This is a genomic window from Anabaena sp. PCC 7108 (assembly GCF_000332135.1).
Taxonomy (GTDB): Bacteria; Cyanobacteriota; Cyanobacteriia; order Cyanobacteriales; family Nostocaceae; genus Anabaena.
The window spans coordinates 5,285,027-5,342,697 of the sequence record NZ_KB235896.1; the positions used below are offsets into that span (position 1 = coordinate 5,285,027).

A 57,671-nucleotide genomic window follows, 5' to 3' on the forward strand; every position below is an offset into this window, starting at 1 on the left:
TTTTAGTCGAATCCTATTGTGGGAATTTCTGGTAACTTGAACCGTTGTCTAATCTTGTTAATCGGTTCTTCCCAATATTCTTCCCAGCGATAACCCAACAGGAAATCAGCTTGACTCGCCATTTCTTGACCTTTTTGGATGTTGGCAAAAATTGCTTTGATTTGTTGAGGCGCAAGGATAGGATATAAAAATCTAGCTAACCATAAACTAATTTTGAGTGATTTGCTGTAGTTTTGCTCGGCAGCAAAGGCCAGAACGCCAATTTCTCCGGCATAGGTAGTGTCAAAGCCAAGCAACACATGAAAAATATCATGGGTGACGACATACCGCAGACTAAAAACATTGCGTCTAGCTATGTCATCTATCTCAGGACTAATATCTAGAGGCTTCAGGGAATTTGCCTTCATGTGAGCAGCATATTCTCGTCCAAAAGTGCCATGAGGATATTGACTCAATAAATCTAAGTCGATACGCGGATAATATCCTACAACCTGTTGTAGTTTAGCGGCTACTACCGGATCGACTTTTGCACCCAAAACCTCGGCTTTGAGAATAGCAAAATCTCCAATTTTATGGGAATTTTTAGCAAATTGAATGGCTTTATAGATAGTTTTAAGTTTAAACAACATAATTCTAAGTAATGAGTACTGAGTTATGAATTTTTAGAAATGTCTTCAACTCCTCTGTTCTGACTTCTGACTCGCTACTCAACTCTCATCAACATCCTAACTGCTGGACTACTGTAAACAACCGTTACACTTCATTGCAAATTTACAATCTAGACGTAACAACATGATAACTTTTGATCATGTTATGAATTTGTACAAAATTTATCAAAGGAGAATACAGTGGCAATGGAATCAAATTTATTAACGGGCGCATCTGTAGACAACCAAGATTTCAGTGAATATGTTGCTCATCTACAGTTGCACATGACTCTCCAGGCTCGCAACTTGGTTCCAAACCTCCAACAGACAGTAGAAGATAGTCGCCAACAATTACTTCATCAAACCCAAGCCAACTTTGAAAAGCTGGTTTCTCGGCAAGGTTTATAGAAACAGTAAAAATTATACAGAATTTTAACCAGAATTACCATAAAATAAAAGCAGATGTTGTGATTTCCAGACCAAAGGTATATTCACGATCTCTGCTTTTTATGCTTTTTTTAAGTATTAAGTTAAGAAAATCACTCTTTTGGAGCAATAGCTAGGAGCGGAAAGCCGTTAAGATTATTGCAGCATCACCTCACCAATCGCAATTAGTAAAGGCTAAATGGCGGCTTGAATCAAAATGAATTCACTACTTCCTCGAAACCTCAGCATTGTCATTCGACCAGTCCAATACCGGGATCTGGATGGCATTGAGCGCCTAACTCAAGATTCATTCGCAGCCCACTCTCCCAAAGGAGCATTTTTTACCATGCAATGGCTGCGCCACTGGTTTGGGTTACTCAAGTTTTTGAGTTGGTTTCCCAACCCTTTCCAGTACCGCTTCTGTGGCTATGTGGCAGAACAAGGACGGATGCTTTTGGGGATGATTCAAGTCTCACCGTTTAACCGTACCCGCAGCACTTGGCGAATTGACAGGGTAATGTTAGACCGTGCTGTTGATAAGCAAGGTGTCGGCTCTCAACTGTTGCGTCATTGCTTTGAGTCAATTTTAGAAGCTCGAACCTGGCTATTGGAAGTTAATGTTAATGATCTAGAAGCTCTAGCGCTCTATCGGCAAAATGGATTTCAGCGACTAGCGGAAATGACATACTGGGAAATTAGCGCCGAGTTGTTGGTTGAATTAGCACAAGCTGAACCAGACCTACCGAACCTATTGCCAGTAAGTAATGCTGATGCCCCATTGCTATATCAATTAGATACAGCATCAATGCCTCCTTTAGTTCGTCAGGTGTTTGACCGCCACACCCATGACTTCAAAACCAGTTTATTCGGCGTTCTCTCAGATGCTGTCAAACAGTGGCTGACTAAAACTGAAGTTGTTAGTGGCTATGTATTTGAACCCCAGCGTAAAGCCGCCATTGGTCATTTTCAGGTACAACTTGACCGGAAAGGGGAAAACCCCCATGTGGCAACTCTGACAGTTCACCCAGCATATACTTGGTTATATCCAGAATTGTTGTCTCAACTAGCTCGCATTGCCCAAGATTTTCCTCAACAAGGTATGCAACTGGCTTCCTCAGATTATCAGCCAGAGCGGGAGGAATATTTGGAGCGCATTGGGGCTAAACGCATAGAACATACCCTGATTATGTCGCGCTCAGTTTGGCATAAACTGCGGGAATCAAAATTTGTCTCCTTGGAAGGTATTCAATGGCCAGAAGTGCTACAAGGACTGCAACCAGCACGCAAACCCATACCAGGAGGGATGTCATGGATACCAAAACATCCACAGCCTAAGTCAGACAGACCTGTACCGACAAAGTCAGAAATTGTTTCTTTTGGTAGCCACAACTTGAATATGGATGCATCTAGCCAATCTGAGCCAACAGATGCCCAGCAGGAGATAAATTAGCGTGATATTTCAGCAGCAATCAAAGTCTTTGATCTCAGCTTTGGGGGTGGATGTCGGTAGCAAGCGCATTGGTCTGGCTGGTTGTGATGGTACTGGTTTAATTGCCACAGGTATCACTACCATTGAGCGCAGATCCTTTAAAGAAGATGTAGAGCAAATACAACAAATAGTGAATGAGCGCCAAGTGCAAGTTCTGGTTGTTGGTCTACCATATTCAATGGATGGTTCTTTGGGTTTTCAGGCTCGCCATGTCCAAAAATTTGCCACTAGACTGGCTCAAGCGCTCAAATTGCCTGTGGAATATATGGATGAGCGATTAACTTCTTATCAAGCAGAACAAATGCTGATTGCGGAAAATCGCTCACCATCGCGTCATAAGGCTCTAATTGATCGCAAAGCTGCTGCTTTGATTCTGCAACAATGGCTAGATAGCAGACGAAGTACCTCGAATAGATCAGTAGCATTTACTGAGGATTGATACCTTTTAACATGGTATTCTGAAAACTATTACTCAACTGTATATCCAGCTTTTTGGTTGACATTGACTATCATCAGATATTTCAATGATTTCCATACTTGTGGGTATTGATAAATTTACATAATGTGGCTATGTCTTCCTCTCAATTTTCTGACGAAAATGATCACGCTAACCTTGGTTCTATCACTTTGACAGATGACAGTGGGCGATCGCTTGAATGTTATGTTGAGCATTCGCTATCAGTAGATGGACAAGAATATGTTTTACTTCTGCCAGTGGACTCACCAATAGAAATCTTTGCATGGCAAGATGAAGGTGATGAAGAAGAAGCTATTTTGGTAGAAGATGATGCTACCATCAACAGAGTCTTTAGCACCGCTCAAGCCGTTCTATCTGAGCAGAATCTGGTTGTTAAAAATACTGCTTATGCTTTGACGGTGGCGGGTGATTTACCACCAGTGGAAGAATCAGAACTCTTTACTTTAGAAATTGAAGATGACGAGGCAGATTTAGAACCTGAGCAACTCCAGTTACTCGCTAGTTTTTACCATGAAGATCAGGAATATGCAGTTTACACACCTCTCGATCCTCTGCTATTTTTTGCTCGGATAACCGATACGGGTAAGCCTGAATTGCTATCTCCTGAAGAGTTTCGGAAAGTTCAACCGTTATTGGAAGAGCATCTGTTTAATCAAGTTGAATAATCCGAATTTAAAATTAAACACTAATAGTTAGAAATAACATTTCTGAATTGTGAAGTTGAAATTTTTCCATTGCCAATCTGACTCGATTACGTTGATTGGCAGTGGAAATTTATTAATCAAAAAATCCCATGATTTAGAACTCGTAATTACAGAATAGAGTAACTTTATTTGTTAATAATGGAAACAGAAAAATAGTAATAATTCAGGAGTCAGGAGTCAGGAGTCAGGAGTCAGGAGTCAGGAGTCAGGAGTCAGGAGTCAGGAGTCAGGAGTCAGGAGTCAGGAGTCAGGAGTCAGGAGTCAGGAGTCAGGAGTCAGGAGTAAAACCCTCTTGTAGTGGGAGTTTCATTATCAATTGATGTCCTAACCACCCTGTCCACGGCTATATGTTGCACTATTTCCAATTAGTTTATTAACCCACCTGGGAATCAATTTTCTAGCGGTTGTAGGTACTAGTGTAAGATGTCAGCTATGTTTATTTACGTTTTTCTACTTAATTACGAACTAAGAATTACGAATTATTATGGCTTGGAACAATCTCTTACAGCCTGACTTGATTTTACAAGGTTCAGTCTTGAACCTGACACCAAACACTATCCAAAAATATGGGTTGAAAGGGCTGGTGTTGGATGTGGATGACACTTTAGTGCCGATTAAAGTGAAGGAGGCTTCTCCAGAACTGCAACAGTGGGTAGAAGAAATCCGTACTTGCACTGCACTGTACTTAGTCAGCAATAACCTGAGCGAAGGGCGAATTGGTAGTATTGCTCGTTCCCTGAACTTACCTTACTATCTGGGTGCAGCTAAACCCTCACGGCGCAAAATCAGGGCTGCATTACGCGGAATGAGTTTACCTGTACATGAAGTGGGTATGGTAGGCGATCGCTTGTTTACTGATGTGATCGCAGGTAATCGTCTAGGAATGTTTACCATTTTGGTGGAACCAATTGTCCATTCTGATACCATTCTCCGTTCTCATCCCATCCGTAACTTTGAAGTTTGGGTATCAGAAATATTAGGAGCCTCCATCACACCTAAGCACACAAAAATTCATAAAGATTGATAAATCATCAGCAAACTAAATCTAAAGAAATGATTAAGCTTTCTTGCTTCTGCTCAAAAATCAGAGATTATATATGCTAATAACATCAGGGTCAGCCAAAAAAGACCCTAGCAGATAACAGATAAATATAAACCCGTACAGCGTCAGCCTTCACTATAGAGGGATTGGCGCTGTACAATTTTTAGTACTGAGTACCGAGTAGTGAGTACTGAGTAAAGGGTGTAGGAGGAGAATAACCTCTTGCCCAATGACCAATGACCAATGACCAATGACCAATGACCAATGCCCCATGCCCAAAACAATAGTTGTTAAAATAGGCACTTCTAGCCTAACTCAACCAGAAACAGGACAACTAGCCCTTTCCACTATTGCCACTTTGACGGAAACCCTGTGCAATTTAAGACACCAAGGGCATCGCGTAATTTTAGTTTCCTCTGGTGCAGTCGGAGTAGGTTGTGCGCGGCTGGGTTTAACAGAACGTCCGAAAGCCATAGCCCTCAAACAAGCTGTAGCAGCAGTTGGGCAAGGTCGGCTCATGCGTATTTATGATGATTTATTTAGTACATTAAATCAACCTATAGCTCAAGTATTATTAACGAGAGCAGATTTAGTACAACGTAGTCGCTATCTCAATGCCTATAATACTTTTCGGGAACTGTTAGGACTGGGAGTAATTCCGGTGGTGAATGAAAATGATACAGTAGCTGTTGAAGAATTGAAATTTGGTGATAACGATACTCTTTCGGCTTTAGTAGCCAGCTTGGTTGAAGCTGATTGGTTATTTTTACTGACGGATGTTGATAAATTATATTCAGCAGATCCTCGGACTGTACCAGATGCCCGTCCCATTTCTTTAATTAGTAATATGAAAGAATTGGCGGAATTACAAATCCAAACCGGGGGACAAGGTTCACAATGGGGAACTGGGGGGATGGTGACAAAGATTTCGGCTGCTAGAATTGCGATCGCAGCTGGTGTGCGAACTGTAATTACTCAAGGGCGTTTTCCACGCAATATTGAGAAAATTATCCAAGGGGAAGCTATAGGAACGCATTTTGAACCGCAACCAGAACCAACTTCAGCGAGAAAACGCTGGATAGCTTATGGTTTGGTTCCTACGGGGAAATTATATTTAGATGATGGGGCAATAAATGCCATTTTGCAAGCAGGAAAATCTTTGTTAGCTGCGGGAATTAAGGCTGTAGAAGGGGAGTTTGAGAATCAGGAAGCAGTACAGTTGTGCGATCGCAATGGTAACGAAATTGCACGGGGTTTGGTGAATTATAACAGCGAAGATTTACAAAAAATTTGTGGTTATCATTCGCGGGATATTGCCGGAATTTTAGGTTATGCGGGTGCGGAAACTGTGATTCACCGGGATAATTTGGTGTTGATTTAGGGATGTTTTAACGCAGAGGAACGCGGAGGTTCACGCGGAGGTTCGCGGAGTTTTTATGGAGGAGAGGTTATGGTTAGAGTTTTGGAAGGTTCTTTGGGTTTACCGGAGGAGGAACAACGTTTCTACCGTCGTGGGGTTAGTTGGGAAAGGTTTCAAGCGATTCAAAAGGGTTTTGAACATCTACCAGGGGTGCGTTTATTTTATTGTGAGGGAGTTTTAGAAATTGTGGGTGTCGGTAAAGCGCATGAGTTGATTAGTGGTTTGATTGCTGCACTGCTAATCATCTACTTTGAAATTAAGGAAGTTGAATTTTTTCCCAGTGGTAGTTATTCTCAGATAATTCCTGGTGTAGTTGAGTATCAAGCAGATTTGTCTTATTGTTTGCGAATAGATAAAGATAGACCAGATTTATGTATTGAAGTAGTGATTACTAGTGGTAGTCCCATCAAACTGAAAAAATATAAATTAATGAAAGTCCCAGAAATTTGGTTTTGGGAAGATGGAACACTTGAGGTTTATTGTTTGCGAGAAGAAGAATATGAGAAAATTGTTAACAGTGCGTTATTACCAGAATTAGATTTATCTTTATTGAGTCGTTGTCTTTTGTTATCTTCTCCCCTAGAAGCGATTAGAGAATTTCGTCGAGGTATTTGAATTTATTATATTATTTAATGTTAGTTCTTTTAGAAGAATGGGGATAGGGAGGTTGATTAATTGGCTGAAAAATGGAGGTTTGGGTGAGTCAATTATCTGATGAGGAGATTTTTCGAGAAATTGGTAAAATTATTCAAAAGTTTGATCTTTATCAATGTGATGATTGTGCCAGGGTTATCTACCAATGGTTAAAAGAAAATAATATTAAAGCCAAAATTCTCAAATTAAAAACAAAGAGTCGTAACGATGAATATATTTTAAGTTGGCGCTTAGAACGGCAAGATATTACTGATTCAATTACAGATAATGGGACTCATTATGGAGTAGAGGTTTTGGACAGAGTTTTCGATAATCTATCAGTGGAGGGAATGACGCGAGAAGATTGGGTAAATGATTTTGATTGTCTTAGTCATGAGTTTACTATCACTGAAATAGATTTGCTATAGTAAAAGAAGCAGAATTACAGCAAGGAGGTTTATATGGGAGGAATATATGAAGTTTTGCAAAAAATAAAAGACAGGCCAGGTATGTATATTGGTAAGTCTTCTATTACTGTTTTACGTCATTTTTTAGTGGGATATAAATTTGCCCGGAGTGAGTTAGGTTTGGAATTAAAACCAGAAGATGCCGATTTTTACGAAAATTTCCAGCCTTGGATACAAAGACATTTTAATGTGAAAACTTCCAATTCATGGGCGAATATTATTCTGCTATTTACCCGTGATGAAAAGGATGCTTTAAGCTGTTTTTTTAGGTTACTTGAAGAGTTTAAACAGCGTGATAAAAATCTAGAGACGGAACCTAAGAATAAAGTCTTCGATTTGGATCATGAAGAACTACTATCAAAATTATGAAAAGTGCGTGATAAATATCTGCATACAGAATCGGAGAATATCGTGATAAGTTTTCCTCGTTCCCAGTCTCCGGCTGGGAATGCAATCAAGAAGGCTCTGACTTCTGGTAATCTGTATAGAGGCAGAGCCTCATAAAATGTATTCCCTGTCAGAGACAGGGAACAAGGAAAGATGCGTTATTTAGACTGATTCAAAGCCACAACATCTTGCAACCTGGAAATCACAAAAGACTTCTCTAAATAAGAAAACAAACCGCCAGCTTTCGGACCCCGTTCTTTATTTAAAAACGATAAATACAAAGCCTTAAAAGCATTCGCTTGTTGAATTTGCAACTCTTTAGTAGTTGAGAATATCAAAGTTTGCAATTCCTCAGCTTCCCAGTTAGAAATATTCTGCAAATTCTCTACCAATTTCTGCAAATAAGCAATTTGTTCTTCAGTCAACTCATTCGCTTTTTCTGGTACTTGTTCCAAATAGAGAACTAGCTTTTCTTCCTCATCTGCATAGTCTTGTAACCACAATTGAGCAGCAGCAATTCTTTGATTAACAATTTGCTGATCATACTCATTTAAAGGCTGTGGACTGCGTTGTGTAACCTCTTCTTGAATATTCAAACGCGGAACTTGCAACAGAGAAATCAGCGTACTAAAATCAAAAGGTTGGAAAGATTGAATTTCATCACCTAATTGCGCGTAAAATAACGGCATTAATTCCTCAGTTAATTCAGGTGAATTGGGATACTTATTTATTAAAGTATCGTAGTCTCTGAATAAACGAGTGATGGTTTCATAATTCGGTGCAAAATTGATTACTGACCTTGGCTGAGTCCGCAACATCAAAAACCGCAATAATTCAGGAGGAAGTAAAGCCGCTATTTCCCTTGCACTCGAACCAACTCCTTTAGAAGAACTCATTTTTGTGCCATTGACAAGAATAAATTCATAGGGAGAATGGAAAGGAGGTTGCTTTTGTAAAACCTTGCGACTTATAGAATTAGCAACATCTCTAGAACCACCTTTTTGGGAGTGGTCTTTACCTGCCATTTCGATAGTTACACCCAACACATCCCACTTAGCAACCCATTCCACTTTCCAAGGTAATTTACCATTACCATCAAAAGGAGAAATCCAACCCGAATGACCACAACCTTTTACATAGTCGGTTGCATTTGGATTGCAAGTGTAAAATACTTCTGAACCGTTGTAATCTGTGGTTACAGTTGTGGCGATTTTGCCGCAATTTTCACAAATAACTTGAAAAGGATACCAGTTATTGGGACGGTCGGCTTTACTTACCTCTTTATATGCCTCTCTAACAAGATGAGCATTTTTCAAGAAAGTGTCGATATAGGAATTTAATTTTCCAGTGCGATATAAATCACGCAAAAAATAAGTTTCTGGTTTAATTCCTAGATACTCGAAAACCTCAAAAAATTCGCCAATGAAATACTTAGCGTAATCACTAGCTGTATCTTCTGGAGACGGGACATTACACAATGGAAAACCAAGATAAGGTGCGAATTTTTCCTGATCTAAATATTTAGGAACAGTATCCAATGCGTCATAGTCATCCACACCGTACAAGAATTTCACGGGCTTACCTGCGTGTTTCAAGGCACGGTAAATAACGTCATGGATAACCACACCCCGTAATGAACCTACGTGTACTCTACCTGAAGGAGTCTTGGAATCATTAACTACCTGGTAGCCTTGTGCTTCAGCAGCGATTTTATCAGCCCAGAACATTTGACATCTATATTTTGACGATGCCTTATATTCTAACTCCTACAAGGTTTTCATCAACTCTAAACACTTGTGCATTTGTTGGTGCATTGTTTGGGTGTCAGCATGAAAGCGTCTACCATGTCCTGGTAATACCCACTCAAAGGAGTAATTAGCCAATTTAGCCATTGATTTTATCTGTTCTGGCCAGGAATACCAGCAAACATGATGGAATGCTATCAACTGATGTAAGTCGTCGGACCATGCGAGATGGTCGCCAGAAAAAAGAAATTTGTTTTGATAAAGTAAAACTGTGTGTCCTTTGGTGTGTCCAGGAACGGGGATAATTAAGAAATCTGGAGTTAATGGAAATGGTTCTGAACCAGTGAGTTTAATTTCCACATTCTCTGTATCTGAAGAAATCTCATCTTCATGGAGGATACGTTGACAGTGAAAATGGTCAGCAAATTTTTGATGGTCTGCAACATCATCTCTATGAGTCAGGTACATATAACTAATCTTACCGAACTCTTCGAGACGCTTAACTAAAGGTGGGGTGAAGCGAGGAGAATCTACTAAAATGTTACCTTCAGGAAGTTGAATTAAATAACTAGCAGCACCATAAGAGTTTTCTGAATGATAGCCACAATGGTAAATGTTTTCAGCAACTAAAATGGGGAAACTTTGTTGAGCAAGTTTGATATCTTTGGGTTTTTCAACTGTACCAATGGAACTGGTAGGACAAGCTAAAAGTGCTTGAAGTGCGGCTAATCTTTCGGTTTCGTTTGTTGGTTGATGGTAAACTGCTGATTGTTCATCTACACGATGGAATACTTCGGGAGTCATCCAACGACATGTATCACAATCAATGCAGGTGGTATCAACATAAAATTCACCGTTGATATTTTGAGGACGACGTTGGTTTAAATGAGCCATATTCAAACCTCTGCTAATAGAGAAATTTTATATCTCTAATTTAGCAAAGTTTAACTACTAATTTGATAAAGTAGGTATACAGAATTAAATGTAAGATAAAATTTTGGTCGTAGTGAGCGATTTATCGCTCTCTTGCTAGGTTTGATAGGGCTAAAGCCCTGACTACTAACTTTTCTTTTATTCAGTCTTACTACTTAATGAAGAATATCAGAAGTCTAAATTCTGAATTAGCAATGTATTTACTGTTTTCAAAGCCAGTTTAGACCTTAAGTACTAGGACAGAATTAATTACACAATGTCATTGCGAATGGAACGCAGTGGAATGACGCAATCGCAAGGGCTGGGATTGCTTCGCTTCGCTCGCAATGACTGTAAATATTTTTGTCCAATTACTTATTTAGGTTTAATGGTTGTTGAATTGCCACTATTTATCATCATCACAACCTAACCATCAAAAGCCGTTAAAATATCTTTTAATTGAACGGTGGAATAAGCGACAAGGCCAGAAAAAAGCTCCACAAATACTTACTGAGGCTATAGCGGCAACAACTCGCCAACTATGATTACGTGAAGTACCAGATTCTGAGGTATTGTCTTCTGCATCTTGATTTAGCTCTGGCACTGAATTAGAAAGCTGACTGACTGTACTAACCCCTTCAATTGCCGCTCCCATTAGATAAGCTACCAGGGCAATACTTAGCCAGTGATTTATCATTTTGTACTGATTTAATTTTGAGAACCTATTCGGCTATGAGTAATCATTCAATTTATTATGCTACTGATGACCTTGCCCAAGAGATAGTCGCCCTTCAGCAGTATCACGAATTAGGGGTAGCTTGGATTCAATATAAGTATTAATACTGTTATCTGTTTGGATATCCAGACCTTGCTTGGCTGTTAATTGCTGGATGAGCAATTGTACTAATGCTGCATCGTCAAACTGGAGTAAGGTGCTGACTTGGGTTGATTCGATTACAGCCCAGAGTTGTCGCATTAATTTAGCAGTTATCATGATGTTTAAATTATTTAATCTTTTCTTTATATTCTCATACTTTTGCAATTCTGGCTAAGTTTTTGTTTCAGGCTTGATAAATCGACACAAATCTGGTCATACAGCAGAAATGTTTACGCTTACTTACTCAATTTATAGATATTAGGACTTCAGCACTATACAAACTGGACATGATATGTATCAAAGATAATTGGTTATTGCCTGCTGTGAGGACAACATATTATTAAGGTGCGTCAGATGTAGAAAATCGGTTAATTGTGTCAAATTATCGAGTCTGACGTGGTTGGTGAGCTTGCCGAACCACACCCTACAAGAGACTGAAACCCAAATTTATTTGGTCTGTTCTGTCAATGCGTAAGTCCTAAATATATATTCTACAAAATTCTATAAAAATTTATAACTAATTATAACTAAGGTCGAAATATATGATGGTAGTATAATAAAATACTGCTCTTTTATTAACTATCAAAAATAATCATGAATTCTGCCGCAGTTTATCACCAGATTCTGACACCTCTGACCTTTATTGAACGCAACGCCAAAGTCTACCGAGACAAAGTAGCTATTATCTATGAACAGCAACATTTCACTTATAGCCAATTTGCAACCCGTATCAATTGTCTAGCCTCAGCTTTGCGTCATGCAGGAATACAAACAGGGGAGCGTGTAGCATTCTTTTCATTCAACACTCCTCAGATGCTAGAAGCCCATTTTGCGGTACCTTTAGCGGGTGGTATTTTAGTTTCTATTAATACTCGTTTAGCACCTGAAGAAGTTGCTTATATCCTCAATGATAGTGGGGCAAAATTTTTATTTGTCGATACAGAATTAGCAGATATAATTCGCCCTGTTCAAAATATATTAAAGACAGTTAAACATATTATTAATATTATTGATATAGAAGGCTTTACACCCTTAGATGGAAAAGATTATGAAGCATTTTTACAAACTGGAAATTCTCAACCTTTGCCTTGGTTAATTACCGATGAGATGGAGACAATTTCTATTAATTACACAAGTGGGACTTCCGGCTATCCCAAAGGTGTAATGTATTCCCATAGAGGCGTATATCTTAGTACATTAGGAGAAATAATTGAGACTAACTTAACTCCTGACTCCGTTTATCTTTGGACTTTACCAATGTTCCATTGTAACGGCTGGTGTTTCCCTTGGGCGGTGACAGCTATTGGTGGAACTCATATTTGTTTGCGAAAATTCCACCCTGGAAAAGTTTGGCAGATAATTGCACAAGAAAAAATAACTCACTTTAATGCAGCACCAGTTTTGTTAATTTCTCTCCTCAACTATAGAGAACGTCCGCAAAGTTTAGAACGACCTATCACTATTACCACCGCAGGCGCACCACCATCACCCACATTAATAGAAAAGTTTACTGCTATTGGTGCAAAAATTATTCATGTTTATGGTTTAACAGAAGTTTATGGTCCTTATACAGTATGTGAATACCAATCTGATTGGGATAATTTAAACAACGAAGCAAAAGGTAAATTATTAGCTCGTCAAGGCGTATCTTATATTAGTGGGGATGGGTTGCGGGTAGTAGATAAAAATATGGAAGATATCCCGGCTGACGGAAAAACAATGGGAGAAGTGGTAATGCAGGGAAATATGGTGATGAAAGGCTATTATAATGATCCCAATGGGACAACATGGGCTTTTCGTGGGGGATGGTTTCACAGTGGTGATTTAGCAGTAATGCACCCTGATGGTTATATTGAAATCCGCGACAGAATGAAAGATATCATTATCACTAATGGTGAAAATGTCTCCAGTATTGAAGTAGAACAATGTCTTTATCGTCATGAATCTGTATTAGAATGTGCTGTAATTTCTGTACCTCATCAAAAACGAGGTGAAGTTCCTAAAGCTTTTGTGACTATTAAAGAAGATATGCAAGTCACTGAACAAGAATTAATCCAATTTTGTCGTAGTCACATAGCTGCTTTTAAATGTCCAATAGCTATAGAATTTACTACTCTTCCTAAAACTAGCACAGGCAAGATTCAAAAATATATCTTGCGGGATAAAGAATGGGTAGGTTATGAAAGAAAAATTCAAGGTGCTTAATTATATTTGGTCAGTTATCCGCACCGCACCAAAAAGTAAGAGTTTGATGGTGTGTTGTCGAAGATAGTACTGAATAGATATTTACTAAATTAGAGAATAATTTTTAGAAAATTACTGACAAATCTGTGTCTCAGTACTATGCTTAATCTAGCAGAATAAATACGGATTTAGTAATCTGTCAATTCTCCTGATACTCTAAAGTTCTATTATCAAACAACTTCTTGCTATGTCTATATCTCAAGATTTTGAACTTCCCAAAGATGTCATGTTTCCCACTGGAGATTTATACATTGATGAACCACCATTAGATTTTGAACTTCCTAAAGATGTCATGTTTCCCACCAGAGATTTATATAGTGATGAACCACCATTAGAAAATGAACTTTTCCAAGATGTCATGTTTCCCACTGGAGATTTATATAGTGATGAACGACCATTAGAAAGCGATTCACATTTGCGCCAGATCATTCTGCTCATCCAATGTTTAGAATTGTGGTGGAGAAACCGTAATGATTTTTATGTTTCTGGTAATTCAACTATTCACTATAGTCTACATCAACATAAATCAGAAGACTTTCGTAGCCCAGATTTTTTTGTTGTCCGAGATACTGAACGAAAACCTCGTAAAAGTTGGGTAGTTTGGCAAGAATATGGTAGATATCCCCATATTATTATCGAACTGATTTCAGATTTAACAGCATCGGTTGATAAAGGTCTTAAAAAACAAATTTATCAAGATATATTTCGTACTCCTGAATATTTTTGGTTTGACCCTAATAATCTAGAATTTGCTGGGTTTATTTTGGTTGGTGGTACTTATCAACCTATAGAAAATAACTCCCAAGGTTGGTTATGGAGTCAGCAGCTAAGTTTATATTTAGGTATTCATGAAAATAAATTGCGCTATTTTACAGCAGAAGGATTGATCATCCTGACTCCTGAGGAATTCGCTGAACAAGAAAAGCAAAAATCTGAACGTTTAGCAGCTAAACTCAGAGAATTAGGAATTGACCCAGATACGATTTAATTAGGAAAGAGTGGGTAGGTAAACCCTGCCCCTAAAAATTATGGTAAAAATAAATATGCAATACACTCACGCACTTGTCACCATTGCAACTGTTAATTTTGATAATTTGGTGAATTTCTATACCCAGGTGCTGGAACAAGAACCAAAAAACCTTATTTCCAGTGTCTATGCTGAGTTTGAAATTTCTAGCCTCTGCTTAGGGATTTTTCAGCCAAAAAAAAATTATGAATCAGAATTTACCACTAATGCCAAAAGTCCGCTAAGTTTGTGTTTAGAAGTGAGTAATTTAGAAAATGCCATAACTCACTTACAATATTTAGGCTATTCTCCACCAGGAGAGATTTCTACAGCTTCCCACGGAAGAGAAGTTTACGCCTACGACCCCGACGGCAACCGTTTAATTCTACATCAATCTCACTAGTCATTGTTCATTAATAAAAAACAACTGACAACTAACAAATTACAAATTACCAATGTCAATAACTCAAAACTACAAATTAAATCTCATTCAATGGTATCCCGGTCACATTGCCAAAGCTGAAAAAAATCTCAAAGAACAGCTAAAGCGGGTAGATGTGATTTTAGAAGTTAGAGATGCGCGTATTCCTTTAGCAACAAATCACCCCCAAATGAATGAATGGGTAGGAACTAAAGCACGGGTACTGGTGATTAACCGATTGGATATGATTTTGCCACAAGTGAGATCGCAGTGGATAGACTGGTTTAAAAGCCAGGAACAAGTCCCCTATTTTACCAATGCTCAACACGGCCAAGGTATCACAGCCATAACTAAAGCCGCACAAACAGCAGGAATAGAACTTAATCAACGCCGAAAAGATCGCGGAATGTTACCCCGTCCTGTTCGTGCTGTAGTTATTGGTTTTCCCAATGTCGGTAAATCAGCATTAATCAACCGGCTGATAGGAAAACGAGTGGTTGAAAGTGCTGCGCGTCCCGGTGTTACTCGTCAATTGCGTTGGGTGCGAATTTCCGATCAGTTACAATTGCTAGATGCTCCCGGTGTTATTCCCTCAAGAATGGAAAATCAAGTCGCAGCAGTGAAATTAGCCATTTGTGACGATATTGGTGAAGCCTCTTACGATAATCAATTAATAGCCGCCGCTTTTGTAGATATAGTCAATCAACTTCAAGAAACCCATCCTCATTTGTTACCCACACACCCTTTGCTTTCACGCTATGAAGTTGACTCCATTATTCATACAGGTGAAGCATATTTGCAAGTTTTAGCAGAACATCGCTACAAAGGAGATGTCGAACGTGCGGCTAGAACACTAATCACCGATTTTCGCAAAGGTCTTTTAGGTAATATCCCGTTAGAAATTCCACCCCAATTATAAAAGCCTTCCCAGCGGTTCTTTGAGTGGTGATTGAGTAGGATTTGAGTGGTAAATCAGTAATCAAAAATCCGGACAATCAGCTTTACTCACTTCGGGATGACAGTAGTAAGTCAATATTGTGGACACATTATCGCCAAGCCAGTACGCGACTTTATCGGGAGAAGAACCGGAAGCTATCGCCCAAGTCGCAAATGTATGTCTGGTTGAGTAAAGCTTTAAATATGGAAGTTGATTCTTATATGCCAACTCTCTGACCACGCCTGGGTAAAAATATTCCCGTGTTTGATGTCCACGCCAAACTTTATCTAAAATTTTTAAAGTTAATTGCTTTCCGCCGACGCTACAAAAAACTAAGTCATCTGGGTTTGAATGAGGCGATCGCATTTCCAAAAGTAAATTTTGCAGCTTGCCACCAGTGGCAGCAGGAAAAATTCGCCGCTTTCCGTTCTTGGTTCCCTTGGTAAGTCTAATTTTTGAAGCGTAAGATTTGGAGATGGTAATTTTGGTACAGTCGCTGGAAACATCCTTCCAAGTCAAGGCGAATGCTTCACCGGGTCTACACCCAGTCCAGAATAGAAATTTAATTAAGTTTGAGTAATGTGAAAATTTATGGTGATGCTCAAAAGTGTAAATAATCAAATCTCGCTGTTTAAGGGTGTAGGCTGCTAATTCTTCCCTGGATGATTTTTTCAGTTTGGGTAATTGAGGTTGAAACGGATTCTCACTGACCAAACCGCAACTAATACCCCACCCACAACAGCGGGATAAGTCAGCATAAATTTTTCTCGCAACTGAATAACTATATTTTTCTAGAAGATAATCTTTGATTTTTAGTGGTTCACTTGGTAGTTTACTGATAGCCTGGGACGTAAACCTATAACCATCTATGGTAGTAGCTTCTAAGAATTGTTGATTGAATTGGGTAAACCTCTCCCACAATTCAGAAAGTGTAATTTTATTGTCTTTGGGTTTTACTTTTGGCTTCTTGTCACCAAATTTGTAACGTTCAAGAGTAGGGTCAAATTCACCTAAAGAAATTTCGCGCTGAATGAATTCCCAGCGCGATTCTACAACGACTCTATTTGATTTATTATCTTTTAGCCCGGTGGAAAGGTAGAACTGTTTAGCGTAACCAGCGACCCTAAACCGGATGATTAATTTTTTAGATTTAGGGTCGCTGGTTACTGCCATTAAATTAATCCTTGTTGTACAACTTTTTTAAATTCCGGAATTTCCCTCTTCTGCGTCGCCTAAATCTTTTAGGTGAATTGTATTGTGCTGTAACCACTAAAGTGTACGTAAGTTGATGTGCTTGAGTACCAAGAATTCGGAACTTGTTTCTAAAGCTTGCAAAGGTAAAAGAAAGAAAACCGTAAGTCAGTTGATGTCTTTGTATTCTTCTTAATTCTTTGACGTTGCTGTTGAACGGCTCACTACCCGTAACCGTGAATCCTATTCATTTCATTTAATCCTCTACAGAAGGGTTCTCGTCCCAGGTGAAATGTTCGCAATCAGTATCATCGTCGTAGGGGTTGAAATCATTCTTCTCGTATCCCTCACCCTCTGGATTGGTACAAGTGTCTTTAGAATCTACACCTTCAGGCGTTGCTCTAACTTCAATGTAAATGCAGTTGTAACAAGTTATGATGTCTGCTATCCTCAATAGATTATATCTGCATTACTAAAAATAGAATGCAGATATATTGAAACTATTACCACTAAACTAAGCTGAAACTTCTAAGACATTATCAAAACAAACTTTGTAAGGTTTTGATTTACTCAGTCTATTAAGACCTTGCTTGTGCATTTCTGCCTCACTTCTAGTACCTAAACTGCTAACAATCCGGTAACTATGGTCTACTTCTGTGTAAACAATCCAAGGTAAATGAATCACTTAGTACCTCACTATTAAAGTCTTGCTAGAGTGTTTAAACCATCGTCTAAGCTCGATTATTTTGACGAACCTTTGACGTTGATAGAAAAGGTTACTTAATCTTGTAGTTTTTATTTTCATTCTTCTCATTAGGTATCTGTTTTGTTTAGTTCAAAAATCAATTCATCGGCTTTTTTTACTGCTAGCTGACATGCCATAGCTGACATGAACTCAGGATTAGCAAGAATACCTTGTAGCGCTATTGCGGCGAAGTATTCACGTTTTGATAAGCCAGGAAGAACTCCAAACTCATCATCAAAATGAGCGAATGCTGAATCTTCTTTTCTTGTTTGCATAATCAAATAACCAATCCAATTACGAGACCGAACACGAACAAGCCAACAATAAAAACACCACCTAATGGGTGAATGTGAAAGAAGAATTCAATAAGCAGAGTTGAATCCTTAAATGATTCTTCTAACTCAATGATTAATTTATTCATGATTTGATTTTCGGATTGATTGAGATTGAAAAGCTGAACCAGCCAAAGGGGAAAGACCTAGACTGACAGCCACAGGAAACAATAGAAAATATTCCCCAGGAAAAAAACAATGATCCATTGGCATAAACATCAAGTATCAAAAAGTATCCTCCTTGGTTATTACTGAATTATTAGTTATTTATTCAGTTGTTTAAAAACCCTACCCCTCGCGCTGGTTTTGGTAGGAGAACTAACTCGTTGATGGAACTTGCTCCGGTTTATATAGGTGTCCTGTGGGGGTGATTGTCTGGCAGGTAGTGGTAATACTGCCATCAGCATAAGGGTTGACTCTCACCGAGTTTCAGGAGGGAGCTTTGTACGATTCAATGTTCATTGCTGTTCGTACTAAAAACATGGTATATTGTTCGTACAAGGTTGTCAACAACTTCTTGTCCACAGGGTCATTAATGTTCGTACAATAGGGAAATCACTATCATGATGGTGGAGCATGGCAAGGACAATATCAGACGAAATTCGAGCGACGGTCAGGATAGAGAGAGTCGACTGGGAGAACTTTCGGCTTGTGGCGGAATCAATGGGACTAGACAGATCGGAACTAATCAGGCAGATAGCGAAGGGAATAATCCCACTGCACTCCAGCCCCATGGAGACAGAAAAGGAAATGCTGATCTTGGGAAAATCCTAGGCCGACTTGCGGTACTGGAAGAAAAATATAACGAGTACGTCGGCGCTCATCAAGAACGGCTAAAAACACGCCTAACCGAATCGCAAGAATCTCAGGCGGTTTTTAACCAAGAAGTTATTGAGCTTAGATCCAATATTTATGAAATTCTAACCAGTGATTAAGGAGGTCGTTTAGGCGATCGCCTTTTTTTTGTGAACATGACCTAAATCACTGAGATGCGTGAATTTAGGGAGACATAGTGAATCAAGCTCATCTTATTTGCTTAACTCACTATGGATGTTTCGACGATAGCACTGTTTTTCTTCATCGTTTCCCCTCTGGTAATTATTATCGCATTTCGGTTACTCATCTATTTTCTGGTGAAATTGCTACCAGCCCCATTAGGACGTGTTTTGAGTTTCAACCTTACTAATCCGTGGTTAAATCGCCAACAGCAGCAAGGACAAGAGGAATCTAGCAACCGAACAGTTCAATTACAAAAGGAGTTACTTTCTTTAGTCAAAGATGACAGGTCAAAAGTACGAAAGCTAGTAGAACAAGAGCGACGTAGTAGACCGGGAATGTCTAACGCTTGGTATCTAGAAAAAATAATTGATGACTTGAGACGCGGTTATTAGAAGCAGATAAATTACTCCTTCCCTAGTGCTGGAGTAATTACCAATTACCAATTACCAATTACCAATTACTAGATGAACGACACAATAATAGGATTCGAGCGAATACTAGAAGACATCTCAAAAAATAATGAACACAATTTACTCTACACCCACAAAGAAGTAAGGTGTTTAGCACGCAGTTTTATTGCATTCCTTCAAAGTCCTGATTGGTGTGAAATCTGTCGCTATGACAAGGAAATTAAAATTCTGTTAGTTTCATTGTCTTGTCGCGGAATCAACCACTACGACCGCGCTTTTCTGGCTGAGAGAATCATCGAATATCTAAAACAGGAAAGACAATATCAAACTTCTGAAGACTGTTTTTAAGTAAAAAAAAAGGGCGGTTAGCCCATCTAAATTTCAGGAAAAAAATATGCGTACATCTGTTAACAATTATAGCATTTTCAGGAGAGGTATTTAAATGTACTCAACACAAATGCCTCCAAGCAATATCGAATGTGAATCAGCCGTATTAGGTGGACTGCTCTTAGACCCAAAAGCTATTTACAGAGTAGCTAAAACCCTTCCTGCAGAAGCTTTTTATGTCCAGTCTCACCGAACGATATACTCGGCTTGTATTGAACTCCATGATCGACAAGAAGAGGTCAATCTATTATCAGTAACCAATTTACTGCAAAATAATAAACAGCTTGCTGACGTTGGGGGCAGAAGCGCTCTAACTAGAATACTTGACTCATGCATAAGCACGGACAGCATAGAAGAACTGTCTGACTTAATCAGCGAAAAATTCATAAGAAGGCAGTTGTTTAGCCTTTCTCCAAAATTTGAAGCCCATGCACAAGATACTGAAAAACCACTGGCTTGGATACTAGAAGATTTAGAGCAACAAATTCTTCAGATTACCCAACTGAGAAATTCCAAGGCCAAAGGGTACTGGAACAAAATAGACGATGTAGCCTTTGAACAACTTTGTAAAGATTTAGAAGAAGTTGAGGACATTGAAAACTCAGCCCAGCGCGATTGGGCAATGAGGAAGTTATCTAAAAAATGGAAGTTCAGCAGCAAGAAAGAATTACTGGATTTTCACGCTAAATGGTTGGATTCAAGAAACGTTACCACTACTTATTCTGCTAAAGAATACTTCCTTAAATACGGACAAAGTGAGCAAGATTGGTTAATACCTGGCTTCGTACCTAATCAATCAGTCATTGCCCTTTATGCGGACGGTGGTGTAGGTAAAACTCGACTAGCTTTTACCTTGGCTAAACACATGGTAACAGGTGGAGATTTCGCCTATGAAGGTACAAATTCTGCTCCCATGAACACCCTTTTGATAGAAACTGACCAGGGACCGAGAAATACCAGTAAGCTTTTAGAAATGCAAGATTTCTTGAGTGAGAGTTGCGCTGGCAAGCTGACAATTTGTGATGAGTGGAGCGCCAATGAATTTGGTAAACTTCGCTCAATGTTAAGAAAGCATCAATCACGACTAGTAATAATAGATTCCCTAACCTCAATATCAGTTGATAGCCTCTACTCAGAAAAAGAGGCTGAATATGCCCGTCCGCTGGTTCGCCTCCGCCACATTGCCAAAGAATTTAATTGTTCGTTCCTAGTAATTCACCACTCCAACGCGGGCGGTGACATGAGAGGTAGTCGCGCAATCAGGAATACAGTTGATGAGGTTTGGAAATTCACCAAGACCCAAAGCGAGATTGGGGACTTCAACACACTGGAAATTGAAAAGACCCGCAGTCGTGGTCCAGGTAAATATAAATTTAACTACGACGATGAAACTTGGGGCTGGAAATTCGCAGGCAGGCTAGAGGATAGCATCATGGGTTACAACTCTAGTCAAAGCACGAACAACATGCAGCGTTGCTTGCAGTTTTTGCAGAAGAACAAAGGGATAGCGTTTGAAGCCGCAGAAGTAGCTGAAGTGTTGGGCAGTAATAAAGATTCGATTCGCCGTGACCTAAGAAGAGCCGCTGGGGAAGGGTTGGTTAATTCTGGACGATCAAGACGGGATAAGCGAGCCATTGTTTATTATCTCGGAAATAGAAGTGATCAATGTGATCAAGAACTGATCACATCGTTGATCACATCTCCATTCAGTCAGGGAGCGGGTTCTGGGAGATGTGATCAAAAACGGCCAAGTGATCAGTCATCTGAACAGCTTGAAAATAAAATTAACTCTGAACAGATGGCCGTTATGGCCGTTATTGATCACATCGACCTCAAACCCTTGCAAATAGAGGAAAAAGAAGTGATCAGCGAAGTGATCACTTCTAAACCGACTGATCACTTTGGTACAAAACTAGTACAGCTAGAAACGACACCCCCAGACTTAACTTACGACCCCGCAGCAAACGCCGAATTACTGAAGGAAGCTTTGCGTGAGGAATCCTGGGAGATGATATCGGAACTAACTGAGGCTTGGACGGATGAATTTAAAAAAGAAGTCTGGGCGTGCCTTTCACCCCCAGAGCAAAATGCGATCAAGGGGATGCGTCCCGTTATTGACCACGCAAAAATTCCACACTTTATGGAAAAGGGAATTTATTGGAGTCAATCCCTAAAAGCCAAAGTCACAGTTCACACTATTTATGATCAGGATGAAGAGTGTGGTTGCACCATTCATGGGAGGAAGGGAATATACAGCCTTAAGTTTCATGATCTGAAATGCTGCAAGGAATCTTGGTATGTGGAAATACGCCAATCCGATACGGTGAAAATTCTAATTGGTAAGAAAAAGGGTCAGGTTGGGACAGTTACCTCGGTCATGCCGGGACAGGGACCGATATTCGTTAAGGTTCCTAATCAGAAGGGTATTATGAAGCCTTTCTTTGCACATCAGCTGGAGAAAATATGACTAGTCCGTGGCGTTGGGCAGCACGCGCCGCTATCGAAAAAGCGATCGCACAACTGCCACTGGAATGCGATCGCGTTCAAATCAAAAAAGCAATTGATGCCGCTTACCCCTTCGGCACGCGTGCAATGCACCCTTATAAAATTTGGTTGAGTGAGCGTAGAAAAGCTTTTGAGGAATTGGGATTGATTCCTCCCAAGAAAAAGCCACCCAAGAAAAAGCCACCCACAAACCCAGATGGAATTGTGGATGGTCAGTTGAGATTATTTTAGTTTTACCGTTACACACCCCTACTAATTTTTATCTCCTTCAGATCATCCCGGATATCGTCGAGCCGTCTCTCAATATCCTGATGATCATTCGCTAAATTACTGGTTAGCTGCAAAAGAGAATTTTTAATGTGTACGAATTCTCTCTGAGCGGCATAGGCTTTAGTTTCACTTCTTGTACGTTGCTCGCTCCACCAAAAGATGCAACTACCAACGGAAATTAGAAGTCCAATTACGCCAATTATGATACCAAGTATTTCAGCCATTATTTTTAAATATAAAAAAGAGAATCAGTAAAAATAAGTTTTTTTTCAAGAAGAAGCCCATATAGTCACGCTAATGTCTGGTATCCATAGTCGAGGTTTTATCTCCAAATTACCAGCCTGTTCAGATTTACTTAACGCTACTAATTGAGAGCCAAGATATAGTCTTTTCCAAGTAGAATAAAATCTTTTTTGAGGCGAAACTGGGATTGTATTAAAAGGGCAAAGCCAGCCCAAAAAGTTTTCATCCCAGCCACCTATCTTTGAGAGTTCTATGGCGATAATCTGACTGGTGATAGGAGCTAGGATTAAAATTTCCGGACGCGGATTGCTATGAAGATTATAATAACTAGCTTGAAAAATCTTGTTCCAGATTACAGCCATAATTAGCCCTTCTACACAATTGTGATGTCAGAAGAAGCCGCCACATATGCTACGTCGGCATTGACGTTCTGAGCTTGAACGCTGCCTTGAATGAACCGCGCGTCAGTCTGGTTCTCAATGAAATCACTACTGTCTACAGCATCGGGTTCGGTTGAATCAACGAATGATGTCCCATCCCAGTAGCCATCAACTGTACCAGTACCACTCTTGCGGACAACTATAAATCCTTGTGCCATTCATCAAAGCTCCTTCTGTTTTTTAAAGATTAGTAAAAAATTAGTAGGTGAATTTGCGGCGACGTACAGCAGAAACTCTGATGATATCTTGCCCCAAATAGGTCTTAGTTTTAGCCTCTGCCGCAATAGTGTCTGCCTTTGTTGGCGAACATAGCACGACCGCACGTCGATCCTTTCCGCTTTTGCTGTAATAAAGTGCGATAGGGAAACACCCGTTAAGAAGTGCGTCTGCGGTTCCCGACCCAACCAATGTTTTCCCATTCGGCACTTCACCGGTGGCGGATTCATCCCAACCAAGGGAGGTCGCTACTGCGGACACAGATGTCTTTTTCGCTTTGATTTTCGCTACCTTGTTGTTAGGCAATTCAATAAAATAGGTTGTTTTTGTACCAGCAGCTTTAGGTTCTGCCATTATGTCTACCTTAACTATCTGTTCCAGTCCAGTCTATTTCACTTTTTTTAGTCTTTGTAAGTCATGGAAACATATAATGCTTCCTGCTTCTGAGACGAGTGGGGACTTAAATTAAGACTAATCCCTCTAGCCTGTAAGTTGTATCGACCAGAATAACCGGATCGTCTTTACCGGGTACTTCCATATATGCATACCTGAAGAATACATTGGCTGTTGGACGGTATCGTCTCACCTGCCGCTGCTTTCCATAAGCTAGGTGTGTTTTCGTCTTCTTATAGTTGGGTCTTTTGGGAGTGGATACGGTCAATCGGTCACCGTCAAAAGTTGTATTAGTTAGCTGCAACATCTTCTTAATAATATCCACGCCGTCTTGTTCGCTATTGGAGTAAACCCTTAGTCTATAACCGTTGTCTTTATCGTAATAAATATATTGATTTTTACCTTTAGTTAATCGAATTCCCTGCTTCCCGCTAATAAATAAATTTTTTATTTCTAATCCTAATGTTCTCGCCTTCGCTTCTGTTATGGTCGCCTCGGTTTCTTTCATTAATCTGAAGCTATAGCAAGCATCGACCTTAGAAAATCCTTTTGCTACCGATTCATCATCTTGAGAGAAATATAAATAAACTATCGGATGCCCTTTTACTGGAGGTGCTAGTTCTTGCCTACTACCAAAAACTACTGCCAAGTTAGCCCGTCCATATCCCAGTACGTCGTAAAACAATTTATGTCTTAGTTCCATACATAAAGCGTTATCTTCATCGGTCATAGTACAGGCACTTCTGAGCCTGTCACGGGGTGTCGCTACCGTAGGTTCCCAACTGTCTCCTAAGTCTTTAAAGTAAAGTGCCACCTGCTTGTTGAATTGCACTCGATAAACACTTTGTAGGTGTTCAAAGCTGCCAGGGTTCTCAGGTAAGTTTTGGGTCATTCAATATTTCCTTGATATTAATCATTAGCGTTAAATATATCCTCTAAATTTATTTCAGGAAATGATTCGATGAGATTCTTGGATTCTTCATTTTCCGCCTTAACCTTCTTAGCATCGGCGGATTTTATTCCATCTTTAGCTCCCTCGTCTTGATTGACAGCTTTTACTAATTCTGTAGCTGATTCCGTAAGGTTGTTAACCGAAGAAATAACATCTAGAGGGACTTGAGTGACCATCTGAACTGTAGAGGCAGTTTGATTTAATTTTTCTAGCTTAATTAGAATCTGGTTATCATAACTAGGACTTGGATTCATCCAATTATACGCTTTCTCTCCCACAACTCCCCATAATCTGAGTGCATTGCCTATTAGTCCTTGCTGTCCACCGACAATTTCCAACGCATTTGTAATTGTACTCCCTAGGTCAAAAACATTATTTAAAACATTGGTAGTAGCTTGGTAAATTCGATTCGCCTTAGCCCAAGCATTGGTCAGGTTAGTATAATTCTCTTCCCCAACAATTCCTTTTACAACCGACTCAACAGTTCCATTTATTGCTTCACCAATATTAAATGCATTACCAGCATCATCCTTGGGAATAATTAATGTTAAAACATTAGTCATCGCACCTATTAATGTTTGCAAAATGTCGTTGCTCAACATCGCGGCATTATGTACCGTAGCTCCAAATGTAAGTATATTCAAGGCTCTGTCAACCTGCAACCACTTGAAACCATCGATCAACTTGCCCGATAAACCACCAGGAATAAAATTGCCAATTCGCTTCAAAATCTCTTGCTGTCCAGCCAGCAGTCCAGCATTCGCTCCTGCATTTAATTTATTGAATAAATCATTGTTATTTACCTTGTCGGAGTTATTTATTTGCGCGGCTTGCTTATCAAGTGCTGCTTTACCACACCCACCATTAAACGAATTACATACCGCCTTACCTACCTCATTATTAATCTGTGGAAGAGTAGGAATATTCGGCTTAATTGTATCCACCACCTTTGCCGGAATAAAAGGTATACCGCTGACTAATGGAATCATTTTATCGAGTTTTTCGTTAGCCTCTATATCCACCTTTTCCCTTTCCTTAATTTTAGTATCCAATCCTTTAATATCAGTTCCGACCTTTTTTAATTGTTGATTCAAATCATCAATTTCACCTTTCAGTGAAGTATCGGTTTTCTTTAAATCATTAATTTTTGGATTTAAGGCAAGTTGATTTTCTTTTTGAAATTCCTCAAATCTTTTTTCACTGGATAAGTTTGATAGCTTTTCAAAATCAGCTATCTTTTTATCGAATTCCTTAGAGAGTTCAGACTTAGTTAAAGATGCGTCATTCTCTTTCTTAAATTCCTCAAATCTTTTTTCACTGGATAAGTTTGATAGCTTTTCAAAATCAGCTATCTTTTTATCGAATTCCTTAGAGAGTTCAGACTTAGTTAAATCCTTGAGCTTCAAGTCTCTAATGTTCAGGTCTTTATTATTTTGCGTGACAAATCCCTTGAATTTATCGTCTAACTCTTTCTGGAGAGGTGATAAATCGGGTGTCGCAACTTTGTTGGAGACTTTGTCAATTGATGCAGCTAATTTGGCATCGTTGGAAGCTAAACCATTTATAGAACCTGCAAGCGTCGCATTCGCAGCCCCAAGTGCATCTATTTGAGATTGACTGGAATTCCTGTATAAATCCAATTCACCTTTAATAGCAAGAAGGTCTGAACCTTTGGGAACTTTATCAAAAGCTTGCGACAATGCTTTGGTTTGTTCTACGGCTGATTTAATTGATAAATCTTGTGATTCATTTTTTTTATCAGCTTCCGCAGCCTTTGATTTCAAGGATTCTATTTGAGATTTTAAATTATTAATAGTGGTATTAATTGAATCACCCAGTCCTTGCTTAATGCTTGAGGCTAACTCATTGTATTTACTTAAAAGAGAATCAATTAATTTTCGTCCTTCACGAGTTTCATACAAAGCATCGTTACCCAATTTTCGTGATTCTAGAATTTTACCTTCTAATATCTTTCTACCTTCACGAGTTTCATACAAAGCATCGTTACCCAATTTTCGTGATTCTAGAATTTTACCTTCTAATATCTTTCTACCTTCACGAGTTTCATACAAGGCATCATTAGCCTGTTTTTTCACAGGCTCCAGGGTTTTCTCGACCTTATACACTCTGTCCCTGGTTCGCTGATCACTCAACTCAAGGTTCTTGATTTTCGAGCGATTGATTGTTATCTGAGTGAGAGTCTTAGATAAATCTTTGGCAATTGAATCATTGAATGAATCCTGAGCTTTTTGAAGTAATGGCTTCAGCCAATATAAATCAGCTAAAACAATTCCAAAAACCCCAAGACCAACAGCAATTCCTCCTAATGCCAATCCTGCTTTTCCTGCTTTTGCAAGTGCGCTACCGCCAGGTATTTTATCAAGTACAGTGTCGGAAACTTTTTTTAAATCTTTGGTTAATTTAATATTTTCCAGTCTCTGTTTGTTAACAAATTTCGTCGTATTTCTTACGTCAGTTATTCCATTAGTGAGGACTTTTCGTGAGGTTCGATAGCCCTTAAGTGCCTCTTGTACTGTATTAGGAATTCGGACAAAAGAAGGGTCAGATGGTATTGTCATTTCAATAATCCTGCTAAAAAGCCTTCGAGAGTTAATGCGACAAAGCTAATTATTTCTTCCTTGATAATAGGCACTAAATTTAATAAATTTCTACCTGCGTAATCAAGTTTTGTTATATATGACTCTATGCGACTAAGCCTAGACTTGATAGATGCCAAGTCGTTATTATTTTGCTGTGAATTCTCGGATCCATCACCATTCAAACCTCTAAGTCCACGTTCACCCTTGTCGCCTTTACCACCTTGCAGACCCTGCTTACCAGGTTCACCCTTGTCGCCTTTACCACCTTGCAGACCCTGCTTACCAGGTTCACCCTTGTCGCCTTTACCACCTTGCAGACCCTGCTTACCAGGAATACCCTTATCACCTTTACCACCTTGCAGACCCTGCTTACCAGGTTCACCCTTGTCGCCTTTACCACCTTGCAGACCCTGCTTACCAGGAATACCCTTATCACCTTTACCACCTTGCAGACCCTGCTTACCAGGAATACCCTTATCACCTTTACCACCTTGCAGACCCTGCTTACCAGGAATACCCTTATCACCTTTACCACCTTGCAGACCCTGCTTACCAGGAATACCCTTATCACCTTTACCACCTTGCAGACCCTGCTTACCAGGTTCACCCTTGTCGCCTTTCGGACCCGGCTTCCCTCCCATATTTAAAGCTTGTTTCGCCAATGCTAACGCTTGATTGGCAATACCTTTTGTGGCGGTTAATTGTGACAGAACAGTAGACATCAGATTTTCTAACGCCGAAACTCTTTGCTCCAAACCTTTATCGCCAAGAAGGCTTTGTATAAGAGCAAGAATTGAATTATATGCTTCAGTTACGGCTTGACTAATAATATTTTGTCTGTCGGATTTAGGAATATATTTATTTAATTCATTCCTTACTTCTTCCAATTCCTGCTTGGTCGCAAACTTGCCGTTCAGAGCAGATACTGCCGCGCTTAACGCCGCAATCTGACCCGAAATCTCATCACAACTACTCATAATTATTTAATATTTTTCAAAACCGCCAGAACTGAAGATAATTGATTAAATATGGTGTCGCACGGTAAGCAACAATCGCCGCACTCCATCGTATTTGGTGGGCAAGGAGCCAAGCATTCAACATTGAAATTACAGCTTTCATACTGGTTTTTAAATAGCTCTATGCCATTTCGAGAAACTGTGATTATTTTCTTTTTTAAGTCATCGCTGTTTGGGGCAGACCTTGGCTTAATCGCTGTAATATTGCAACTCAAAAATTCTTGGTAAGTTGAATTTACCGAGCCATACCGAAACCATGAAGGCTCGGTAGCTTGAGATGTAGCAAAGTACAGAATCTCAAATATGATGCTGTCCCCTTGAGATCGGAATCTAGTACCGAGGACAGGTGTGTAGGCAGTATATCCAGCGGTGGTAGAGGTTTGGGTATTTCGCTCCGTATCGTAAAACAGCTTGGGAGTTTGAGTGCCGTAATAAGTTCTGAATTTGTATGTGACGTATATATCTACGTTTATCCTTTCTGGTAGTAAAAGCCCATCCTCACATTTAATATCTATCGGTCCGTCAAAGCTTGCCGTTGAATCATCAGGAAATGTAACGCGGGCGGTTTCGCCCGCTTGGCAGGTCATTAGTAGTCGTCTGGGTCTAGAGTTGCTCCACTATCAACTTTGGCTAAGTTGATAGTCACCTGATCCACTCGATAACTCACCCCTGCTTCACCTCTGGTAGTGAATGATGAGAATCCATTCTCCAAGTACAAGCTTTGGTCAATATTCGTGTCAAATGTCACCTGGGTTAGCCCTGCCTGCCCTTTCAGAGCTATAGCTGCAAGTAGAGACTCAGCCGAATTATTTGCAGACGGAGTTAGACCTGGCAAATCAGCCTTCGTGATCGTGATTGTGGTGGCGGTCTGTGTTGCACCGGCTCCAAATACTTCCGTTAATGTTGGTTCTGCCATTTTTTAAAATATGGTGATTTTTACCATATTAAATTAGCTGAGTAGAAAATGGGTAGCAATTATCTATTTAAATATCTAAGATTTAGGAAAAGATTCATCTAGTTTGAGTAGCGAATGAGTAGGAAATTTAAAGAAGAAATCTCAAAGCCCTGCCAATTAACGCTTGTACGAAACTCCGTTAGAAATTCCACCTCATGTTTAACTTCTAATTTTTAAGTAAGCGACTCTCATTCTAAAAATCAACATTGTCCCGGCTGTAAATAATATTCCTAGTAAGAGATTTTTCCAACTCAGGCTTTTATCACTTTCACCAATCAAAATAGCTTCTAATATGATAGAAGGTAATAAAATGCCACTAGGAACTAATAGCTTAGAGAATGTCACACTATTTTTTGTGAAAAAACTAAGGAAAGATAAACCTGCACCTAAAGGAATAAAAGTCAGCGCATAATAAAATATTTTCTGGTTAAAAGGAATTAATTCCAGTAAATTAAAAGAGTAATAACGTTGTACTTTGTCTATAAAGACTTTAATCGTTGATTTATAATATGTGATGATAATTTGGTGAAATTTATTGTCTATAAAAACATTGGGGATTATCATTTGTAAATCTGAACCATTTTCTCCAGTAATTGGGGTTCTTAACCTCAAATCTAGAGAATGTCCCTGCTGTGAAAGTGTCAAGTTACGCTGCAAAGAATTACCGGAAATTGAGATGATCCGCGCAGGTCCAGTCTGTTGAAGATTGTCAGTGGCAATAGTAGCACTCAATGTAAACTCGGATTTTTTGCTGATTCTTTGACTGAGATTTTTTACCGGTTTCGCTGTTTGTAACCATTGGCTAGAACTCAGAAAAACGCCTTTACCTTCTCCTATATTTGTTGGCTTTCCTTGCCATAATAGTTGTGGTAAATTTACCGTTTGTTTTTGATCACAACATTTACCATTTAATTGATAATTAGCTAGGAGAGAATCACCAAAACCTCGAAAATAATTAGCATCATTGAAGCCTGTTTGGGCTTGTTCAGTTGTTATGGCTTTATCAGTAATATAAACTTCAGAAATATATCCTTGCCAAGGTCGATTACCTGTACTTTCATTACCAAGTATAAGTGGATAATTTAAATCCCAATTACTTAAGATTGTCGTGCTTTGCCAAAAAATACAAGCAAGTAAAATCACGGAAAAATAAGCCAGTATAAGTCCTGTGATTTTTTTATTTGATGGTCTTAAAGTACTGGCTTCAATTTGTGTAACTATGTTATTCAAGCTTTGAATATTCCAGAAATAAAAACATAAAAAACCCAAATATCCCCCAAAAGTATTGTTAAAAATATCGGCTGGAGTAGGAGTTCTTGAAGGTAGAAATATTTGCAAAACTTCAACTGTCGAAGATAAGCCAGCACTAACCAGTAAAACAATAATAATTTGTAATCCTATTTTGATTTTAAGTTTCTGCAATAAATTGGCTAAAGAGAAACCTAAAGGCATAAATAATAAAACATTATTTACCTGATCCTGAAAAGAACTTGCATTATTAAAACTAGAAAAAAAATCAAATTCAGAAAAACTATTCGGTAATGAAAACTTGAATGGATAAAGCGTAGCTATGGCTACCACCAGAATAGTAACTAATACAAATACCACAGTCACCAGATATGATTTTATTTCTGTTGTTGTTAGAGAACGATTTTGGTGTTGATTCATAAATTTATGATGATTAAAAAACACAAAATGGCTCAGTATTTCCCTGATTAGATATATCAGCATCTAGGAAACGTATAATTTTAAATTACCAATTTAAACTTATAATCTCCATAAATAAATTTAGATGCTTGTTGATGATAATTTTTCCGTAAAATACTTTTAGTGATTTAGTATTAATTAAGCCGAGTATCAGAATTATATAATCTCAAATTCAGTTTTACTGTCGCCCGATATACAACAGCTTTTGCAGAAATAAAAATTAAAAAAGTTTATGAGGAAGGCTTTTCAGAAATTTTGTAGCTTGCTTCCCCCTAAGGGTATAGTTATTCTACTTACACTGTATTTTACTAGTAATGATTTTGTTTCTCTAAAGGTAATGTTTTAGTAATATTTACTACATATGAAGTTGCCATAATGCCATTAACAGTATCATAAAGAAAAGGTAAGGTGAGGGATTACGCAAACAAACCTGGTTTATCCCCAACCCAAAACTGGTGTTGAGAAACCGGATGTTTGGTATCTAATGCGTAAGCCCGGAGAAAGATTGGCCTTGATGGGTATGTTACCAACTTCCAGTATAAATGTATTACACTCATGACTGAACTCACACTACTCCTGACTCAAGGGGATACCAAAACTTCGGTTTTAGTAACTCAAGAAGTATTTACTATCGGTCGTTTGTCAGAATGTGACTTGTGTTTACCTTTTGGAGGAGTTTCTCGCCAACACGCCCGAATTAGGAAAATTTCTCATAGTGTGTGGATGATTGAGGATATGGGTAGCAAAAACGGAACGCAAGTAAATGGAATTCCTGTTATGCCTACTCAAGAGTTGCATAACCATGACGTTATTTATCTAGGCAATGTTAATTTAGTAGTAGTTTTATCAAATACATTGTCAAATTTACCGCCTCAATATGTACCAACTGTAGAAACCAATAGCCAGCAAATAACATTTCTCAAAAATGTTGAAGAACTACAACAACAATGGATAGAAGGTAGTGATGTTAATGGTAGTAGTAATAAGGATAAAACTATTGACCGCCTCAAAGATTTGGTAGAGATAGCTAAAAACCTCTGTGCAGCTGCATCGATTGAAGAAATTTTTTCTCAGGTGCAAGCACTAGTTTTTCGTTATATTGAAGGTATTGAACGATTGGCATTATTAGTTGATGTTGATAGTTCTAGTACTTTGAAGTTAGTTAATTCGGCAACTAAAACAATTTCCCAAGAAAAATATTTGCCTGTTGATGGCAGTTGGATTAGTCACAGTATTTGTCAAAAGGCATTCGCCGATAAGGTAGCTATTCAGAGTGCTGATACCCATGCTGATGAAAGGTTTTCTAGTGAACAGAGTATTTTAGTTAAAGGTATTCGTAGCGCCATGGCAGTACCTTTATGGGATGAAAATAAAGTTGTCGGTGTTCTGTATGGTGATGCTCATCTTTCTTCTTCCCAATGGACAAACGAAGGTGAAGAAGAACTGAGCTTTTTTTCAGCTTTAGCAAATCTTGTTGCTTCTAGCGTTCAACGGTGGTTATTAATAGAAAAGCTGAGAACTGAAGAGGTAATTCGTCATCGATTAGAACGATATCATTCTCCGGCAGTTGTACAGCAGTTAATAGCAGTAAGAGAATTTACTGATGGGCGTTTAGCTCCTACTGAAAGTGAAATTAGTATTTTATTTGCTGATTTAGTAGGCTTTACAGAAATTTCCGAACGCCTCACACCTCAAGAAATTGCTGGATTATTAAACAATTTATTTGAGGAAATGTTACAAGAAGTATTTACTTATGGCGGGACTTTAGACAAGTATATTGGCGATTGTATAATGGCATTTTTTGGCGCTCCAGAACCACAACAAAGTCATGCAGATAGCGCTGTTAGTGCTGCTAAGGGAATGCTGTATCGTCTCCAACGTCTCAATGCTAATAGATTTTGGCAACAACCTTTACAATTACGTATTGCTATTAATAGTGGTAAAGCTGTTGTTGGTGATGTTGGTAGTTCTCAAAGAGTAGACTATACGGCATTAGGAGCAACAATTAATCTAGCTGCTCGGATGGAACCAATCTGTTCTCCCGGTGAATGTGTAATTAGTGAAGTTACTTATAAACAGCTTTCACAACGTTCAGAATTTAGGGAAATGGGAGACTATCGTTTTAAAGGTATTGATAGATTTATTAAGATTTACCAGACAAAAATGAATTAATTGTTATTGGTTATACCAATGAAAGTGATACTAGCTGATTGCAGTGCTATTATCCAACTGATTGTATAGTTTATTTCAAGTTTAATGGCGAAGTCGTAATCTTCAGCAGCTATTCCTGAATGAAAAGACTAAAATTTGGTAGTGGCTTCCATAATTAATCTGTGTAACACTAGGAAGCTACCTCAAGTATTTTTTTAACGGGAGGTCAGGTCATGGCTATAGCCACCATTAATCCCACTACAGGGGAAACTCTCAAAACCTTTGAGCCGCTCAAGGATGCAGAAATTGCTGACAAATTGGATTTGGCACAACAGGCATTTGAGAAGTACCGTAAGACTAGTTTCTCCGAGCGATCGCACTGGTTACAACAAGCAGCGACAATTTTAGAACAAGAAAAGGCAGATTTTGCCAAATTGATGACTATAGAAATGGGCAAACCTCTCAAAGCTGCAATGGCTGAAGTGGAAAAATGCGCCTATGTCTGTCGCTATTATGCCGAATATGCACCGAGTTTTCTGGCTGATGTCACAGTCAAAACCGATGCTAGTCATAGTTTTGTCCGTTATCAGCCTTTAGGTGCAATTCTTGCGATCATGCCTTGGAATTTCCCCTTCTGGCAAGTTTTTCGCTTTGCCGCACCGGCATTGATGGCAGGAAATGTGGGTTTACTTAAACACGCTTCAAATGTGCCTCAATGTGCTTTGGCAATTGAAAACATTCTCAGCCGGGCAGGTTTTCCCGTAGGTGCGTTTCAAACTCTGTTAATCGGTGCGCCTAAAGTAGCTGATTTAATGGCTGATGAACGGGTGAAAGCGGCTACATTAACAGGCAGTGAACCGGCTGGTGCGGCGATCGCTTCTGCTTCTGGTCAACAAATTAAAAAAACTGTCTTAGAATTGGGGGGCAGTGACCCATTTATTGTTTTAGAAAGTGCAGATTTAGAAGCAGCAGTTACCACCGCAGTGGCAGCGCGAATGTTAAATAATGGACAATCTTGTATTGCAGCTAAACGTTTTATTGTCGCGGAAACAATTGCAGATAAATTTGAAAAATTGCTGTTAGATAAATTCCAATCCCTAAAGGTTGGTGATCCCATGGAACCAGATACAGACTTAGGTCCCCTAGCAACTCCTGATATTCTCCAGGATTTACACCAACAGGTAAAAACAGCCGTTAAAAGTGGTGGAAAAATCCTCACAGGTGGATCTCCTTTACAACATAATTCGGGGAACTTTTATCCACCCACAATTATCATAGATATTCCTGTAGACTCACCAATTGCCAAGGAAGAATTCTTTGGTCCGGTGGCTTTATTATTCCGGGTTCGGGATCTTGATACTGCGATTAAATTAGCTAATGATACACCCTTTGGTTTGGGTGCAAGTGCTTGGACTACAAATGAAGAAGAAAAAAATCGCTTAATTCAAGAAATTGAAGCAGGTGCAGTATTTATTAATAGCATGGTTAAATCTGATCCTAGATTACCATTTGGGGGGATTAAGCGTTCTGGATATGGCCGAGAATTAAGTATTCAAGGCATACATGAATTTGTGAATGTGAAGACAGTTTGGGTTAAGTAATTGGTGATTGGTGATTGTTCAAGAAGGCAGGAGGCAGAGGGCAGAGGGCAGAAGGAACCAATTGGAAAGGGATTGTGACCCCTCCCAATCGGAAGCTCCCAAATTTTCGATTTGGGAGGGGCTTCATACCCTTACTCCTTTCAGTCGTGGGCAGAGGAGATATTCCTTCTGCCTCCTGCCTCCTGCCCTCTGCCTTTACCGGTGATTGGTGATTGGTAATTGGTGATTGGTAATTGGTAAATTCCCTATTCCCTATCCCCTATTCCCTATTCCCTATTAATTATTAGTTTTGAGGAAATTAAATGAATACCGCAGAATTGTTAGTACAGTGCCTAGAAAACGAAGGAGTACAATATGTTTTTGGACTCCCTGGCGAAGAAAATTTACACGTTTTAGAAGCTTTAAAAAATTCATCAATTCAATTTATTACTACTCGTCATGAACAGGGTGCAGCATTCATGGCTGATGTCTATGGGAGGTTAACAGGTAAAGCGGGAGTATGTCTTTCGACTCTAGGCCCAGGGGCAACTAATTTAATGACTGGGGTAGCAGATGCTAACTTAGATGGTGCGCCTTTAGTGGCAATTACAGGGCAAGTGGGAACAGATAGAATGCACATTGAGTCCCATCAATATTTAGATTTGGTGGCAATGTTTGCACCTGTGACTAAGTGGAATAAGCAGATTGTACGACCTAGCATTACACCAGAAGTTGTGCGGAAAGCTTTCAAGCGATCGCAAACTGAAAAACCCGGTGCAGTTCACATTGATTTACCAGAAAATATTGCAGCTATGCCTGTAGAGGGTAAACCTTTAAATAAGGATAATAGCGAAAAGACCTATGCTTCTTTTGCAAGTATTCGCGCTGCTGCAGCGGCGATTTCCCAAGCTGTTAATCCCATTATTTTAGTTGGAAATGGAGCAATTCGCGCCCAAGCCAGTGATGCGGTCACGCAATTTGCTACCCAAATGAATATGCCCGTTGCCAATACTTTTATGGGTAAAGGAGTGATTCCCTATACTCATCCCTTAGCTTTGTGGTCAGTGGGATTACAACAACGAGATTTTATTACCTGCGGCTTTGATAATACAGATTTAGTCATTGCAATTGGCTATGATTTAATTGAATTTTCTCCCAAAAAATGGAATCCTGAAGGTAATATTCCTATTATACATATTGCAGCTACTTCCGCAGAAATTGATAGTAGTTATATTCCCAAAGTGGAAATAGTCGGCGATATTTCTGATTCCTTGAATGAAATTTTAAAACTTGCAGATCGTCAAAGTAAACCTGCACCTTACGCCATTAGTTTACGTTCTAATATTCGTGCAGATTACGAAGAATATGCCCATGATGATGGCTTTCCTATTAAACCGCAAAAATTAATTTATGATTTGCGACAAGTGATGGGTCCAGATGATATTGTGATTTCTGATGTTGGCGCACATAAAATGTGGATTGCTAGACATTATCATTGTCATAGTCCTAACACTTGCATTATTTCTAATGGTTTTGCTGCCATGGGAATTGCAATTCCTGGTGCTTTAGCGGCCAAACTTGTGAATCCTGAACGAAAAGTTGTAGCTGCAACTGGTGATGGTGGCTTTATGATGAATTGTCAGGAATTAGAAACCGCTTTGCGTGTCGGTACACCCTTTGTCACATTAATTTTTAATGATGGTGGCTATGGTTTAATTGAGTGGAAACAAGAAAATCAATTTGGTAAAGGCAACTCTTCTTTTGTACATTTTGGTAATCCTGATTTTGTTAAATTAGCTGAAAGTATGGGTTTAAAAGGTTATCGAGTAGAATCTGCCACTGATTTAATTCCTGTACTTAAAGAAGCTTTAATTCAAGATGTACCTGCGGTAATAGATTGTCGGGTAGATTATCGGGAAAACCGTCGCTTTACCCAAAAAGCTGGTGACTTACATTGTGAAGTCTAAAAATTGGCGTTGCTGAATAAGGGGATGATTGAGGCTGACGCGGGGATTATATATTGACGCAGATTCTCAAATCATCCCGCAATTATGCAACGCCTAAAAATTTTTAGAGACTATAATCATGATACAGCAGATTGCAGGTTGCAAGAAATAATACATCTTTATTTATTACCCCTGCAACCTATTTTTTGACTCCTAAATTCTGAATTTTGCTGTAATTTTTGTTAGTTTTTTGGGAAACCTATGCTTAGGAAGAGTAAATATTAATTTAAGCCCCTTTGCTGAATTATTAATGCTAGGGATATACAGATGATTGAAATCCTTGCTACACTGTCTGCTTCAGCAGCTGCCGGAATGAGAGTGGGTACGCCTTTACTGATTATTGGACTATTACAGGGCAGTAACCTCTGGTCTCAAGTACCGATTTTATCAGGCATTTCACCTCATGTTTTGAGCGGGCTACTTACTAGTTGGTCATTATTTGAGTTATTTGCTTCCAAAAAACTTATTGGGCAAAGAATAGTACAACAAGTTCAGTTATTTTTATCTCCTTTTGTCGGGGCAATTATGGGGTTAACAGTGGCTTCGGCCACGGCAACTCCCAGCTGGTTAATCGCCTTAATCGGAGGTTTATTGGCTTTGGTACTACAACTAGTTCTGTCAGGTTGGTTTTATCGCTTGCGTGGTTTGCCACTTTGGGCAGTCTTTCTTCAAGATAGCTTGTGTTTTACACTGGTGGTTTTTGCTGTCGATGATCCCCGAAAAGGAGGATTAATTGCCCTCATTCTCCTTTGGCTGTCAATTCGCAGTGCTAAAAACTGGTATCAGTGGTACTGGCAAAAAAGCAGTTAATGAGTGGTATTAAGTCCGGCTAATTGCTGATCAAAAAAACTCTCCGCCTCACTGCGTCAGTCCTAATGATAAGTAAGTATTCAACCGGACAATATGTGATAGGAACGGGGGAAAATTAAACTTTTCTCTCAGATAAAATCACAAAATTCCTATGATATGTAGCAAGCCTTGACCGGTAATTAACTCGATAATCAAGGCAATGAAACCTAGCATGGCAATTCTTCCATTCCAGACTTCGGCACTAGTAGTCAGTCCCCACTCCCAACGCTCTTGAGGATACATTTTCACCTTTTTTTTCATTTGGGTGACTTGCGATAGCTTGAGATTAGGCTTTGTGAGTGAATCAATCACCAAGTCTGCTAGTGCTTGAATAAACACTGGATGGGTGTTAGGCGCAGCAGCACGACGGAAGTTGTGAATTCCTGCTTCCTCAGCTATTTCCCGATATTCAATATCAATTTCTTGCAATGTTTCGATATGTTCAGAAACAAAGCTGATAGGTACAACCACTAAATCCTTCACTCCTTGTGCGCCTAGTTCTTTGAGTGCGTCTTCAGTATATGGTTGTAGCCATTCTACTGGTCCGACGCGACTTTGGTAAGCTAAGGTGTGGGGATTGGGACGATTGAGAGTTTGCATAATCAGATGAGTGCATTCCTCAATTTCTTGTTGATAGGGATCACCTGCTTCTTCAACGTAACTTTTAGGAACGCCGTGAGCGCTAAAGAAGATATGCGCCCCATCAGGATTAGGAAATTGATTAAGTTGCTCCCTGATTAGTTCCGCCATTGCTTGCAGGTAACTCGGTTGTTTGTACCAGGAGGGAATGACGGTGTATTCAAGGCGCTGAAGTTTTGGGTTTTCTTGCCATAATTGTTCTAACAGTCGAAAACTAGAACCGCTAGTACTGATAGAGAATTGAGGATAAAGTGGCAGAATCACCAGCTTATCGATGTTGTCTTGGGTTAATTGTGCGATCGCTTCTTCTGTGTAAGGATGCCAATAACGCATTCCTACATAAATATTGGCTTCTTTCCCCAAATTACCTAGTTGGGCTTTGAGTGCTTCCCCTTGTTCTTCGGTAATTCGCCGCAATGGAGAACCACCACCGATGTACTTATAATTAGCCTGAGATGTCTTAGTTCGCCTGGTAGCAATCAGCCAAGCTAGAGGCTTTTGCATCCAGCGAAAGGGTAGGCGAATAATTTCCGGATCAGAAAACAGGTTATATAAAAAGGGACCGACATCTTCTAATTTATCTGGTCCACCGAGATTAAGTAATAATACGCCTACACGACCCATAGCAGTTACTTTCCCCCAATCCTTACAGTTTTTTTACTAATGTTAACAATATATCTTTATTAAATATAAAGCTTTATCAGCAGGAAAGATGCAATGGCAACTATTTTCAGAGACTGGAGTTATCGTTATCAGTGGCTATACGATGGAATCTCCCGTTTAGCAGCCTTGAGTGTGGGTGGTGAAGCGCGTTTCCGGCAATTACCTTTGCAAGGCTTAACACTTGACTCAGATACTCAAATTCTAGATTTATGTTGTGGAAGTGGTCAAGCCACGCAATTTTTGGTGAATTCATCACAAAATGTTACAGGGCTGGATGCTTCTCCGTTATCTTTACAACGTGCGCGTAAAAATGTGCCTAATGCTACTTATGTGGAAGCATTTGCAGAAGATATGCCGTTTCCAGACAATTCTTTTGATGTTGTACACACCAGCGCGGCGTTACATGAGATGCAGCCTGAACAATTAAGAAAAATCATTCAACAGGTTTATCGCGTGTTGAAGCCGGGGGGAGTATTCACCTTGGTAGATTTTCATCCTCCTACAAATCCCATATTCTGGCCTGGTTTGTCGGTGTTTTTCTGGTTGTTTGAAACGGAAACAGCTTGGGAGTTATTAAAGACTGATTTACCGGGTTTGTTAAGAGAATATGGGTTTGAGGTGGGTGAACCAAGTTTGTATGCAGGTGGTAGTTTACAAGTGATACAGGGCATTCAGAGGGAACAGGAAGCAACTCTTAACAGAAAAAACTCATGTTTAAAAACATGAGATTGAAATAATGACACTGTTTTTTTTCGTGTCACTCTCCTTGTAAAAACATCCTTTTTTTTGACTGAGCTTTAAACTCTTAAACTTTAGTTTTTTATTTGTTCCCTGTTCCCTGTTAAGAGTTCCCTGTTCCCTTCTTTTGTAAGTGAGCAGTTATCAGTTATCGGTAGGGATGTAAAATTCAAAATTGGAATATGACAACCTTTTTCAAGCAAATTAATAATTGGCTAAAAGCTTTATTTCAGAAATTTAGCAATTATCTCAACAACGAAATTAAAGTTATGGATCAGGAATTACAACAACGGATTATTGTTAATACAGCAGATAATCTCAATCAAATAGGTGCTTGGAAATGGAAATTCAATGTAAAAGCAAATTCTTCACCTGTAATTAATGATGGAGTTATTTACACTGTCGATGTTGATGGTAATCTTTATGCGTTAGACATTCAAAAAAGTCTTGTGAATTGGTGCTTTTATGCTCCAAAAGAAGGTGGTTTTATTTCCAAATCTTTTTCTCCATTAGTGGCAAATAAAGTAGTTTATTTCAGTGATAATTGGATAAATTCTTATGCTGTCAATTGTGAAACAGGGCAAGAGTTATGGAATTTAAAAATTGGAAAATTAGTGCAATTATCGCCTATATTTGCTAATGGTAAGATATACATCAATCTTTTAGCAGCTATCCATCATGATCCTCATACTCCAGGAAAGCCGTATCACCCCCATACTCCTATTCTCATACCAGTAGGATACCTCTTAGTTGTAGACAGTCAAACTGGACAAATAGCCTGGGACTTTAAACTTGAACAGTATAGAACTATATCGGAGATAAAAGTAGAAAATAATACTATTTTGATACAGGATAACAGTAGAAAAATTTACGCTCTCAACTGTGAAACAGGAACTTTAATTTCTACAATTGAAGGGGAAAATTCTCATTTTTTACTTGCTGATGGAATGGGTTATTTAAAAATATTCACAGATCAAAAATTAGAAAATAGTCATTTCTGTGCTGTAAACATTCACACAGCAGCAGAAATATGGACATCTCAAAATATAGGAAGTCTTTTCTGTTCACCAATTATTAATGATAATATCATTTTTGTCGCCCATGAAAAACCAGGACATTATCGTATTTATAAATATATAGATGCCATAAATGCAAAAACAGGTCAATTTCAATGGCGTTACATATTGACAACCTCTATTAAACATTCTTTATTAATTAGTAATCAGATTCTTTATTGTATTGATGAAAATAACATTCACCGTGGTTTAGATATTCAAACTGGTGAGGAAAGATGGCAGTTCACAATAGAAGAAGATGTGAATTTTTATGGTTTAGATGATCGGGGGAATATTTATCATATACGTCAGGATAAAAAGCTGTATATAATAGACATTCAGACTGGAAAACCACTGTGGATATCTTCCATTGAAAGTAAAATTAATTGTCCTCCAATTTTCGCTGATGGTTTTGCTTTTATTCAAAGTGATAATGATTATTTATATGCTATCCAAACCAGAGGAGAATTAACGTATTCAGCAAATATAGAAACTTCTCTTTCAGAAGTGAATAATACTGATTCAAATTCTTCAGAATTTAACCAAATAGAGAATATTGATCCGGTTAAGTGGAAATTTTGGATGGGGAGTAGATACAAAAAAACCTTACTTTCTAGCTTAAGTGATGGGATAGTTTACGTCACTTATGATGATTGGCAAGTTGGTACTTTTTTTGTGGCTATTCATGGTCAAACAGGACAACCTCTTTGGGAATTTTCAACTGCTAAAAATCAGCCTCTAAATTCTTTTATTACTCAAGAAACTATCTACTTAGTGCGCGATTATTTATATGCTGTTTGTCCTCAGAAGGGAATTGAATTATGGAAGACTGACCTCAAATATTCTGTTATAAAAATTATTGTTAAAGATGAAGTAATTCTTTTAGAAGTCCAAAATAAAGAGAATCATAATAAATTTTATTACTTGTTGAATAGCAGTAATGGTCAGGAATTATGGGAATTAGATTTAACTGGGAAATTTGTCAATTTATTAGGTAATCCTATAATAGAAAATGGCATTATTTATGTAGTTATACAAGATGCAGATAATCGAAACTGGCTATATAGTTTTGATATTCAAAATGGACAGGAATTATGGCGATTAGAAACTAGAGAATTTACAGAATTAACACCTATTATTGTTGATAATCAAATTTTTATAACTAGCAATAAATATTCATTGGGGGTAGATTTACAAACTATAGAAATATTCTGGCAAATTGAGCTTGTTAATTCAACAGATGAAGTCTTTATAAATTCACCAATTATTAAAAATGGGCTAGTTTATGCCAATACAGGTAGTAGTTCTGGAAGTAGATTTTATGCCATTGAACAGCTAACAGGAAATATTAAATGGCAATTTTATTCTGGTACTAATTGGCTGACTGTTACTACTATTACTGAAGAAACTGTCTTTATTGTTAGTAATCAACAAACTGTACATGGTAAGCAAGGAACTGTTTATGCTATTTCTAGTATAACTGGAAATCAAAAGTGGTTTTACACAATTGAAAAAGCATTCAAACTGAATACTGTGCTTGCTAATAAACTGATATTATTAATAGATGATTCGGGAAATCTCCATGCTATAAATATTGACACAGGAAAAGAACATTGGAATAAAAAAGTGGTAGAAAAACATTTCAATTTCAGGTTTATTTTCCCCAATATTGTGGAAGAATTTATTTATATCACAGAAAGTAGTACAGTATATGGAATAGATATTTCCGAGATTTTATCAGCACCAGATTCTCAAGATGATCCTGTTTTCTTAGTACCAGTATCTGGAAATATTAATAATGCTGATGTTTTAGAGAATGAATTAAAGTGGAGTTTTAAAACTGGAGATCAAATTACTTCATCACCCGTTATTAGTCATGGTACTGCGTATTTTGGTAGTAGTGATCGCTATTTTTATGCTATGGATATTGAAACAGGACAGGAATTGTGGAAATTTCCTACAGAAAACCGAATTATTTATTCTCCTACATTGAGTGAAGATATTGTTTATTTTTCTAGTGATCACTTGTATGCTCTTTCTAGAACAACGGGACAAGAAATATGGAAGTTTCCAGTACCAATAACAGATAGATTTCTATATTGGCCAGTTTTTCAAGACGGAATTATTTATCTAATAGTTGGTAATCCATCTCGTAGTTATGATTTATTTATCTTAGATGGCGAAAATGGTCAAGTATTAGGTCAGTTTCCCCTAAGAGGAAGAATCAGATTTCCTCCTGCTATTCATGAAAAAATTATTTACATCATTCGTGATGAAAATTATCATCCGTTTTTTGATGCTATTGATCCAGAAAGTGGCACAAATTTATGGCAATTTGACCCAGCACCTAATGATAATCACATATCAACAATATTAGCTCGGCTTTATATACCTGGAATGATGAGACCAGATGATGATAGTCAAGCTTTAGGATGGTTAAATTTAGGAACTCTGAATGGAAAACCTTCTCAGATTTTGGATAATATTATCTACATTGGTAATTGGAGTAATGCAATCTATGCGATAAACATAGTAAATGGAGAGCTAAAGTGGAAATTTAAATTACAGTTTGAATTATTATCATCACCCATTATAGTGGGAGAAACAATCTACATTTTAAGCAATAGAAGTAATTTATATATATTAGATATGAGAACGGGTGAAAAGATTAATGAACTAAAATTTCCAATTTATTTTCATCCTTCTATCGCTGTTTATGAGGATAAAATTTATTATGTAACTCCAGAAGGTGAAATTTATGGAGTGGATAAAAACACAGGAAACCAACTTTGGAGCTATAGTTTAAAAACCAAGGTAACATCTCCTTTATTGATAGATAATGGAGTTCTGTATGTGGGATGTGTGAATGGTTATTTATATGCAATTAATTTATGATAAAAACCGTTTTTTGAGGGTTTAAAAATGCAGGAAATTCAGGAAAGAATTGTCATTGAACATCAATTGATTGTCACCGGCGACAAGGGATGTCTAACTTATCCTCTGATGGATCGAAATTACACAATTGGCAAGTATTGTAGAATGTGTATTCGCTTATCTACTACCTCTGTTATGGTTGCTCCTCATCACGCCACATTGATGAAATTAGGGGAGATGAATTGTTTTCACTATCAACTTATCAAATCTTTTTCAGTTGATGATGAAGATAAGTACAAACTTTTAGTTAATGGTAAACCTATTCAAACTTATGATCTACATGATGGAGATATGATCGAATTTGCTCCGGGTGTTTCAGCTACATATCGCTGTTTTCATCGAGTTGAAACTATATCAGAAGATTCTTATCGAGGTTTTATAAATTTCTGGAATTTAGACTAAAAAGCACAATGTCTAAATACGCTGTATTTTCAATTAAATTGAATACTTCTCAGATACCCGAATTCTTGAAGAATTCGGGTATCTAAATCTCAACTAAGTTGTATATTCTGCGTTAATTTTCACGTAGTCGTAACTCAAATCACAACCCCAAGCTTTACCTGTGCCATGACCATTACCCACGCTGACGGAAATTAATACTGTATCTTCTTGCAGATAAGCACCTGCTGCTGCTTGTTTCAAATATGCACTTGCGGCTGCTTTATCAAAAGGTAAAGGTTGACCATTTTCAAAAAGTAAGAAATCGCCTAATTTAATTTGCAAATTATCCTGCTCAAAAGGCACTCCAGCACGTCCAGCTGCGCCGGCGATACGTCCCCAATTGGGATCACGTCCAAAGATTGCAGATTTGACTAAAGAAGAGCCAGCAATGGTTTTGGCGATTTGTCTGGCTGCGGCTTCATCGTTTGCACCGGTGACTTGTACTTCTACTAAGCAAGTTGCACCTTCACCGTCACGGGCGATCGCTTTGGCTAAATGCTGGCATACTGCTGTTAGCATAGCTTCTAATTTCTCGGCTTCTGGTCCCATTTCTGTAATTGCTGGGGTGCGAGATTGACCATTGGCTAAAGCAATTAAGCTATCGTTGGTGCTGGTATCACCATCAACGGTAATAGAATTGAAACTTCTATCTGCGGCTCTTGTTAACATTTGTTGCCACAGCGTGGATGAAACAGCTGCATCACAGGTAACAAATGCCAGCATGGTGGCCATGTTGGGATGTATCATACCAGAACCTTTAGCAATGCCGCCAATTCTGACGGGACGGTCGCCTATAGTTGTTTCTAAGGCTATGGATTTTTTCACCAAATCGGTGGTGATAATGGCTCCAGCAGCTGCATCTGAACCTGTTTCTGAAAGTGCTGCTACTACCTTGGGTATACCATCGCGCAGTATGTCCATTTTAATCCGTTGACCAATTACGCCTGTAGAAGCTAGTAAAATCGCTTCCGGGGAAATACCCAATTCTTTGGCTAGTAAATCAGCGCTTTCTAGAGTATCTTTAACACCTTGGCTACCTGTGGCGGCGTTGGCTTGTCCAGCGTTGCATAGTATAGCTCTAGCGCTATGTTTGGCGTGCAAGCGTTGACGGCAATAGTCTACACAAGCAGCTTTGACGTGGCTAGTTGTGAATACACCGGCAGCGATCGCATCCACATCTGACAATATTAACGCTAAGTCCGGCAATCCTGAAGGTTTTAGTCCGGCGGTAATTCCCGCAGCTCGATACCCTCTAGGTGCTGTGACTCCACCAGTAATTTTCTGCCAGTCTGCCATAATTTCCCTCACATATTCTATAGTTTGGTAGATTTTTCCGACTTTTACCGCTTCCGGCTTTTGTCAGCTATCCCCTGTTATTGTGAGTTTATCTGTTGATGGCAATCTTGTCGCAGTCAGTAATTGTCTTCATCCTTTTTGGCATTATTAATAGTGTCAGTATTATACTGCTAATCATCAAATAAATGGAGTTATTACAAAAGAAGGGAACAGGGAACAGGGAACAGGGAACAGGGAACAGGGAACAGGGAACAGGGAACAGGGAACAGGGAACAGGGAACAGGGAACAGGGAACAGGGAACAGGGAACAGGGAACAGGGAACAAATAAAAAACTAAAGTTTAAGAGTTTAAAGCTCAGTCAAAAAAAAGGATGTTTTTACAAGGAGAGTGACACGAAAAAAACAGTGTCATTATTTCAATCTCATGTTTTTAAACATGAGTTTTTTCTGTTAAGAGTTGCTTCCTGTTCCCTCTGAATAAGTAACAATAACTATATTTTGACTATTTAGATTAAGTTGCCTGACTTCCTAAGTAGGTGAACAGAAAAAAACCGTAGACGCGGAGCGGCTTCTCGGAGAGTAATATGTAACGAAAAGCAAAGTTGCCCAAAGCCTCTTTTCTGTTCCCTTGCCATAACGACAATTTTAGGACTTACGCAAGTGTCACACTAAAAATCTGTTGTAGGGTGCGTCAGACTGCATAAGTCCTGCAAATAAACAGATTGTTGATATCTGACGTGGTTGGTGAGCTTGCCGAACCACACCCTAGCAATGTGCCAGTTGCGTAAGTCCTGAATTTTAACGCCAACCTACTTAACACTGAACTAAAAAAGAGAGCCAATTGAATAGCTCTCCAAATCATCAGGGTGCATCTACTTATCACAGTATAACATTTTTAGCCTGTGGGGTGAAGCCCCTTTTAGAGAATTTTTAGAAAAAACTCCGCAAATTTATTGTCATTTTGGGTTGCTCGCAATACTCTTTTAAGTGATTATTTGTCAACCAAATTTTGAATACTTTATGAAAGCAACACAATTGATACTTTTTCCTCAATTTATTTACTTGTGATTTCTAGATTAACAAAGCAGTAAATTTTCTGAAAGAAAGAGAGCCACTTAGGTAGCTCTCCAAATCATCAGGGTGCATCTAACTATCAGAGTATATCACTTAAGGGATGAGGGGTATTACCCATTTTTTCAAGTTTTTGCCAAAATATGGGGTGAAATTCTCGGAGTAATTACCTTGACTATAGAGACGTTACACGCAGCGTCTCTACATTGGTTTGCACTTTCTTACTATGGGCTTCTAAATAGATACTGTGTGAATTACCAGGAAAATAACTCTCTTATTTTTGCTCAAGTGAACCTAAAATTAAGCATTAAGTTTCTTTTCCACCAATTCATTAGTAAGTTTTGGTTCAGCACGTTTACCAGTCTTTTTCAGCACTTGTCCAACGAAGAAACCTTTCAGGTTAGTGTTACCACTACGATACTTTTCTAGTTGTTGGGGGTTTTCAGCGAGAACTTGATCAATGATTGGTTCTAATATAGTAGGATCACTGATTAACTCTTGACCAGCAAAAGCTTTTTCTGGAGAAACACCACTCAGTAAATCTGTGAGTTTTTCCTTAGCTTGAGCGTTGCTAATTTTACCAGTTTCAATGCGAGTGATGACATCTGCAAGATGAGCAGGAGTTAAAGCGATTTCTGCAATGGTGAGTTTTTGCTTGTTGAGGTAAGCAGCAATATCTTGGGTAATCCAGTTAGCCGCAGATTTAGGATTTCCACCAGAAGCGATCGCACTTTCAAAATAATCAGCGACTGAACTATCTTCTGTCAAGACTCGTGCATCATAAGCCGAAAGTCCCAACTCATTTTCATAATGATGGCGTTTTTGCGCTGGTAGTTCTGGTAATTCACCCAACCAAGTTGCTAATTGTTGCTCACTTACTTGAATTGGTGCTAAATCTGGTTCTGGGAAATAACGATAATCGCTAGAACCTTCTTTCACTCGCATACTAATGGTGCGTTGTGAACCTTCTTCCCACAAGCGTGTTTCTTGAACAATCTTTTCTCCTGATTCATTGGCAGCGATTTGACGCTCAATCTCATAGTCTATCGCTTTTTGGATAGCACTAAAGGAGTTCATATTTTTGATTTCTACCTTCGTCCCAAATTCCTTTCTTCCCACAGGACGAACGGAAATATTCACATCACAACGCAGAGAACCTTCCTGCATATTGCCATCACTAACACCAAGATAGCGGACAATCCGGCGTAGTTCTTGAGCATATTCAGCTGCTTCTTGTCCTGAACGCAAATCAGGTTCGGAAACGATTTCCACCAATGGTACACCGGCGCGATTGTAGTCTACCAGAGAATAACTAGAACCGGAAAGGCGATCGCTCCCTGCGTGTACAAGTTTTCCTGCATCCTCTTCCATGTGTAAACGAGTAATACCGATGCGTTTACGGGTGGGGTTGCCAGCATCATCTACTAATTCAATCTCTATCCAACCGTGTTCGGCTATGGGTAAGTCATATTGAGAAATTTGATAGTTTTTGGGTAAGTCAGGATAAAAATACTGTTTACGGTCAAATTTGCTATATCTAGCGATTTGACAATTTAGCGCTAAACCAGTTTTTACAGCATATTCTAAGACTTTAGCGTTGAGTACGGGTAAAACTCCGGGTAAACCCATACACACCGGGTCGATGTTGGTATTGGGGTCAGCACCAAATGCGGTGGAACTATTGGAGAAGATTTTGGTGTTGGTACTGAGTTGACAGTGGGTTTCTAAACCGATAATTGCTTCGTATTCTGTTTTTACGGGTGTAGCTGTGGTCATATTACTATTTTGATGATTTTGCTTTAGGGTACTATTTTAGCGCCGTCGGGAGTTGTCCTAGTTGACCAATCTTACGTTGATGATTACTTATTTGCTTTTCTATAATTCCAAGGATCAACAAATTTCTGATCGCTCCAAATCCCCATTTTTTGCTGTTGCGCTTGCACTTCGGCTTGCTGAACGATATCTTTACTGGGACATTTGTTTAAATAAGGACGATATACCTTAGCTAATCCTTCTTGTAACAAAACTTGTTGGACAAAAGTACCATCTTTTAAACGCACTTCTGCAACTTTTCTACCATAGCGATCGCTGTCCGTTATACTCAACTTGACACGATTACCCCCTTGCTGCACAAGTTCCTCTACCCGTGTTTGTGCTTTGATACCCCAGGCAAATTGATTTATATCTTTAGTAAATTTACTGTTTTTTTCTTTTTTAGAATGAGGTATTTCTGGGGAATCAACACAAGCAAAGCGCACTGTGAATTTCTTGCCATCAGAGTCTTTCAACACCAATGTATCACCATCGCTCACCCTCTCAACAAGATCACCAGTCGGAGGAAATAGCCTATCACAACCCATAATACTAAAGCTGATAATAGACGTAACTAAGCAAAAGATAACTTGTTTAATCGATTGATTCATTTCAACAAATTTGGCAGTCAAGCCTGCTAATGTGTAAAATTGATACTAAACGAAATAGTGGTGAGCAGATAGTGATCATAAATAGTTTTTAAACTGCTCAAATTGACTGGATTAGCCACTACAATCCACAACTACCCAACTTTACCCTGATTCTCAAGATAAGATTATGAAACCTATTCAGCAATATCAGCGCTGTGCAGCTGCTCAAGAGTTTCAGCAATCCCTGCTTCAGTTAGAAGAGATATTACAAGTCAATTCCCCTGAAAATCAAGCAATCTCTAGATTTCAGACCAGTAGCTCAATTGACGATAGGTTCAGCAAAAAGACGGATGCTATTAATCTATCAGCCTTAGAAGATGCAGTTGCTGACATTGAGCAATATTTAGCAAAAAAACAAAAAAATTAAGAACCAATCAAGTATAAATCTTTTGCCGCTGGGCTTCATATAACATTAAAGCTGCGGCGATCGCTACATTCAAAGACTCTACTCCAGGACTCAGAGGAATTTTCACTTGTATATTCGCCATTGCTGCTAAATCTGCTGACAACCCAGCCCCTTCATTTCCCAGTAGAATCAAACTAGGTTTACGCCAATCTACTTGCCAATAAGTTAAATTTGCACTGGGCATGGTAGCAACTACCTGCATTCCTGCTTCCTGACCTTGGGCAACTATCGTCCTTAAATCTTCACTGACTGCCATATTTAAGCGAAACCACTGCCCCGCAGAGGCACGTAAGACCTTGGGATTATCTAAATCCACACTATCACTATTCAACCACAAACCCGATGCCCCAGCAGCCGCAGCGGTGCGAATCATAGTCCCTAAATTACCTGGATCTTGTAGAGTTTCCACAGCTAGAACCAACCCAGAAAAAGGAACTTGGGTTAGCTGTTCACTCCGTTTGGCTGTAGCAACTACACCATCTGGCTGTACAGTAGTTGCCATGGCCGCTAAAACGTCTTCACTGACAATTTCTGAGCGATCGCAACGATTACAAGCATCATCCCATAATTGAGGATGTGCTATTTGCCATTGTTCTGTACAACACACCGTCTCTAACGGGTAGCCAACCGCACAAGCTTCTTCTAACAAGTGCGTCCCTTCCAATAAAAATAGTTGCTGTTTGTGCCTCTCTTTGGCAGAGTGCAACTTACGAATTTGCTTAACTAGGGAATTTTGTAAACTTGTCAACACGATTTTAGATTTTTATATTTGGAGTTTCAGATTTATCTAAAAGCCCAAAACCAAAACATTAATATGCGGAACCCGGGACTTGAACCCGGAAGCCTTGCGGCACTAGAACCTGAATCTAGCGCGTCTGCCAATTCCGCCAGTTCCGCTGGCATCGATATTATATCGACAATTTCTTATTATTGCTTAATGCGTTAGGTTTGTCAACTAATATTATTATCAAAGTAAAAAAACAGAAGCAAGTAATTATTGAGTAACATATTTTACTGTTTCTCTCTAATTTAGTGTTTACGTAGTCAATAAATTTTTAAACCTCAGAAAGCTTGCTAGTAATTATTCACAGCCGTTAAAACATAGAAAGTGAAAATTTATCTTCACAAGTCATAACACCAAAATGTAGACAAACCAACTCTTTACTGTAGAATCAAAACCAACTTCAAACCTTTATTATTGCGTACTTTTTTTGGAGGTAGGCTTATTAATTCTTCTAGCAGCTTACCAGATGCCAAGTCTTCACCTGAAGCAGACTCCTCAGTCTTGCAAATTTGGGGTGGGCATCCTTTGCAAGGTCATGTAAGAATTAGCGGGGCAAAAAATTCAGCACTGGTAATCATGGCTGGAGCTTTGCTTTGCTCAGGAGATTGTCGTATTCGCAATGTCCCGTTATTAGCGGACGTAGAGCGCATGGGGCAAGTTTTATCAGCTTTGGGATTGCGCTTAACCAGACAAGACGACATTTTAGATGTCAATGCTAGTCAAATCAGCACATCCAAAGCGCCTTATGAACTAGTTACTCAACTACGAGCCAGCTTTTTTGCCATCGGACCACTGTTAGCGCGATTGGGAGTAGCACAAATGCCTTTACCAGGGGGTTGTGCCATTGGTGCTAGACCAGTTGATTTGCACGTCAGGGGACTGCAAGCAATGGGAGCAGAGGTGCAAATTGAACATGGTATTTGTAATGCCTATGTTCCAGGTAGTAATGGTAGATTGAAAGGAGCGAGAATCTACTTAGATACTCCCAGTGTTGGTGCAACTGAAACCCTGATGATGGCAGCTACCTTAGCTGATGGTGAAACTATCCTAGAAAATGCAGCCAGAGAACCAGAAGTAGCAGATTTGGCGAATTTCTGTAACTCAATGGGAGCGAAGATTCAAGGAGCAGGAACGAGTACAATTACCATCAACGGTGTTGAGAAATTACATTCTACCGACTTCAGCATTATTCCTGATCGGATTGAGACAGGAACTTTTTTACTCGCTGGAGCCATCACTCGTTCAGAATTTACTCTTTCCCCAGTAGTTCCCGACCATTTAATCCCAGTGATTGCCAAGTTACAAAAAATTGGCGTACCTATCATTGAGGAAGGGTCAGACTGTTTAAGGATTTTGCCAGCAGACAAACTCAGAGCAACAGATATTGATACTTTACCCCATCCGGGTTTTCCCACAGATATGCAAGCGCCTTTTATGGCGTTGCTGACTTTGGCAGAAGGTGACAGCATCATTAACGAATCTGTATTTGAAAATCGTCTGCGTCACGCTTCCGAATTAAACCGCTTGGGTGCAGATATTCGCGTTAAAGGTAATACTGCCTTTGTTCGTGGTGTATCAATGTTGTCAGGCGCACCAGTCATAGGAACAGATTTACGGGCATCTGCAGCTTTAGTTATAGCTGGATTAGCAGCAGAAGGACAAACCACAATTCAAGGATTAAATCACTTAGATCGTGGTTATGATCGTCTGGATATGAAGTTGCAGCAGCTAGGAGCAAAGATTACCCGTGTAAATGAAGCCTCAGCAGATGCAGAATTACATACAAACAACAGCAATCCCCCAGCTTCAGTTTCTATCTAGAGTTAGGGGATTTTGTGTTTGGTGATTTAATGGCGGATTTTACCTGTTGATGAAATATCAAGTTGGTAACTTTCGTCATTAATTTATTTTTTTACTTTTTCTATTTGCTAAAATGCTTCACTTTACCTAAACTACAATTTAAAAAGGTTAATTAATATAGTTATAAAATGGGTGCATCCCATTAAAAAGTTCTTTTAATTCCCCGTATTTAAAATAGTTTTCTTATGCTCCAAAGACTATATGTACACAACTTCAGATGCCTAGAAAACTTTGAACTAACCATAAAGGCGATGCCATCTGCTCTCTTGATTGGAAAAAACGGTTCAGGTAAATCAACTATTGCTACTGCATTAGAGGTACTTCAATCTATTGGTAGAGGTATAAATAGAGTTGGGCAACTTGTTCATTCTCAAGATTTCACTCGTGGCAGGTCTGATGTTCCAATTCGATTTGAAATAGAAGTAAGCTGTTGTGCAGCTAAATCGAATAAACAGCATTACCTTTATTTTTAACTTTGCGCTCCCATTTAATAATAAGACCTCCTTCGTTTAGCAATTTATTTAATAATTCTTCTAACTGTTCTACTGATTCAAATAATCTGTGAGCTATATATTCTTTCGCTGAATGCCATACCAGTTCAATTAAATTATAATCTGGACTATAAGGTGGTAAAAATTCTAGAATAATATTTGGCATTTCTGCCTCAATACGAGCCAAAATATCTTTTCTTTTATGGTAACTAGCATTATCAAGAATAATCACTATTTTAGCCGAATTATTATTAAAATCTTCAGGCTGATTTCCAGCTTCTATCCATTCCTGTTTTAAAAAATGATTCAGAGATTTCAATTGTTCATAAAACACATCTGCATTTCCTTGTTTAATCACAAAATTTATTCTTTTCTTGTCATGATAACGCAACCCTCCCATAATATTCACTCTTCCCCTTCTTCTTTGTCCTGTCACCTCTTTTCTCTTACCTTTCTTTCCCCATGTTTTTCTTCTTATCACTCTTAAACTAAATCCACTCTCGTCCCAAAACCATACCTGTTAACGCTCTGGGGTTGATTTCGTTATTTTTAAATATTCAGCTAATTTTTCTTTAAATAATTTACGCTTCTCTGGACTTTGCTTATCCTCTAGGCTATACTTTGCCCAAAGATAAACGTACTTTTTTCTCTCTAAAATTCTCCTTACTTGCGAACTACTTAACTTTATTCCTGTCTCTATTTCTAGATATGTCGCTAATCTTGCTGATGTCCATCTGCCAAATTCATATCCACATTCATCAGGATTCTTCTCAATTACTTCTAACAACAAAGTCTCGTATTCTTTTGTTACTTTACGGAAGTTACCTTCTCTTCTTCCATCTAAAAAACTGTCTATGTTCTCCGGATCTCCATGCACTGCCCAATATGCTACTGTTGTATATGCTATGTTTAAAAAATCACTTATTTCTTGGTAAGTTTTTCCATCATTCATCAACAATAATATTAGTATTTTCTCTCTTACATAAGGATTATCTTGTTCTTTTAGGTGTTTTAAGAGATTTTCTCTCTGTTCTTGAGACAAATGGTTTTTTGCTGGCATAATTCATAAGCGATCCGTAGGAATCGCTTAGTTACTTAATTCTTTATTATACAATCTAGCTGCACAACAGCTTATGTATTATGCCTACGGCACGCTGCGCGAACGAGACGCGCAGCGAAAGAAATACGGTGTCAAAAGTTAAATCCCCTAAATTTATTTATGGGGATTCCCTTCTGCCCTCTGCCTTCGTACTTCTGCCTTCTTAATTATTGATTTTGATGAGCGTGAAGATAGATTAACTTATGTACAAAGTCACATTCCAGAGGATTTGAGAAATAGAGTATTCGTTCTTGGTGTACAATCTAATCCAGAGAGTCTTCAAAGAGATATCAAACAGAGTTTGGAGGCTATTGGCGAAGCTCTAGCTACAGATTGCTCTGAAAATAAAAATGAATTATGGGGGCATAATCTGCTCATACACAATCAACCTGAGCTAGAACGGATGATTAAATTTGTTAAACCATTTCTGTTTAATTAGGCAGAAGTCAAGCAACAAGCACATCATCTCCAGTTACTAGCAATGCCCACCCTGCTGAAATCGCTATACTAGCTGTGGGAAATATATTTTTTATTGATGACCATAATTATGTCTTTACTTCAAACCCCACTAATTGGTTTAAAAGCTGACTCATTCCGTCATCCTCTAGACTTGGAAGCTACCAACACTCTTAAGCAAATTCCTGGCTTAGATATGATGGTGCGGAATTTGTTGGGACCAATGGCTGAACAGGTTTTTTATGTAGAAAATATTGCTTCGAGTATTTTGGTGGGTAAACAACAACTGCCCGATTTACACAAATTATTATTAGATGCTTGTAATATCTTAGATATCGAACCGCCCCAGTTGTATGTCCGTCAACATCCGGCTCCCAATGCTTACACATTTGCTATGCGGGGTAAGCAGCCTTTTGTGGTGCTGCATACTTCCTTAATTGATATTCTCACACCAGAGGAAATACAAGCTGTAATTGCCCATGAGTTGGGACATCTCAAATGTGATCACAGCGTTTATTTAACACCTGTGAATTTATTAATATTAGCCGCAGCTATTGTGCCTAATGTTGGTGCTGTTTTGGCTCAAGCGATACAGTCACAATTATTAGAATGGGTACGTTGTGCTGAGTTTACCTGCGATCGCGCCGCTTTGTTAGCTACCCAAGACCCCAAAGTTGTCATGTCAGTGTTAATGAAGCTTGCTGGCGGTTCTCCCACCTTAGCACCGAAGCTAAATCTTGATGCCTTTGTTGCCCAAGCTCGTGCTTATGATGACATTAGTAAAACCGAACTTGGTGAAATGGTCAAAGAAGCCCGCACCGCCCAATTAAGCCACCCTGTACCAGTATTGAGAGCTAGGGAAATTGACCGTTGGAGTAGTACTTTAGAGTACCAGAAGTTACTGCAAAATCACGGTTTTAAGGACAAGGTTGAAACTGCACCAAAGGGCGGATGGCGTAATTGGTAAAATTAAAACTTAAAACTGTACAAATAGACCATTATGTGGTCATCTACCCTTAGATAGATTGCTATCACTTACTAATAGTGGAAATATCAACCCTAGTATGTCTGAAATGTCAGAAAGTTTAGACTACAAACCTTAATGCTTCTATCAATGTGTAAGTCCTAGAAAGCTCAAATTTTAAAAGTATGGCTTTATTTTCTGAGAAGGTTGCACTAATAACTGGTGGTACATCTGGAATTGGCAGAGCTACAGCGATCGCATTTGCCAAAGAAGGAGCAAAAGTAGTCGTTGCCGGTAGACGGGAAAAAGAAGGGGAAGAAACAGTTGCCTTAATTCAAAAAGTCCAAGGAGAAGGCATCTTTATCAAAACCGATATCTTAGTAGCAGCAGACATCAAAAACTTGATAGAACAGACTATATCAACCTATGGTCGTTTAGATTTTGCCTTCAACAATGCTGGCATCGAAGAACCTCCTGGAGCTTTCCTTGAAGGTACTGAAGAAGAATATGATCGCATCATGGATGTCAACGTCAAAGGTGTGTGGCTATCCATGCAATACGAAATAGCTGAAATGCTTAAACAAGGTAGCGGCGTAATTGTCAATACTTCCTCAATTGCCGGATTAATTGGAATGGCAAGAGTACCAATCTATGTTGCCAGTAAACACGCTGTACTTGGTTTAACTCGTGCTGTAGCTTTAGAGTATGCCAAATCTGGAATTCGGGTCAACGCTGTTAACCCTGGTGCTATTCAAACGGAAATGATGGATCGTTTCGTTGGTACTCCTGAATCAGAAACAGAATTTCGTCAACAGTTAAAAGCCGCCCATCCTGTTGGTCGCTTGGGTACTGATGAAGAAGTGGCAAGTGCAGTCATTTATCTTTGCTCCCCAGGTGCATCATTCATTACGGGGCAATCTATTACTATGGATGGTGGATTTACAGCGCAATAATTCGTAATTCGTAAAGGATACGGAATTAGAATTAATTGTTGTAAGTAGGTAAACAGAAAAATTTAAAGGTATGTGAAGAAAAGTAAATAGGGGTGAAACCCTCTTTCCCCCTGCTAGAAAGCCCCCTGCTCCCTGCCTTACCCCAACGACAATTTTTAACGCCCACCTACTTAACTGGGATTTGGGTTTAGCCACAAAACTTTGCCGCTTTTAGAAGTGGATGACTTAAACCCTTGCTCCCTGTGGTCGCAGCTTAGGTTAGCGGTCAGTTTCCCTCCTATCTCCTGCCTTCAATAAAAACATCCTCTAATTAATGAACTCACCGATTAACTTATTTGAATATGAACAATTAGCAAAATCACATCTTTCCCAGATGACGTTTGATTATTACAGCAGTGGTGCGTGGGATGAAATTACTTTAAAAGATAATCGCACTGCTTTTACACGAATCAAACTCCGTCCTAAAATGTTAGTTGATGTTAGTAAAATCAATCTCACAACTAAAGTTTTAGATGAACCTTTGCAGCTACCTCTGTTCATTGCACCAATGGCTTTTCAATGTCTCGCGCATCCAGATGGGGAAATTGCGACAGCCTCAGCTGCGGCTTCAGCAGGTGTAGGTATGGTATTGAGTACATTGTCTACTAAGAGTTTGGAAGAAGTGGCAAAAGTTGCCAACACCCTGAAATGGTTCCAGCTTTATATCCACAAAGATCGGGGTTTAACTCGTGCTTTGGTAGAAAGAGCATATACAGCAGGTTACAAAGCACTGTGTCTAACTGTTGATGCTCCTGTGTTGGGAAAGAGAGAACGAGATCAACGCAATGAATTCACCTTACCTCCAGGTTTACATCCCGCTAATTTAACCAAAATATCAGGGTTAGATATTCCCCATGAACAAGGGGAATCTGGTTTATTGACCTATTTTGCTGAACAGATTAACCCTGCACTCACTTGGAAAGATTTAGAATGGCTGCAATCTCTTAGTCCCTTACCTTTAGTATTGAAAGGGATTTTACGGGGTGATGATGCTGTGCGTGCGGTAGAATATGGCGCTCAGGCAATTGTGGTTTCTAATCATGGTGGCAGACAATTAGATGGTGCGATCGCTTCCTTAGATGCTCTACCCGAAATCATAGCCGCAGTAGACGGTAAAGCAGAAGTCCTGTTAGATGGCGGTATCCGTCGCGGTACAGACATCCTCAAAGCCTTAGCCCTAGGCGCAAAAGCCATCCTCATCGGTCGTCCTGTATTGTGGGGTTTAGCGGTATCTGGACAAGAGGGGGTGTCTGATATGATCTCGCTTCTCAAAGATGAATTAACTAGCGCAATGGCACTCAGCGGCTGTGCTAGTCTACAAGATATTGATTCAACTTTAGTAATCCGTAATTGGTAATTTTTGATTATTCCCAATTCTCAAAAATACCTGTTGCCAAAATCAAAAAATAGGCTATAATAGGGAAGTTACACCCAAGGGCGGGTGGCGGAATTGGTAGACGCACCGCACTCAAAATGCGGCACCGAAAGGTATAGGAGTTCGATTCTCCTCCTGCCCATTGCTTACAGAATAATGTTTT

The 57,671-nt window shown here is 39.0% G+C and carries 53 protein-coding genes, 2 tRNA genes and 1 pseudogene; 32 read left to right on the forward strand and 24 right to left on the reverse strand.

The features are described from left to right. Positions 1 to 2: 2 nt before the first annotated feature. Positions 3 to 629 carry a Coq4 family protein gene (locus ANA7108_RS0124640; protein WP_016953506.1) on the reverse strand — a complete coding sequence of 209 codons (627 nt, stop codon included), beginning with the start codon at positions 627 to 629 and terminating at the stop codon, positions 3 to 5. Between the two features lie 225 nt (positions 630 to 854). Between ANA7108_RS0124640 and ANA7108_RS0124645 the strand changes: the two genes are divergently transcribed. From ANA7108_RS0124645 to ANA7108_RS0124685, 9 genes are all read left to right on the forward strand, one after another. Then, positions 855 to 1,055, forward strand: a complete 201-nt coding sequence (locus ANA7108_RS0124645) for a hypothetical protein (RefSeq protein ID WP_016953507.1) — start codon at positions 855 to 857, stop codon at positions 1,053 to 1,055. 235 nt (positions 1,056 to 1,290) lie between these two features. Next, entirely contained in the window at positions 1,291 to 2,523 is a 1,233-nt protein-coding gene (locus ANA7108_RS0124650; protein WP_016953508.1) for a GNAT family N-acetyltransferase, read from the forward strand. Position 2,524: 1 nt separating this feature from the next. Then, positions 2,525 to 3,001 carry a Holliday junction resolvase RuvX gene (ruvX, locus tag ANA7108_RS0124655; RefSeq protein ID WP_016953509.1) on the forward strand — a complete coding sequence of 159 codons (477 nt, stop codon included), beginning with the start codon at positions 2,525 to 2,527 and terminating at the stop codon, positions 2,999 to 3,001. Between the two features lie 131 nt (positions 3,002 to 3,132). Next, positions 3,133 to 3,705: a DUF3727 domain-containing protein gene (locus tag ANA7108_RS0124660; RefSeq protein WP_016953510.1), complete on the forward strand. Its 573-nt coding sequence runs from the start codon at positions 3,133 to 3,135 to the stop codon at positions 3,703 to 3,705. A 523-nt stretch (positions 3,706 to 4,228) separates the two neighbouring features. Then, positions 4,229 to 4,768, forward strand: a complete 540-nt coding sequence (locus tag ANA7108_RS0124665; RefSeq protein ID WP_016953511.1) for a YqeG family HAD IIIA-type phosphatase — start codon at positions 4,229 to 4,231, stop codon at positions 4,766 to 4,768. Between the two features lie 289 nt (positions 4,769 to 5,057). Then, positions 5,058 to 6,167 (forward strand): glutamate 5-kinase, encoded by a 1,110-nt coding sequence (gene proB / locus ANA7108_RS0124670; protein WP_016953512.1) that lies wholly within the window; start codon positions 5,058 to 5,060, stop codon positions 6,165 to 6,167. A gap of 69 nt (positions 6,168 to 6,236) precedes the next feature. Next, complete coding sequence (locus ANA7108_RS31105) at positions 6,237 to 6,821, forward strand: Uma2 family endonuclease (protein WP_016953513.1); 585 nt, start codon at positions 6,237 to 6,239, stop codon at positions 6,819 to 6,821. An 83-nt stretch (positions 6,822 to 6,904) separates the two neighbouring features. Then, complete coding sequence (locus ANA7108_RS0124680) at positions 6,905 to 7,267, forward strand: papain fold toxin domain-containing protein (RefSeq protein ID WP_144052420.1); 363 nt, start codon at positions 6,905 to 6,907, stop codon at positions 7,265 to 7,267. A gap of 33 nt (positions 7,268 to 7,300) precedes the next feature. Then, complete coding sequence (locus ANA7108_RS0124685) at positions 7,301 to 7,675, forward strand: hypothetical protein (protein ID WP_016953515.1); 375 nt, start codon at positions 7,301 to 7,303, stop codon at positions 7,673 to 7,675. Positions 7,676 to 7,851: 176 nt separating this feature from the next. Here the strand turns inward: ANA7108_RS0124685 and lysS are convergent, their stop codons facing one another. From lysS to ANA7108_RS0124705, 4 genes are all read right to left on the reverse strand, one after another. Beyond that, entirely contained in the window at positions 7,852 to 9,420 is a 1,569-nt protein-coding gene (gene lysS / locus ANA7108_RS0124690) for a lysine--tRNA ligase (protein ID WP_016953516.1), read from the reverse strand. A gap of 39 nt (positions 9,421 to 9,459) precedes the next feature. Next, positions 9,460 to 10,332, reverse strand: coding sequence for an MBL fold metallo-hydrolase (locus tag ANA7108_RS0124695; RefSeq protein WP_016953517.1), 873 nt, complete (start codon positions 10,330 to 10,332; stop codon positions 9,460 to 9,462). Positions 10,333 to 10,783: 451 nt separating this feature from the next. Beyond that, positions 10,784 to 11,047, reverse strand: a complete 264-nt coding sequence (locus ANA7108_RS0124700) for a hypothetical protein (RefSeq protein WP_016953518.1) — start codon at positions 11,045 to 11,047, stop codon at positions 10,784 to 10,786. Between the two features lie 60 nt (positions 11,048 to 11,107). Next, positions 11,108 to 11,344 (reverse strand): hypothetical protein, encoded by a 237-nt coding sequence (locus tag ANA7108_RS0124705; protein ID WP_016953519.1) that lies wholly within the window; start codon positions 11,342 to 11,344, stop codon positions 11,108 to 11,110. A gap of 477 nt (positions 11,345 to 11,821) precedes the next feature. Between ANA7108_RS0124705 and ANA7108_RS0124710 the strand changes: the two genes are divergently transcribed. The 4 genes from ANA7108_RS0124710 (at position 11,822) to ylqF (ending at position 15,817) form a co-directional block, all read left to right on the forward strand. Continuing rightward, positions 11,822 to 13,432 carry an acyl--CoA ligase family protein gene (locus ANA7108_RS0124710; RefSeq protein ID WP_016953520.1) on the forward strand — a complete coding sequence of 537 codons (1,611 nt, stop codon included), beginning with the start codon at positions 11,822 to 11,824 and terminating at the stop codon, positions 13,430 to 13,432. A gap of 226 nt (positions 13,433 to 13,658) precedes the next feature. Beyond that, on the forward strand, positions 13,659 to 14,459 hold the full coding sequence (locus tag ANA7108_RS0124715; RefSeq protein WP_016953521.1) for a Uma2 family endonuclease: 801 nt from the start codon (positions 13,659 to 13,661) through the stop codon (positions 14,457 to 14,459). Positions 14,460 to 14,514: 55 nt separating this feature from the next. Beyond that, positions 14,515 to 14,880, forward strand: a complete 366-nt coding sequence (locus ANA7108_RS0124720; RefSeq protein ID WP_016953522.1) for a glyoxalase/bleomycin resistance/dioxygenase family protein — start codon at positions 14,515 to 14,517, stop codon at positions 14,878 to 14,880. 52 nt (positions 14,881 to 14,932) lie between these two features. Further along, the gene (gene ylqF / locus ANA7108_RS0124725) at positions 14,933 to 15,817 is read left to right on the forward strand and encodes a ribosome biogenesis GTPase YlqF (RefSeq protein ID WP_016953523.1); all 885 of its coding nucleotides are present in this window, start codon (positions 14,933 to 14,935) and stop codon (positions 15,815 to 15,817) included. Positions 15,818 to 15,877: 60 nt separating this feature from the next. Here ylqF and ANA7108_RS0124730 read toward each other — a convergent pair whose 3' ends face one another. The 3 genes from ANA7108_RS0124730 to ANA7108_RS27885 all read right to left on the reverse strand — a co-directional run bounded on the left by ANA7108_RS0124730 (position 15,878) and on the right by ANA7108_RS27885 (position 18,046). Beyond that, the gene (locus tag ANA7108_RS0124730; RefSeq protein ID WP_016953524.1) at positions 15,878 to 17,008 is read right to left on the reverse strand and encodes a tyrosine-type recombinase/integrase; all 1,131 of its coding nucleotides are present in this window, start codon (positions 17,006 to 17,008) and stop codon (positions 15,878 to 15,880) included. 532 nt (positions 17,009 to 17,540) lie between these two features. Continuing rightward, positions 17,541 to 17,711 (reverse strand): hypothetical protein, encoded by a 171-nt coding sequence (locus tag ANA7108_RS30380; protein WP_016953525.1) that lies wholly within the window; start codon positions 17,709 to 17,711, stop codon positions 17,541 to 17,543. A 128-nt stretch (positions 17,712 to 17,839) separates the two neighbouring features. Further along, positions 17,840 to 18,046 carry a hypothetical protein gene (locus ANA7108_RS27885; protein ID WP_016953526.1) on the reverse strand — a complete coding sequence of 69 codons (207 nt, stop codon included), beginning with the start codon at positions 18,044 to 18,046 and terminating at the stop codon, positions 17,840 to 17,842. A 620-nt stretch (positions 18,047 to 18,666) separates the two neighbouring features. Here ANA7108_RS27885 and ANA7108_RS0124755 point away from each other — a divergent pair. From ANA7108_RS0124755 to ANA7108_RS27890, 5 genes are all read left to right on the forward strand, one after another. Further along, positions 18,667 to 19,038: a hypothetical protein gene (locus ANA7108_RS0124755; protein ID WP_016953529.1), complete on the forward strand. Its 372-nt coding sequence runs from the start codon at positions 18,667 to 18,669 to the stop codon at positions 19,036 to 19,038. Positions 19,039 to 19,149: 111 nt separating this feature from the next. After that, the gene (locus ANA7108_RS0124760) at positions 19,150 to 19,494 is read left to right on the forward strand and encodes a hypothetical protein (RefSeq protein WP_016953530.1); all 345 of its coding nucleotides are present in this window, start codon (positions 19,150 to 19,152) and stop codon (positions 19,492 to 19,494) included. Positions 19,495 to 19,566: 72 nt separating this feature from the next. Continuing rightward, positions 19,567 to 19,860: a hypothetical protein gene (locus tag ANA7108_RS29925; protein ID WP_144052421.1), complete on the forward strand. Its 294-nt coding sequence runs from the start codon at positions 19,567 to 19,569 to the stop codon at positions 19,858 to 19,860. Between the two features lie 94 nt (positions 19,861 to 19,954). Beyond that, positions 19,955 to 22,366, forward strand: coding sequence for a DnaB-like helicase N-terminal domain-containing protein (locus tag ANA7108_RS0124765; RefSeq protein WP_016953531.1), 2,412 nt, complete (start codon positions 19,955 to 19,957; stop codon positions 22,364 to 22,366). Then, positions 22,363 to 22,635, forward strand: coding sequence for a hypothetical protein (locus ANA7108_RS27890; protein WP_016953532.1), 273 nt, complete (start codon positions 22,363 to 22,365; stop codon positions 22,633 to 22,635). Before ANA7108_RS0124765 ends, ANA7108_RS27890 begins: the two co-directional genes overlap by 4 nt. Before the next feature lie 308 nt (positions 22,636 to 22,943). Here the strand turns inward: ANA7108_RS27890 and ANA7108_RS0124780 are convergent, their stop codons facing one another. The 9 genes from ANA7108_RS0124780 to ANA7108_RS0124820 all read right to left on the reverse strand — a co-directional run bounded on the left by ANA7108_RS0124780 (position 22,944) and on the right by ANA7108_RS0124820 (position 31,157). Beyond that, on the reverse strand, positions 22,944 to 23,279 hold the full coding sequence (locus tag ANA7108_RS0124780) for a hypothetical protein (RefSeq protein ID WP_016953534.1): 336 nt from the start codon (positions 23,277 to 23,279) through the stop codon (positions 22,944 to 22,946). 11 nt (positions 23,280 to 23,290) lie between these two features. Further along, the gene (locus ANA7108_RS0124785) at positions 23,291 to 23,515 is read right to left on the reverse strand and encodes a hypothetical protein (protein ID WP_016953535.1); all 225 of its coding nucleotides are present in this window, start codon (positions 23,513 to 23,515) and stop codon (positions 23,291 to 23,293) included. 40 nt (positions 23,516 to 23,555) lie between these two features. Continuing rightward, positions 23,556 to 23,927, reverse strand: a complete 372-nt coding sequence (locus tag ANA7108_RS0124790) for a hypothetical protein (protein ID WP_016953536.1) — start codon at positions 23,925 to 23,927, stop codon at positions 23,556 to 23,558. Between the two features lie 106 nt (positions 23,928 to 24,033). Then, the gene (locus ANA7108_RS0124795) at positions 24,034 to 24,858 is read right to left on the reverse strand and encodes a hypothetical protein (RefSeq protein ID WP_016953537.1); all 825 of its coding nucleotides are present in this window, start codon (positions 24,856 to 24,858) and stop codon (positions 24,034 to 24,036) included. Positions 24,859 to 24,875: 17 nt separating this feature from the next. Continuing rightward, the gene (locus ANA7108_RS0124800; protein ID WP_016953538.1) at positions 24,876 to 27,497 is read right to left on the reverse strand and encodes a hypothetical protein; all 2,622 of its coding nucleotides are present in this window, start codon (positions 27,495 to 27,497) and stop codon (positions 24,876 to 24,878) included. Next, positions 27,494 to 28,495 (reverse strand): hypothetical protein, encoded by a 1,002-nt coding sequence (locus ANA7108_RS28330; RefSeq protein ID WP_016953539.1) that lies wholly within the window; start codon positions 28,493 to 28,495, stop codon positions 27,494 to 27,496. Before ANA7108_RS28330 ends, ANA7108_RS0124800 begins: the two co-directional genes overlap by 4 nt. Positions 28,496 to 28,497: 2 nt before the next feature. After that, a complete protein-coding gene (locus ANA7108_RS0124810; RefSeq protein WP_016953540.1) occupies positions 28,498 to 29,121 on the reverse strand; it encodes a hypothetical protein in 624 nt (207 codons plus the stop codon). After that, entirely contained in the window at positions 29,121 to 29,369 is a 249-nt protein-coding gene (locus ANA7108_RS0124815; RefSeq protein WP_369750732.1) for a hypothetical protein, read from the reverse strand. The genes ANA7108_RS0124810 and ANA7108_RS0124815 overlap by 1 nt, the downstream gene beginning before the upstream one ends. A gap of 279 nt (positions 29,370 to 29,648) precedes the next feature. After that, a complete protein-coding gene (locus ANA7108_RS0124820) occupies positions 29,649 to 31,157 on the reverse strand; it encodes a VanZ family protein (RefSeq protein ID WP_016953542.1) in 1,509 nt (502 codons plus the stop codon). Positions 31,158 to 31,751: 594 nt separating this feature from the next. Between ANA7108_RS0124820 and ANA7108_RS0124825 the strand changes: the two genes are divergently transcribed. The 4 genes from ANA7108_RS0124825 (at position 31,752) to ANA7108_RS0124840 (ending at position 37,743) form a co-directional block, all read left to right on the forward strand. Continuing rightward, a complete protein-coding gene (locus tag ANA7108_RS0124825) occupies positions 31,752 to 33,368 on the forward strand; it encodes an adenylate/guanylate cyclase domain-containing protein (protein WP_016953543.1) in 1,617 nt (538 codons plus the stop codon). Positions 33,369 to 33,580: 212 nt separating this feature from the next. Beyond that, entirely contained in the window at positions 33,581 to 34,948 is a 1,368-nt protein-coding gene (locus tag ANA7108_RS0124830) for an NAD-dependent succinate-semialdehyde dehydrogenase (protein WP_016953544.1), read from the forward strand. A gap of 302 nt (positions 34,949 to 35,250) precedes the next feature. Further along, positions 35,251 to 36,894 carry an acetolactate synthase large subunit gene (locus tag ANA7108_RS0124835; RefSeq protein ID WP_016953545.1) on the forward strand — a complete coding sequence of 548 codons (1,644 nt, stop codon included), beginning with the start codon at positions 35,251 to 35,253 and terminating at the stop codon, positions 36,892 to 36,894. Positions 36,895 to 37,200: 306 nt separating this feature from the next. Then, positions 37,201 to 37,743 (forward strand): DUF4126 domain-containing protein, encoded by a 543-nt coding sequence (locus tag ANA7108_RS0124840; RefSeq protein WP_016953546.1) that lies wholly within the window; start codon positions 37,201 to 37,203, stop codon positions 37,741 to 37,743. A 138-nt stretch (positions 37,744 to 37,881) separates the two neighbouring features. On the opposite strand, the gene hemH is transcribed toward ANA7108_RS0124840, so the two are convergent. Further along, on the reverse strand, positions 37,882 to 39,045 hold the full coding sequence (gene hemH, locus ANA7108_RS0124845) for a ferrochelatase (RefSeq protein ID WP_016953547.1): 1,164 nt from the start codon (positions 39,043 to 39,045) through the stop codon (positions 37,882 to 37,884). 93 nt (positions 39,046 to 39,138) lie between these two features. Here hemH and ANA7108_RS0124850 point away from each other — a divergent pair, with 93 nt between their 5' ends. The 3 genes from ANA7108_RS0124850 to ANA7108_RS0124860 all read left to right on the forward strand — a co-directional run bounded on the left by ANA7108_RS0124850 (position 39,139) and on the right by ANA7108_RS0124860 (position 44,213). Beyond that, positions 39,139 to 39,810: a class I SAM-dependent methyltransferase gene (locus ANA7108_RS0124850; RefSeq protein ID WP_016953548.1), complete on the forward strand. Its 672-nt coding sequence runs from the start codon at positions 39,139 to 39,141 to the stop codon at positions 39,808 to 39,810. A 194-nt stretch (positions 39,811 to 40,004) separates the two neighbouring features. Next, entirely contained in the window at positions 40,005 to 43,772 is a 3,768-nt protein-coding gene (locus tag ANA7108_RS0124855; protein WP_016953549.1) for a PQQ-binding-like beta-propeller repeat protein, read from the forward strand. A 27-nt stretch (positions 43,773 to 43,799) separates the two neighbouring features. Beyond that, entirely contained in the window at positions 43,800 to 44,213 is a 414-nt protein-coding gene (locus ANA7108_RS0124860; RefSeq protein WP_016953550.1) for an FHA domain-containing protein, read from the forward strand. A gap of 93 nt (positions 44,214 to 44,306) precedes the next feature. On the opposite strand, the gene argJ is transcribed toward ANA7108_RS0124860, so the two are convergent. From argJ to ANA7108_RS0124880, 3 genes are all read right to left on the reverse strand, one after another. Next, on the reverse strand, positions 44,307 to 45,548 hold the full coding sequence (gene argJ / locus ANA7108_RS0124865; protein ID WP_016953551.1) for a bifunctional ornithine acetyltransferase/N-acetylglutamate synthase: 1,242 nt from the start codon (positions 45,546 to 45,548) through the stop codon (positions 44,307 to 44,309). Between the two features lie 1,371 nt (positions 45,549 to 46,919). Beyond that, positions 46,920 to 48,395, reverse strand: a complete 1,476-nt coding sequence (gatB, locus tag ANA7108_RS0124875; RefSeq protein ID WP_016953553.1) for an Asp-tRNA(Asn)/Glu-tRNA(Gln) amidotransferase subunit GatB — start codon at positions 48,393 to 48,395, stop codon at positions 46,920 to 46,922. An 83-nt stretch (positions 48,396 to 48,478) separates the two neighbouring features. Then, positions 48,479 to 49,042 carry a thermonuclease family protein gene (locus ANA7108_RS0124880; RefSeq protein ID WP_026104438.1) on the reverse strand — a complete coding sequence of 188 codons (564 nt, stop codon included), beginning with the start codon at positions 49,040 to 49,042 and terminating at the stop codon, positions 48,479 to 48,481. A 166-nt stretch (positions 49,043 to 49,208) separates the two neighbouring features. Between ANA7108_RS0124880 and ANA7108_RS0124885 the strand changes: the two genes are divergently transcribed. Next, the gene (locus ANA7108_RS0124885) at positions 49,209 to 49,448 is read left to right on the forward strand and encodes a hypothetical protein (protein WP_016953555.1); all 240 of its coding nucleotides are present in this window, start codon (positions 49,209 to 49,211) and stop codon (positions 49,446 to 49,448) included. A 7-nt stretch (positions 49,449 to 49,455) separates the two neighbouring features. On the opposite strand, the gene ANA7108_RS0124890 is transcribed toward ANA7108_RS0124885, so the two are convergent. Continuing rightward, positions 49,456 to 50,238: an RNA methyltransferase gene (locus ANA7108_RS0124890; protein WP_016953556.1), complete on the reverse strand. Its 783-nt coding sequence runs from the start codon at positions 50,236 to 50,238 to the stop codon at positions 49,456 to 49,458. Between the two features lie 64 nt (positions 50,239 to 50,302). Further along, positions 50,303 to 50,384: transfer RNA gene (locus ANA7108_RS0124895), tRNA-Leu, on the reverse strand. 328 nt (positions 50,385 to 50,712) lie between these two features. Between ANA7108_RS0124895 and murA the strand changes: the two genes are divergently transcribed. Further along, positions 50,713 to 52,092, forward strand: coding sequence for a UDP-N-acetylglucosamine 1-carboxyvinyltransferase (murA, locus tag ANA7108_RS0124900; protein ID WP_084777051.1), 1,380 nt, complete (start codon positions 50,713 to 50,715; stop codon positions 52,090 to 52,092). Between the two features lie 224 nt (positions 52,093 to 52,316). Continuing rightward, the gene (locus ANA7108_RS0124905; protein ID WP_237741545.1) at positions 52,317 to 52,604 is read left to right on the forward strand and encodes an AAA family ATPase; all 288 of its coding nucleotides are present in this window, start codon (positions 52,317 to 52,319) and stop codon (positions 52,602 to 52,604) included. Here the strand turns inward: ANA7108_RS0124905 and ANA7108_RS29200 are convergent. Continuing rightward, positions 52,570 to 53,682 (reverse strand): annotated as a pseudogene (locus tag ANA7108_RS29200) (IS630 family transposase). The gene ANA7108_RS0124905 and the pseudogene ANA7108_RS29200 sit on opposite strands and share 35 nt — an antisense overlap. Before the next feature lie 586 nt (positions 53,683 to 54,268). On the opposite strand from ANA7108_RS29200, the gene ANA7108_RS0124925 reads away from it, so the two are divergent. The 4 genes from ANA7108_RS0124925 to ANA7108_RS0124940 all read left to right on the forward strand — a co-directional run bounded on the left by ANA7108_RS0124925 (position 54,269) and on the right by ANA7108_RS0124940 (position 57,650). Then, positions 54,269 to 55,144 (forward strand): M48 family metallopeptidase, encoded by an 876-nt coding sequence (locus tag ANA7108_RS0124925; RefSeq protein WP_016953562.1) that lies wholly within the window; start codon positions 54,269 to 54,271, stop codon positions 55,142 to 55,144. 182 nt (positions 55,145 to 55,326) lie between these two features. Beyond that, positions 55,327 to 56,094 (forward strand): SDR family oxidoreductase, encoded by a 768-nt coding sequence (locus ANA7108_RS0124930; RefSeq protein ID WP_016953563.1) that lies wholly within the window; start codon positions 55,327 to 55,329, stop codon positions 56,092 to 56,094. 313 nt (positions 56,095 to 56,407) lie between these two features. Continuing rightward, complete coding sequence (locus ANA7108_RS0124935; protein ID WP_016953564.1) at positions 56,408 to 57,490, forward strand: alpha-hydroxy acid oxidase; 1,083 nt, start codon at positions 56,408 to 56,410, stop codon at positions 57,488 to 57,490. Between the two features lie 78 nt (positions 57,491 to 57,568). Beyond that, positions 57,569 to 57,650, forward strand: a tRNA-Leu gene (locus tag ANA7108_RS0124940). Positions 57,651 to 57,671: the final 21 nt, after the last annotated feature.

What these genes read in the sequence shown, in the direction of transcription:
- ANA7108_RS0124640 (WP_016953506.1), bottom strand. Translation starts at nt 629, where the DNA reads ATGTTGTTTAAACTTAAAACTATCTATAAAGCCATTCAATTTGCTAAA.
- ANA7108_RS0124645 (WP_016953507.1), top strand. Translation starts at nt 855, where the DNA reads ATGGAATCAAATTTATTAACGGGCGCATCTGTAGACAACCAAGATTTC.
- ANA7108_RS0124650 (WP_016953508.1), top strand. Translation starts at nt 1,291, where the DNA reads ATGAATTCACTACTTCCTCGAAACCTCAGCATTGTCATTCGACCAGTC.
- ANA7108_RS0124660 (WP_016953510.1), top strand. Translation starts at nt 3,133, where the DNA reads ATGTCTTCCTCTCAATTTTCTGACGAAAATGATCACGCTAACCTTGGT.
- ANA7108_RS0124665 (WP_016953511.1), top strand. Translation starts at nt 4,229, where the DNA reads ATGGCTTGGAACAATCTCTTACAGCCTGACTTGATTTTACAAGGTTCA.
- proB (WP_016953512.1), top strand. Translation starts at nt 5,058, where the DNA reads ATGCCCAAAACAATAGTTGTTAAAATAGGCACTTCTAGCCTAACTCAA.
- ANA7108_RS31105 (WP_016953513.1), top strand. Translation starts at nt 6,237, where the DNA reads ATGGTTAGAGTTTTGGAAGGTTCTTTGGGTTTACCGGAGGAGGAACAA.
- ANA7108_RS0124685 (WP_016953515.1), top strand. Translation starts at nt 7,301, where the DNA reads ATGGGAGGAATATATGAAGTTTTGCAAAAAATAAAAGACAGGCCAGGT.
- lysS (WP_016953516.1), bottom strand. Translation starts at nt 9,420, where the DNA reads ATGTTCTGGGCTGATAAAATCGCTGCTGAAGCACAAGGCTACCAGGTA.
- ANA7108_RS0124695 (WP_016953517.1), bottom strand. Translation starts at nt 10,332, where the DNA reads ATGGCTCATTTAAACCAACGTCGTCCTCAAAATATCAACGGTGAATTT.
- ANA7108_RS0124700 (WP_016953518.1), bottom strand. Translation starts at nt 11,047, where the DNA reads ATGATAAATCACTGGCTAAGTATTGCCCTGGTAGCTTATCTAATGGGA.
- ANA7108_RS0124705 (WP_016953519.1), bottom strand. Translation starts at nt 11,344, where the DNA reads ATGATAACTGCTAAATTAATGCGACAACTCTGGGCTGTAATCGAATCA.
- ANA7108_RS0124710 (WP_016953520.1), top strand. Translation starts at nt 11,822, where the DNA reads ATGAATTCTGCCGCAGTTTATCACCAGATTCTGACACCTCTGACCTTT.
- ANA7108_RS0124715 (WP_016953521.1), top strand. Translation starts at nt 13,659, where the DNA reads ATGTCTATATCTCAAGATTTTGAACTTCCCAAAGATGTCATGTTTCCC.
- ANA7108_RS0124720 (WP_016953522.1), top strand. Translation starts at nt 14,515, where the DNA reads ATGCAATACACTCACGCACTTGTCACCATTGCAACTGTTAATTTTGAT.
- ylqF (WP_016953523.1), top strand. Translation starts at nt 14,933, where the DNA reads ATGTCAATAACTCAAAACTACAAATTAAATCTCATTCAATGGTATCCC.
- ANA7108_RS0124730 (WP_016953524.1), bottom strand. Translation starts at nt 17,008, where the DNA reads ATGGCAGTAACCAGCGACCCTAAATCTAAAAAATTAATCATCCGGTTT.
- ANA7108_RS27885 (WP_016953526.1), bottom strand. Translation starts at nt 18,046, where the DNA reads ATGCAAACAAGAAAAGAAGATTCAGCATTCGCTCATTTTGATGATGAG.
- ANA7108_RS0124755 (WP_016953529.1), top strand. Translation starts at nt 18,667, where the DNA reads ATGATGGTGGAGCATGGCAAGGACAATATCAGACGAAATTCGAGCGAC.
- ANA7108_RS0124760 (WP_016953530.1), top strand. Translation starts at nt 19,150, where the DNA reads ATGGATGTTTCGACGATAGCACTGTTTTTCTTCATCGTTTCCCCTCTG.
- ANA7108_RS29925 (WP_144052421.1), top strand. Translation starts at nt 19,567, where the DNA reads ATGAACGACACAATAATAGGATTCGAGCGAATACTAGAAGACATCTCA.
- ANA7108_RS0124765 (WP_016953531.1), top strand. Translation starts at nt 19,955, where the DNA reads ATGTACTCAACACAAATGCCTCCAAGCAATATCGAATGTGAATCAGCC.
- ANA7108_RS27890 (WP_016953532.1), top strand. Translation starts at nt 22,363, where the DNA reads ATGACTAGTCCGTGGCGTTGGGCAGCACGCGCCGCTATCGAAAAAGCG.
- ANA7108_RS0124780 (WP_016953534.1), bottom strand. Translation starts at nt 23,279, where the DNA reads ATGGCTGTAATCTGGAACAAGATTTTTCAAGCTAGTTATTATAATCTT.
- ANA7108_RS0124785 (WP_016953535.1), bottom strand. Translation starts at nt 23,515, where the DNA reads ATGGCACAAGGATTTATAGTTGTCCGCAAGAGTGGTACTGGTACAGTT.
- ANA7108_RS0124790 (WP_016953536.1), bottom strand. Translation starts at nt 23,927, where the DNA reads ATGGCAGAACCTAAAGCTGCTGGTACAAAAACAACCTATTTTATTGAA.
- ANA7108_RS0124795 (WP_016953537.1), bottom strand. Translation starts at nt 24,858, where the DNA reads ATGACCCAAAACTTACCTGAGAACCCTGGCAGCTTTGAACACCTACAA.
- ANA7108_RS0124800 (WP_016953538.1), bottom strand. Translation starts at nt 27,497, where the DNA reads ATGACAATACCATCTGACCCTTCTTTTGTCCGAATTCCTAATACAGTA.
- ANA7108_RS28330 (WP_016953539.1), bottom strand. Translation starts at nt 28,495, where the DNA reads ATGAGTAGTTGTGATGAGATTTCGGGTCAGATTGCGGCGTTAAGCGCG.
- ANA7108_RS0124810 (WP_016953540.1), bottom strand. Translation starts at nt 29,121, where the DNA reads ATGACCTGCCAAGCGGGCGAAACCGCCCGCGTTACATTTCCTGATGAT.
- ANA7108_RS0124820 (WP_016953542.1), bottom strand. Translation starts at nt 31,157, where the DNA reads ATGAATCAACACCAAAATCGTTCTCTAACAACAACAGAAATAAAATCA.
- ANA7108_RS0124825 (WP_016953543.1), top strand. Translation starts at nt 31,752, where the DNA reads ATGACTGAACTCACACTACTCCTGACTCAAGGGGATACCAAAACTTCG.
- ANA7108_RS0124830 (WP_016953544.1), top strand. Translation starts at nt 33,581, where the DNA reads ATGGCTATAGCCACCATTAATCCCACTACAGGGGAAACTCTCAAAACC.
- ANA7108_RS0124835 (WP_016953545.1), top strand. Translation starts at nt 35,251, where the DNA reads ATGAATACCGCAGAATTGTTAGTACAGTGCCTAGAAAACGAAGGAGTA.
- ANA7108_RS0124840 (WP_016953546.1), top strand. Translation starts at nt 37,201, where the DNA reads ATGATTGAAATCCTTGCTACACTGTCTGCTTCAGCAGCTGCCGGAATG.
- hemH (WP_016953547.1), bottom strand. Translation starts at nt 39,045, where the DNA reads ATGGGTCGTGTAGGCGTATTATTACTTAATCTCGGTGGACCAGATAAA.
- ANA7108_RS0124850 (WP_016953548.1), top strand. Translation starts at nt 39,139, where the DNA reads ATGGCAACTATTTTCAGAGACTGGAGTTATCGTTATCAGTGGCTATAC.
- ANA7108_RS0124855 (WP_016953549.1), top strand. Translation starts at nt 40,005, where the DNA reads ATGACAACCTTTTTCAAGCAAATTAATAATTGGCTAAAAGCTTTATTT.
- ANA7108_RS0124860 (WP_016953550.1), top strand. Translation starts at nt 43,800, where the DNA reads ATGCAGGAAATTCAGGAAAGAATTGTCATTGAACATCAATTGATTGTC.
- argJ (WP_016953551.1), bottom strand. Translation starts at nt 45,548, where the DNA reads ATGGCAGACTGGCAGAAAATTACTGGTGGAGTCACAGCACCTAGAGGG.
- gatB (WP_016953553.1), bottom strand. Translation starts at nt 48,395, where the DNA reads ATGACCACAGCTACACCCGTAAAAACAGAATACGAAGCAATTATCGGT.
- ANA7108_RS0124880 (WP_026104438.1), bottom strand. Translation starts at nt 49,042, where the DNA reads ATGAATCAATCGATTAAACAAGTTATCTTTTGCTTAGTTACGTCTATT.
- ANA7108_RS0124885 (WP_016953555.1), top strand. Translation starts at nt 49,209, where the DNA reads ATGAAACCTATTCAGCAATATCAGCGCTGTGCAGCTGCTCAAGAGTTT.
- ANA7108_RS0124905 (WP_237741545.1), top strand. Translation starts at nt 52,317, where the DNA reads ATGCTCCAAAGACTATATGTACACAACTTCAGATGCCTAGAAAACTTT.
- ANA7108_RS0124925 (WP_016953562.1), top strand. Translation starts at nt 54,269, where the DNA reads ATGTCTTTACTTCAAACCCCACTAATTGGTTTAAAAGCTGACTCATTC.
- ANA7108_RS0124930 (WP_016953563.1), top strand. Translation starts at nt 55,327, where the DNA reads ATGGCTTTATTTTCTGAGAAGGTTGCACTAATAACTGGTGGTACATCT.
- ANA7108_RS0124935 (WP_016953564.1), top strand. Translation starts at nt 56,408, where the DNA reads ATGAACTCACCGATTAACTTATTTGAATATGAACAATTAGCAAAATCA.